A 46,236-nucleotide genomic window follows, 5' to 3' on the forward strand; every position below is an offset into this window, starting at 1 on the left:
CATGAGAGCAAAACTCATATTTAAACTCGTTGAGAAGAAATCAATCTACCCGTATTTCATCTACAAATAAGAAAGGGGGTTCGCCTTCGCTGGAATGTCCTTTGGGCAATCCCTTAAAAGGTTCTACGAGCACTTTTACATATCTCGCAGATTTTTTATTGAATGAGAGTCTGTTCAACTCACTTCGTTTCTCGCCCATGGCATCTGTGGGTGCCTGATAAGTTTGCCGGGATACCCGTTTGTAGCTCTTTCCATCCGAAGAGAAAAATACGGAAATAGCCTGCGGTCCCATAATCCATGCGCTCAAATCGGTCAATGCCGAAACCTCTACAGAAGAAATGCGCTGCAAAGAGCCAAGGTCAATCACTGCAACCATATCAGAAGTATCATATCCTACCCATAAACCCGTGTTATGAAAGTTGATACTCCAGTCCAGCTCCATCATCACATCTCCATAAAGACAATTATGTGCGGGTTTATGCTAAAACATAAATGGAAGAAAGAACCTAAAAATCACAAAAAAACGATTATCTTTGTCCCTGAAGACAATAATTCACATGATAGAACTCATGTCCAAAGACTCACTTTGCATACAACAGAAAGATTGCGCAGGATGTCCTAAAGCAACAGAAGGTATTCTTATCCACAGACATATGCTCAGGGGTCAGCATATTCCGAAAGATAAGTGTACGCAAAATTGTATGCTCTTTATCATAAAAGGTGAATTATTGGTCAACAGCGACGAGTATCCCGGAACTACCCTGCACGACAAGCAATTCATCCTGCAAGCCATCGGCTCGAAACACGAAGCACTGGCACTTACAGATACCGAATACATTGTCTTCTGGTTCAACGAACTGCCGCTGCTTTGCGAAGACCGCTACCGCGAAATCATCGACCAGGCGGAAGCTCCGCTGGCCTATACCCCTCTGGTGATGGACCACCGACTGCTCAACCTCGTCACCGATATGGCGGCTTATCTTGACGAGCCTGTTCCTCCCTGCAACAAATTCATCAACCTGAAATGTCAGGAACTGGTTTACTTAATAACCAATTACTATCCCCTGCCCCAGCTGAAATCGTTCTTCCACCCGATCAGCTCCTACACGGAAAGTTTCCATTACTTTGTCATGCAGAACTACACCAAAGTGAAGAACGTGGAAGAATTTGCACATCTGGGCGGATATACCACTACCACTTTCCGCCGCCTCTTCAGAAACTTCTACGGCATTCCGGTGTACGAATGGATACTGGAGAAAAAACGGGAAGGCATCCTGGAAGACCTCCAGCACTCTAAATTACGAATTACGGAGATCTGCAACCGGTACGGTTTCGACTCCCTCTCCCACCTTGCACACTTCTGCAAAGATTCTTTCGGAGACACTCCGCGCGCCTTACGCAAGAAAGCGGCCAATGGCGAAAAAATCGGAAAGATCACCGATTAAGGAATTATTTCTTTAATTCTTTGGTCAATCAATCTATTTCCCCTATTTTTGCAGTCTGTAAGAGGTGTAAAACGTCGAAATTTTAGTTCTAACAATTAAATAATTTAAATTCAATCATTTATGTGGTTAAGTAATTCATCTGTAGGAAGGAAAGTGGTGATGAGCGTTACCGGTATCGCCCTTGTCCTGTTTCTAACATTTCACATGGCGATGAACTTGGTTGCAATCATCTCGGCTGATGGTTACAACATGATTTGTGAGTTTTTGGGAGCAAACTGGTATGCGCTGGTAGCTACCGCAGCACTGGCTGCTCTTTTCATCATTCACATCATCTACGCGTTCTGGCTGACAATGCAGAATCGCACAGCGCGCGGCAGCGAACGCTATGCGGTGGTTGACAAACCGAAAACTGTAGAGTGGGCTTCTCAAAACATGTTGGTGTTGGGCCTTATCGTTATCGTAGGTCTCGGTTTGCACCTCTTCAACTTCTGGGCAAAAATGCAGTTGCCTGAACTGATGCACAATCTGGACATGCATGCTGATACACTGACGCTGGCTTATGCAGCAAACGGTGCCTATCACATCCAGCAGACATTCTCTTGTCCGGTTTATGTAGTGCTCTACCTCATTTGGCTGTTTGCTTTGTGGTTCCACCTGACTCACGGCTTCTGGAGCTCCATGCAATCACTGGGATGGAACAACAAAGTATGGATCAATCGTTGGAAATGTATTTCTAACATCTACTCTACGATTGTAGTACTCGGTTTCGCACTGGTAGTAGTGGTATTCTTCGTGAAATCACTTCTTTGTGGCGGTGCTTGCTAAATAGTAAATTGTAAATGATTAAATTGTAAATAATATTATGATCAAGATAGATTCAAAAATTCCAGAAGGCCCGGTGGCTGAGAAATGGACCAACTATAAAGCTCACCAGAAATTGGTGAACCCCGCTAATAAACGCCGTTTGGATATCATCGTTGTGGGTACGGGTCTGGCAGGTGCTTCTGCTGCTGCATCCCTCGGTGAAATGGGTTTCAGAGTATTCAACTTCTGTATTCAGGACTCTCCGCGCCGTGCACACTCTATCGCTGCACAGGGTGGTATCAATGCTGCTAAAAACTATCAGAATGATGGTGACTCTGTTTACCGTCTGTTCTACGATACAGTAAAAGGTGGTGACTACCGTGCACGCGAAGCTAACGTATACCGTCTGGCTGAAGTATCCAACGCTATCATCGACCAATGTGTAGCTCAGGGTGTTCCTTTTGCACGCGAATACGGTGGTACACTGGACAACCGTTCTTTCGGTGGCGCACAGGTATCACGTACATTCTACGCTAAAGGCCAGACGGGTCAGCAGCTGTTGCTGGGTGCTTACTCTGCACTGAGCCGCCAGGTAAACGTAGGTACAGTGAAACTGTTCACCCGTTACGAAATGCAGGACGTTGTTATCATCGACGGACGTGCCCGCGGTATCATTGCCAAAAACTTAATCACAGGTGAACTGGAACGTTTCGCCGCTCACGCCGTAGTAATCGCTACCGGTGGTTACGGTAACGCTTACTTCCTGTCTACCAACGCTATGGGTTGTAACTGTACAGCTGCTATCTCTTGCTACCGCAAGGGTGCTGTATTCGCTAACCCCGCATATGTTCAGATTCACCCGACTTGTATCCCGGTACACGGTGACAAGCAGTCCAAACTGACTCTGATGTCTGAATCTCTGCGTAACGACGGTCGTATCTGGGTTCCGAAAAAGAAAGAAGATGCCATCAAATTACAGAAAGGCGAAATCAAAGGAAGCGATATTCCTGAAGAAGACCGCGACTACTACTTGGAACGCCGTTATCCGGCATTCGGTAACCTGGTTCCGCGTGACGTTGCCAGCCGTGCAGCTAAAGAACGTTGCGACGCAGGCTTCGGTGTAAACAACACAGGTCTGGCTGTATTCCTCGATTTCTCTGAAGCTATCAACCGCCTGGGTATCGATGTAGTTCTCCAGCGTTATGGCAACCTCTTCGATATGTATGAAGAAATCACTGACGTTAATCCGGGTGAACTGGCCAAAGAAATCAATGGTGTGAAATATTATAATCCGATGATGATTTATCCGGCTATCCACTACACAATGGGTGGTATCTGGGTAGACTACGAATTGCAGACTACTATCAAGGGTCTGTTCGCTATCGGTGAATGTAACTTCTCTGACCACGGTGCAAACCGCCTCGGTGCTTCTGCATTGATGCAAGGTCTGGCAGACGGTTACTTCGTATTGCCTTACACAATCCAGAATTATCTGGCAGATCAGATTACTGTTCCTCGTTTCTCTACCGATCTTCCTGAATTTGCTGAAGCAGAAAAAGCTGTTCAAGCCAAGATCGACAAGTTCATGAGCATCCAGGGTAATGAATCAGTTGATTCTATCCACAAGAAACTGGGTCACATCATGTGGGAATATGTAGGTATGGGACGTACGGCAGAAGGCTTGAAGAAAGGTATCGCCGAACTGAAAGCAGTCCGCAAGGAATTCGAAACAAATCTGTTTATCCCCGGTTCTAAAGAAGGTATGAACGTAGAGCTCGACAAGGCTATCCGTCTGTACGACTTCATCACTATGGGTGAGCTTGTTGCTTACGATGCATTGAACCGTAACGAAAGTTGTGGTGGTCACTTCCGTGAAGAATACCAGACTGAAGAAGGAGAAGCAAAACGTGATGACGAAAACTTCTTCTACGTAGCATGCTGGGAATATCAGGGTGACGATGAAAAAGCTCCTGTATTGATCAAAGAACCGCTGGTATACGAAGCTATCAAGGTTCAGACCCGTAACTACAAGAGCTAATCGGTGAAGTTAAACATTTAAAAGAATTAGACGAAAATGGATAAAAATATATCATTTACACTGAAGGTATGGCGTCAAGCAGGCCCGAAGGCTAAAGGCGCTTTTGAAACCTACCAAATGAAAGATATTCCCGGTGATACTTCCTTCCTCGAAATGCTGGATATTCTGAACGAACAGCTGATCAGCGAAAGAAAAGAACCGGTTGTATTCGACCACGACTGCCGCGAAGGTATCTGCGGTATGTGTTCTCTTTACATCAACGGACATCCGCACGGTCCTGCAACAGGTGCTACTACCTGCCAGATTTATATGCGTCGTTTCAACGATGGTGACACCATCACTGTTGAGCCTTGGCGTTCGGCTGGTTTCCCTGTAATCAAAGACTTGATGGTGGACCGTACTGCTTATGACAAGATCATGCAGGCAGGTGGTTACGTAAGCGTTCGTACAGGTGCTCCGCAGGATGCCAACGCAATCCTGATTCCGAAGCCAATCGCTGACGAAGCTATGGATGCCGCTTCTTGTATCGGTTGTGGTGCTTGTGTAGCTGCATGTAAGAATGGTTCTGCCATGTTGTTCGTTTCTGCAAAGGTTAGCCAGTTGAACTTGCTTCCGCAAGGTAAACCAGAAGCTTTGCGCCGTGCAAAGGCTATGTTGTCCAAGATGGACGAACTGGGCTTCGGTAACTGTACCAACACTCGCGCTTGCGAGGCTGAATGTCCGAAGAATATCTCTATCAGCAACATCGCCCGCCTGAACCGCGACTTTATCATCGCCAAGCTGAAAGACTAAGCGTGAGCTTGATTTGATTAATAGCATAAATCCCCCGCCGGCATTGCCGGTGGGGGATTTTCTTTTTGCAGGCAGATGCTGATGGATTGTGTATGGATGTTATCCGTTGTTCATCCTTTCCAATCCTCCGGTTTCATCCTTATCTCAGAAGCAGACAAAAGGTTTCAACTCATTTCCTTGTTTATCAACCGGATAAAGAGCTCCTTCCTTTTCCAACTGAGCCGCCATCTCCTGAATCATCTCTCTGCATTTATCCGGATGCGTAGAAGAGAGTTCCTTTCTTTCTTCCGGATCATCTTTCAGGTTGTAAAGCAAAGCTTTGGGTTGCTTCGGAGTTTCAGGAGAATAGTAATAAATCAGTTTCCAATCGCCCAGACGGTAGGTAGTGAAGTAGCTGCCACGATGGGCATGAGGGAAATGCATCAGGAAAGATTCGGGACGTTTCCGGTCCGCCTTACCGCTCAGTTGCCTTTTCAGGTCGAACCCGTCTATCACATAGTTTTGGGGAACTTCACAGCCTGCCACAGACAAAACTGTCGGATAAATATCCATGATTGTACCTAGCTGCATCTGTATGCCTCCGGCCTCAATTGGCAAATGTTTTTGTACTGCACTCTTCTTTTCCGGTTTTGCCCAGCCCACTATAAAAGGAACCCGCATACCACCTTCAAACTCCGTACCTTTTTTCCCTCTCAAAGGAGCAGAAGAACCATATCCGCGTTCATCTCCCAGAGGAGCATCACCGCCATTATCTCCCAAAAAGAATATTAAAGTATTTTCGGCTATCCCCAGCTTCTCGAGCTGGTCCATCACGTCGCCCAAAGATTTATCCATTCCTTCTATCAAAGTAGCAAAGGCCTTTGCCTGGTCGCTCTTATCCGGATCAGTATACCGTGACAGGAAACGCTTATCTGCCTGAAAAGGTGAATGAACAGCATAATGAGCCATATTCAGGTAAAAAGGACGTTTCTCCTTCACAGCGGCAGCGATCTCCCGATTGGCTTCTACAGTCAGAGCTTCACTCAAAAAAGTGTCTGTACCATGATATTTCTCCAGGTCCGGAACCGCTCTTGCCTTTTCTCCTTTGATAGAGCCATATCCCCATTCGCCATAATAACTGCCGGGATGGCCTATACCGGAACCTGCGATATTTACATCAAACCCAATATTCAATGGATTTTCTCCTTCGCTTCCCATACAGCCGAAATGTGCCTTTCCTACATGAATCGTCTTATATCCGGCTTGTTGCAGGACTCTGGGCATAGTAGGCATATCCTTTCTGAGACCTTTCCAGTTCCATTCGGGTGGTCCGAAAGGAGTCCGGTTATTACTTTCAGCGTTAATCCAGTTAGTGACTCCATGCCGGGTCGCATTTTGTCCGGTCATGATCGAAGCTCTGGAAGGGGAACTTACACTTTGTGCATAAAAAGTAGAAAAGCAAATGCCTTGTTTGGCCAGTCTCTCCATATTCGGAGTATGGTACCAGTCATTTAGAGGGTGGCGTACCGGTTGCCCGCTCTCATCCGCCAGAAAAGGGACTGAAGTATCCATAAGTCCCATATCATCTACCAGAAAGACAATTATATTCGGACGTTCCTGAGCTACTCCGCAAACGGAATAAGCTAAGCCTCCTAATACACAGAATTCTTTAAAAGCTCGATTTGTTTTCATTACATGGTTTTTCATTTACACTCAGGTTATTGTATGTAGGTATAATAAATTCAAAAATCATTGAGATAAAAAACAAGATTCCTATTCCGCCTTAGTATGGCTTTATTTGAAGTGCACAACTCTGTAATAAAGATGTATTAGACTGGTTTTAAGGAAAATGGGTAGAAATATACGATAATAGCGCTATATGTGCAAAGAAAAAAAGAAACTTTGACATACTCTCTGAAAAATTACAGAATAGGCTTGTTACAGTTCCTGGCATACGGATACGGAGCAATTTTCCAAAAGCTCCTTTTTTACATCGGCTCACATCCAGCCGCAGCATATCGGTTCATGGAAATGAGAATATGTCAAAATTCTCATTTTAACGAAACCATCCCCGCCACAGACTGAACTGCAATCCTAAAGTTTTGTGTTCAACTTTTGGGGTGCAGTCCAGACAGTTGTAGCAAGGGTGGCTTTTAGTTTATGAGAGTTTGTACACTCACTTTCTTTTTATATGAACTCACTTAGTAATTTCAGCAATAGGGATCAGATGTTTTCCATGAGTTAATTTTCAGCATACATCTAATCAGAAATTATAATTCTCTGATCCAGATATTACGGAAACTAATCGGAGCACTCGGGTCCCCATGATCCTGCAATGCGATAGGACCATCGCCGTGCTGAACCACTTCCGGAAAACCGACATAGGGAGTTGTTCCCAAAATGGTCGTATTGTTCTGCAACAGTACTCCATTCTGCAAGACAGTGACACGTGGAGGTGTGCGGTAAGTACCGTCTTTTTTGAAAGTAGGAGCAGTATAAATTATATCGAATGTATTCCATACACCGGGTTTATTCATGGCATTGACCAAAGGAGGAGTCTGCTTATAGATACTTCCGGCCTGACCATTGACATACGTTTCGTTCTCGTAGTTGTCCAAGATCTGTATCTCATAGATACCTTGTAGAAATACTCCGCTATTACCTCTTGCCTGATTTGTACCTTCAATACCTTCCGGGATACACCATTCCAGATGTAACTGAAAATCATTGAATTTCTGTTTGGTACGGATATCACCTGTACCCTTCTTTACTGTGAATACTCCATCATGAACAGTCCATCCCGCAGCTTGTCCTTTAGAGTTTTCCCATTGAGACAGGTCTTTACCATCAAATAGGATAATAGCATCAGACGGTGCACCGATTGCTTCTGCCGGTGCTTTTCCCGGAGTAACGATGGGAGGCTGAGGTGTCCAATACTCTGACATGGCAGGGGTCATTGGCGCACGAGAGGGATATTCTTTCTGGGCAAAAGCCGATACTACAGCCAACATACCGATAGTAGTCAGCAAATTTCTTTTTGTCATGTAATACATAGGTTTCATATATTTATTTAGATATTTAATTATTATCCCGGATATTGGGACTTACAAATATACAACATTAAAAAACATATTGTTAATCTCTGAAGCAATTCTGTTATAATAAACCACCGGATGAGTATTCAATCTCTTTCGTATCAGATAGTTTGTTCTTATTCTCGTACTCGTTCTTTCGTAAATTGCGTGGAGAAGCTCCGAAAAACTTCTTGCAGAAGTTGGAGAAATGAGGCAGGGATTCAAAGCCATATTTATAACATATTTCAGATATACTATAGTTGGAATTATGCAAATCATCTAAAATACCTTCTTTACGCCGTGCCTGCATCCATTCGTATACCGGCTCATGAAATACACTGGTAAAAATACGGCGCAATGTGCTGAGTGTGTACCCACCCAGTTGGGCAAGCTCTTCCACTGTCTTTACTTTCTTATAGTTCTGAAGCACAAAGCATTGAAAGCTATTGGTATATTTAGCGAGAGGGTGCACTAAGGTCGCAAGGTCATAATCGGAATAATAGTAACCCAAAACGAAAGCCAGTTCTTTGCGCTTTAATGACAGCAGTTCCCGGCAGATTTTATTATCTCTCAGATAAGCAATAGACCCACTTAATAGATATTGTAACTCAGGAATTATTTTTAAAGGTGAATAGATAAGCGGAGAAGGCACATCTTTCATGATATGGTTGAAACGAGAATCACAAAACATCTCCGGTTGAATGAAACCATAATAGATACATTCACAATCAGTCATAGCAAGCATCTCAAATTTTGAACCGATAGCCTGAAGGATAAATTCTCCTTCTTTGAGCATCGTACCCGCATACTCCTGACTATTGACTAACATCTCTCCCTTTATCAAAAAAAGGATGAAGTTCTCCTCACATTTCTGGGCAGGTTTATGAAAACCTCGCTGGTATATAATGTGAATAATTGTATTGCCTACGGCCTTCGGACAATCCTGACAATCCCAAGTGCCTTGACAGATAGATGCCATATATTGTTGTTGGTGTTTGTATCTGTTTATGTTTCCAACAAAAATATATGAAATCTTTTATATAGCCATAAAAAAGGAAAAGAAAAGTAAAATATGCATGAAATTCATTTCATTAAAACTATAAAAGGGTGATATTTATTACACTCTCTCAGAATTTTGTAGACCAACCCTCATAGGCGAAAATCTATTTTATAGTAAAAGAATCCTAGCTTTTGACAAAGCCAGGATTCAAAATATATTTAGAGGATATAAAATCTTACTCCTTCAAATCTACTCAGTTATTTAAAACTAGTTATATTACAACTAATTTGAAGGTGTGTTCTCAGTATTATTCCATTCACTAGTAGAACCTTCATTGTCAGTACCCCATCCATTCTCATCAACACTTGGAGATACTGTAATTTCTTCAGCACCAGATGGCAAAGTCAATGTATAAAGAATACTCTGACCAATTCCCCAACTACCACTTAGAACAACTTCTTTCGTACCAGTAAAGTATGTTTTACTATCCTTAGTCGTAGAGTATGCAACAAGGACCTTAACTGCAGCTACATTAGTGTTAGGCATCAATATCAACGCATTACCGTCTTTGGCTATTACAACAGTTCCTGTTCCTGTAACACTGGTTGGATTTGTAAATACATAAGAATACTCTGCTGCTCCTTTCAAATCACTCCAAGCTCCTGTACTACTAGAATAAGTATAAGTACCTTCATTGGCTACATTTGTCAATTTTATACCCGTTACTGAATATGTAAAACCAGCATCTTTACCCACTAATTTGAAATTAATCTGAGTTAGTATATGTTTAAATATCAAATTTACAGAACCCATGGAAGTTACACCAGTCTTACACTTATCAGCTACAGCTACAGCTAACAAATCTTCTTGTGTTGCCTCTGCTTGAACAGTATAAGAAAAACTAGGATACTTCCCTGTAGCATTCCAACTATCAGATCCAATATTAGCAGTAGTTGGAGAATATGCGAAAAAATGTATCTTTTCATTTAATGGCCAATAATAACCACCAGTCTTAAGTTTCCAAGTAGAATTTTCGTACTTTCCTTCATCATTAATAAATGCTTCTCCAAGGCTTGTTGCATCAGCTATATTCTTATCACCAGTGTTATAAGCATATAATTTATAACCATTATCTTGTAGAGTCTCAGTAACTGCTACTGTAGCCCTCGTGGCTTTTCCTACTACCGAAGTAAAATTAATCTCATTACTTTGTGCCGGATTCTCAAACTCTTCATTCTGTGAGCAGCTAGTAATCGTTGCAACTGCTGCAATTGCCAATAAAACCTTCTTCATAATCGTATTTTTTAAGTTTATAATATTGTTATATTTTGTTTATGCTCAAATTTAATTTACGGGTAAAATCACTTCTTCATCATCTCCCCAGCCATCAACATTTCCATCGAAACCACCATCTCCGCCACCACTAGAATCCGGTTTATCAACCTTCACCTCGTCCTCAACCGGTAACTCTATTTCTTTGAAAGGCTCATCACCGTCATCATCACCACCGCTGCCACCACTTTCCGAATTAGCAATCACCTCCGTTATATCAACTTCCATCTTTTGCACTTTATTATCTGTTTTGACAAATGCCAGCGTCAACTTTATTGCGTTACCTGCCCGGCTTATTACACCTTCCGATGTTCCAAAAACAGTAAAACTACCCGTCACTTCGCCTGCACTTCCTCTAGCTGCAAAATAGATGGGTGAATCACCTGCTTTTCCACATCCCAACCCCAAATCGTAGCAACTTGACATACCCTCTATACTTCCAACGATTGAAGAAACATATTCGAGTCCTTGTACCTTCAATTTAAAAGAATAGGTCTTTACCACTAATTTTGGTTTCCAGTTCAATTGAAGCTCCTCTTCACTGTTTTCTATCTTTAAGTCATCTATCCGCACAACATACAACGGATCAGGTCCCCAGACCAGTTGCTCCGTTCCTGCAATGCCTAACCCATTGCAATGTCCCGTAAAGGCTTCAATCGTCTCATAGGCTTCTTCTCCCCGGATTTGTACCGTTTCAGTATCATAGTTGTAAACCACTACCGAGTAACGTCCCGGCGGCACTTTTACTTTTCCTCCTTTTACTGAAAGGTAGGTATCAATCTTTCTGCCTTCCGCATTCTTCGGATAAAAGATCACCCGAACCCCTTCCGGCAATTTATTGGTAACACCGTTCCAATCCAGCGAAATTTCAACCCCACTTACGGGATAATCATCCAATATATCGCGACGGCTACATCCGGTTAGCATCAGCAATGAGGACAGAAGCACAAGAAGCATATCTCTTGTATCTCGCATAACGGTCCTACCTCCTTCTCTTTGTTATCAGCCATACCAGAGAAACTTTCGCCTTGGTAGGACCTATAAAATTGTAACGTCCACTATTTGCCCATATTATATCTCCTTCGTATGGAGTATATTTCTTATATTCCGTTGTCAAATATCCGATGCCGAGACTAAACTCAATCGAAAAGTGTCGTGCCAGTTGCCGTGCATATCCGTAAGTCACTCCCGCAGCTCCATAATATTTGCCCTGATAGCCATCGCTCTGCAACTGAAAGTCATAGATTCCGCCTTCGGCATAAAGCCCGACAAAATGACCAGTCAATCGCTTGTGTTTCCGCCGGTCACCCAGCCAGCAACGTCCTTCCACACCTCCCGAAAGAAGCTGATAGCAGAAATTATGCTTACTGTTCAGCCACCACGGACATTTGTATTCAGTATTCAAAGACCATCTCCTGCCCATCGGAATTTCCACCTCTATATTCGGTGCTAACGCCAAATCATACAGCAGGTTATTCTTCACCGCCAGTATCGTTTCATTTTTTGCCGGTCCCCCTGCCTCCGATATCGTTACCTCATAGACCTGTTTTTTCTTACTTTCTCCCACAGGCTTATCCGGTCGATGATTCGGAAGCGCCTCTTCCTGTTCTGAAACAAACAACCCGGAGGCAGAAGATACCGGCTCAAAACTCTCCCTATCTATTTCCGGAATTTCCCGGACGATTGTGATTACCGATCTCCTTAACTGAGGAAGCACATTGCGAAGCATATACTGGTATGCCATTCCCTTATTGAGTTTACGCAACAATTGCTTTCTCTTCCCAATATCATTCCGATGATAGTCCATCAACATCATTACCTCTTCACGTTCCGGAAAGTCCGAATCTTCTTCCACTACCTTACGAAATTCAGACCAATCTTCTCCTCCTGAGAAAAGTTGAATCTTTTTCATATCAACAGCCGGATAACGTTGTTGTAAGAACTCTCTCACCGAATTGTTTCTCCTGGCAGATAAAACAGTATTATAAACCGAATCACCATCGGGCGAAACAAAAGTAATGACATTGACCGCTGTGATATATCGGATATTCTCTTTATTGCCGAGCAAAGAATCCAACACGTTAATATACTGATTATTATTCTTATAACTAAGATCAACTGTAGTATCCTCTCTATCAAAATATACCACGACTTGTCTGGTCGTATCTTGCGTTACTGTGAAAGACGAAACCATCGCATATCCACTTTTCAATGAGGCAGAAAATGCCATGAAAATAGCTAATATATAGATTCCATACTTCATAGTTGTTCGTTTCTATGAACAAATATAGAAGTTAATATGCAAACAAAATCATACTTATGAAACAAAAAACAGGGCATGAAAGGTTATGTGAAACGATTGGAACGAATTTGCAAGTTTGAAGTTCAATAATCACGAAATTCCTAATAGACTAAGACGCCAACTACTGAAAAAATGCACAGAAAATCGAGGTTCATCGATCATCTGTGCATTTACTACTACTCTTATGAGACAAGCATCACACTAGAGATTTATACTGTAGAGTCCGGTACCGGTACCTCCTCTCCATCGTCTTTACCACCATCTCCGCCGGTAGCGGGCTTTCCACTGCCACCTCCATTCGTATAATCTGTTTCCAGTTCTGTATGGCGAGTGATGCTCATATCGACCAACCCGCTGACGAACAAATCTACCACTTTACGATGAACTCCGCAAAGGTGGCTTACCTTACCACACATCTTGGAAGAACTTACTCTGCCGGAACAAACCGACTTTGCTACATACTTTTCGTTTTTGTCCTTGTCAAAACCGAACACTCCTTTTGTTACTACATACTCTAAAGCCATAATTGTTAAGGTTTAAATGGTTAAAAAAATAAAGGTTATTTGTTTGCCATTCTCTTTGTCTCTGAATGACTCTGCAAAGATATCACAGGGTACAAAGCATCCAGTCCTCTCTTGTCTCCTTTGTGTCCCCTTTCAGTTGCTTTAGAGTGGTTGATATCTACAGATAGTACATTAATCTATAAAAAATTATACAAATTAATCTTTTTTCTTCATAAACGCGTTAATAATAAAAACGTTCGCGGTCATTTAAGCTGATCTTATATCCGCTATATAGAAGGTCTTTCGTGAATACCCTAAATATTCAGAGGTATCATATTGAAATCTAGACTATTTCTTTTTTTTATTCTTATTAATACTCAATTTTTGAATATCTTGTTCCAACTCTTTGATACTTTCCAAATGCTCCAATTGTTTTTGTACTACCTTATATTTGTCATACTCATCAGCTGCCTTTTGCAAAGCAAGCTTATGAGAAATAGATCCGGCATGCTCCAATATATTCTTGTCATTCATTGTAAGTACCTGCTTCAATTTCTCAATCCAATCCCGCATATACATCGGTTTGTGCTGCATCGCCTGAATCTCTGCATATGCAAGGAATTGCTCTACAATCAATTTCAAGAGTCCAATCTCCTCTTCATTCAGGTAGTTCTTTCCTATTTCCACATCAACTTTGCGAACTTTGTTGGGCAACGATGTCGATGTCAAACCCATCTGCGGCAATGCAGCATTTGCCCGATAATAAATTAGCTCCGCTGCAGTTTTGCCACTAACCGCCCAAAGGAGTTTATTTTGTACTTCTTTGTAAAAGGCAAGAGTCATTTCGTCAGACGGATCATAATCTATACTTGTGGCATAAATATCTTTAATCTGCTGATAAAAAACTCGCTCCGACAAACGAATCTCCCGGATTCTGTCTAACAACTCGCGGAAGTAATTCATGGATGAACCGCTCTTAAATCGCTCATCGTTCAGTGCAAATCCTTTGATGATATAATCCCTCAAACGCTGTGTTGCCCAAATACGGAACTGAGTACCCTGTATAGATTTTACCCTATAGCCAACTGAAATAATGACGTCCAAATTGTAATAATTTGTAGGTTTAGTAGAAAAATCGGAAATTCCGATTTTTCTCTTTGTCCCGTCTTCCACTAATTCTCCTTCGCTATATGCATTTAAAATATGCTCGTTTATAGTCGATCTGGATTTCCCAAACAGGGTCGCCATTTGATCAATCGTCAACCATACCGTCTCATCAGAAAATAGCACATCGACTTTTATTGTACCATCTTGAGACTGATATATAATAATTTCATTCTTTTGTTCCATGCTTACTTCCAAATATTAGAGTTGATATAAACATTTATATCAGCCCACACACCTCAATCAATATTTATTTTAGGACTATTAATTTTGTACCTAAGTATTAATAATCAGTTCAATATTAAAATCCTCTTATGTCAACTGATTTAACTTGATATTTCATGTAAAGATATTGATTATTCCCGAAAGCAGCACAATTATTAGCTAAAATTGATAGAGCAATTCTTACATTCGCCGTTATTACCATTCCAATAATTTCCTGTATAAAATGAATACTTCATTTTATGTACGATCTAATTACTAAATGAGAAGAAATATTCAGAGATATAGCCAGCCCTTTCAAGGACTCTCTTGAAAAATGCTGAATAGTTATGAACAATCGACGATTTGATTTATAATAAATTCTTTCACCGTTTATAATAAACGGTCTCTCGGTTTATTATAAACTCGTGCGATTGGTTTCAGACTTCTTTTCTTTGAATTTATGCAACAAAAAGGCTGAAAACTCCATAAAAGTTTGCAGCCCTTAGCTCATTTACGGGTTACTTACGCCCTAATCCTCATAAGGATCACCTAGATGTTTTATTATGATCTTATACTGTTTTGAAGTCAAAAACCGATGATTGTACGGCAAATAACCTGCCGGTATAAGCTCTTGATATTCCACATTCAGCCCCATTGTGTGCGATAACAGTGAAAATCCGTGAAAGAAATCAAAAGAGACCCAAATACAAGAAACTTAATTTGGAAGAAATGGCAAGAAGGCTTACATTTGTCATGTGATTTTTTTCATAGTATTAGATTTAAGGTTAACAAAGGTTGGAGCAAGGCGTTGCTCCTTTTTTTATGCCCCAACCTCATCCCTGTTCCTATTTCGGCTTACCACAAATATAAACTTTGCATTGATAAGGAGCCAGCTTTACAATCATACCATCCGCAGCATTTTCCGTAGAACGGCTATCGAGACTATATACCTGTTCCAAAGATAAACCTTCCACCGTTTTCGCGTTCAGTTCTATATTTTGCGGAGTATCCATCCGGTTGAAACAAGCGACAGCTTTACGACCATCAGCCAACGGTTTCACCCAAATATCATAATAATCCGCACGAATGCTGCGTTCTGCCTGCTTACCGAGCACATCCTGATTGATAGCAATCAAATCCTTGTCCAACAAAACCTGTAAAGTGCTATCATCCATGTTCCGTACATCATTTCCACAAAGCAAAGGAGAAGCCATCATACACCATAAGGCAAAATGAGACTTATATTGCTCCTGAGTACATCCTTTCGATTCCGAGCCGATGCTCATGCTCTTCCCGCCAATACCGACAACCAGCATATCCGGATCATTCCACCCGGAAGGTCCGGCATATTCATTCAAAGGAGCGTTGATTTCCAGAATATTCAGAATACCGCGCAGTCCACCCATCCGATTGGCCTCACGGTCCCATACATCTCCTATATCTCCCGAAACCCGCCACAAATGTCCTCCTACTTGCTTTGCCCATTTCCAAGGTTCACGCTGTCCCCACTCGCAAACAGAGAACACAATAGAACGACCGGTAGCACGCAAAGCCTTACCCATCTTAGCATATCGCTCCATAGCCTCCACCCTGCCGGCAGGAGCATTGCAATAATCATACTTCAACAAATCGACTCCCCAGGAAGCAAAATCTTTCGCATCCATTTCTTCGTACCCATAACTGCCACAAACACCGCCACAGGTTTTATCGGCTGCGTCAGAATAGATCCCGAGTTTAAAGCCCCGTTCATGCAGATAGTCAGCAACATATTTTATTCCACGAGGAAACTTCGCTTTATCAATCTGTATATGTCCGTCAGCCCCTCGCTCCGGCAGCTGCCAGAAGTCATCGATATTAATATAGGAATAACCCAGATCACGCATTCCGTTTGCCACCAGTGCATCCGCAGTCTGCAATACCAGTTCTTCCGTGAGATGTTGCCCGAAAGTATTCCAGCTGTTCCACCCCATAGGAGGAGTCAGCAGCAAATCGTCACCGATATGAATCTCGAGCTTTTGCGTACAGGTTCCCTGCGAATTCTTAGCTTTGAGAGTGACCATATATTCACCTTCCGAAGCGACTGTTCCTGTGATAATTCCTGTTTTCGAATCCAGTTTCAAGCCTTTCGGTAACTTCTCAGCACTCCATTCCATCGGTCGCTGGCCGGTAGTAGGAATATAAAACATGAAAGGAGTTGCCGTATAATTGGCTATCACCCGGGGAGGATGAATGCTCGGTGCTCCTTCAAAAAAAATTTGATTGATGTTTGTTTGAGGTTTATCTCCGGCAAACAAAGATACGTTTACTACAAAAAAAGCAAGAATAGATAAGATAAAGAAAGAATGTGTTTTGCTCATGGGGGTATTATTTTTTAATTAGGCTGCTAATATAACGAAAAAACAAACAATATCCAGACAATTAAGTCAGTAATTGATACATCCCTCCGGCCAATACCCGTACAACTCCTTTCATTTCAAGTTCAAAAAGAATAGCATTCATTTTATGAACGGGAATGTCAGTTTCCACCACCAGCGTGTTAATCTGCAGATTTCCGCGTTGTGCCAGAATATCAACGATTTGTTGTTCTTCTCCGGACAAATCGGGAAACAGGTCACGCTGTACATTGGCTGTTTTTTCCACGCAGGAAGCAGAACTCCAGCCCATTGTCTGCACAAAGTCTTCGGCAGATAAAAGCAGAGAAGCTTTATTGTCGCGGATCAGTTGATTGCATCCCTTGGAATATTCGTCAGTAACCCGACCGGGAAAAGCAAAACAGTCACGGTGATAACTCTCCGCAAGTTCGGCAGTAATCAGGGAACCGCCTTTTGCGGCAGATTCTATCACAATCGTAGCATCGCACATACCTGCTACAATGCGGTTTCGGCTAACAAAATTATGCTTGTCCGGTGTTGTGCCGACAAGAAACTCAGTCAGCAGACCACCTCTGTCGAGCATATCAACAGCCGTTTTACGATGGAGAGAGGGATAGATACGGTCTAATCCATGAGCCAATACGCCTACCGTAGCCAGTCCATTATCCAAAGCGCTCCGGTGGGCATTGATATCAATGCCATAGGCAAGACCGCTGATCACTAACACATCAGGACATAACGCTTTCAAGTCACGAAGGAAAGTAGTGCAAAGTTGCGTTCCATAATCGGTAGCGTGGCGGGTACCCACCATATTTAGAATATGGAGAGCATTCAAATCCGCATTTCCCTTGAAGAAAAGCACGACAGGAGCATCCTCACACTCCCGCAAACGGGAAGGATAAGCTTCATCATAATAAGTCAGGCATTGAATGCGGTTCTTCTGCAGAAATCCGAGTTCCTGCTCTGCACGGGCAATGAGTGACGGACAATCCAGTGCGGCAGATATCCGTTCGTTAACTCCGGGAATACGTTCGGAAAGCTCTTTCCGGTAGCGGAAGACATCAGTGGCACTTTTCATGCCCTCTACCAGACGCTTCGCTCCAATGTGCCCGATACCGGGCACCATGGTCAGAGCGATGCTATAAATCTGTTCTTCTTCGTTATCGGTCATTTCAGGTATGGAGCAAAGACGTTGTCGAATAATTCGCTGCTACTCAAACGTCCGTTTACCACACATACCGTTTCAACAGTGGATTTCACTACTACTTTTTGATCACTTTTGCGGAAGATATCCTGATAGAATACATACTTGATACCCTCTTTTTTCATATATAGCTTGGAGACAAATTCATCTCCACTCTTCAACGGAGTCTTGAAAGCCATATTGATGCGCGCCACTACCGGATCGACTCCCTGCTCATGAAGCGCTGCAAAGCTAATCCCTACCGAGGTCAGAAACTCATGGCGGGTATGCTCCAGATAATGTTGATAATTGGCATTGTTGACAATACCTTGCAGGTCGCATTCATAATCGCGTACCTTCATCTCCAGCTCGTAAATGTACTGACTCATCTGTTTATCCTCTTTTCTGTTCTACATCAAGTCCTTTGAACTTCTTCAGTTCTTCGGTAGATACCAATTTATATAATTTGTCGCTGGGACGTATCTTGTCTGATTTCATCGAGAAGCGCTGTCCCTTCTTGACTGTTTCTACCGGTTTCAGATCGACGCGGGCTTCGTCCAGCGTCATGAAGACTGCACCGGTGGTTGGTCCCGTAATCAGCAATTTATCGCCTACACTGACTTCGGACGCCTCCACCAGAAATTCGGAAACGCCGATATTGGAGAAGTATTTGATACCTTTACCCACATAGATTTTACGCTCCGTAGCTGCCGAACCGTAATTCCGTGTCCATTCGCCAAGTCGTTGTCCGAGGTAATAGCCATCCCAGAATCCACGGTTGAAAACAGCTTTCAGACGTTCGTCCCAAGCTGCGATTTTTTCGTCTGTAAAGGTATCGTCCAAATAAGACTGAATCGCCTCTTTATAACATTCTACCACTGTACGCACATACTCAGGGCCACGGGCACGACCTTCGATTTTGAATACACGCACACCTGCATCCATCATCTTATTCATAAAATGAATAGTCTTCAGGTCTTTCGGCGACATGATATATTCGTTGTCGATATCCAGTTCCACATCTGTCTCCTTATCACGAACGGTATAAGAACGACGGCATACTTGCATACAAGCCCCCCGGTTGGCGGAGTGATTCATTTCATGCAAAGAGAGGTAGCACTTTCCGGAGACTGCCATACACAGAGCACCGTGACAGAACATCTCAATACGAATCTGTTCACCACTCGGTCCACAGATATTTTCTTCCCGGATCTGACGATAAATCTCTGCAACCTGCTCCAGATTCAGTTCGCGTGCAAGCACCACAACATCGGCAAACTGGGCATAAAATTTCAAGGCTTCCGCATTCGATATATTAAGCTGAGTAGACAAATGCACTTCCTGCCCGATCCGGCGGGCATAATTCATCACTGCCACGTCAGCAGCAATCACTGCAGATATTCCGGCTGCTTTGGCCGCATCGACAATAGTACGCATCAAAGGAATATCCTTATCATAGATAATCGTATTGACTGTCAGATAGCTTTTCATCCCGTGTTCGTCGCACGTCCGGGCTATCTCACGCAAATCATCAACGGTAAACGTATTGGCAGAACGGGCACGCATGTTAAGGTTTTCTATACCAAAATAGATAGAATCGGCTCCAGCCTGAATGGCTGCCGCAAGAGATTCGCGCGAACCGACAGGCGCCATTATTTCAAAGTCTTTTATATTCATTTTACTGTTCGATAATCATTAAAATGTGATAGGAGTATGCAAAGGTACGAATTAATCCGCATCCGTGAAACTTACCTCAACAAATAGTTCTTTCAGTTTTTATCCGTACCTTTGCACGGCAAAAAAGAAGTATCAATTATGAAGATAAACCATATAGACCTGGGAGAACATCCTATACTACTCGCCCCCATGGAGGACGTGACAGACCCGGCTTTCCGCCTGATGTGCAAAAAGTTCGGTGCCGACATGGTATATACTGAATTTGTATCGAGTGATGCATTGATACGTGCCGTCAACAAGGCCGCGCAGAAGTTGAGCATCAGTGACGAAGAGCGTCCTGTTGCCATTCAGATTTATGGGAAGGATACGGAAACAATGGTGGAAGCCGCCAAAATAGTGGAACAGGCACAGCCTGATATTCTCGATATCAACTTCGGTTGCCCGGTGAAAAGAGTAGCGGGAAAAGGTGCCGGAGCAGGAATGTTACAGAATATTCCGAAGATGCTGGAGATTACCCGTGCGGTAGTAGATGCCGTGAAAATACCGGTAACTGTAAAAACTCGTCTGGGATGGGATGCCAATAATAAAATCATTGTAGATTTGGCAGAACAATTGCAGGATTGCGGTATTGCCGCATTGACTATCCACGGTAGGACCCGTGCGCAAATGTACACCGGAGAAGCAGACTGGACACTGATAGGGGAAGTAAAAAACAATCCCCGCATGCATATTCCTATCATCGGCAACGGAGATGTGACTACGCCTCAACGCTGTAAGGAGTGTTTCGACCGTTATGGAGTAGACGCTGTCATGATCGGTCGTGCAAGCTTCGGACGCCCCTGGATATTCAAGGAAGTGAAGCATTATCTGGAAACAGGAGAAGCGCTTCCCCCACTCAGTTTTGAATGGTGCATGGAGGTATTACGACAGGAGGTAGTAGACAGTGTGAATCTGCTTGACGAACGTAGAGGTATTCTGCATGTACGCCGTCATCTGGCTGCCAGTCCGTTGTTCAAAGGCATTCCTAATTTTCGTAATACCCGTATCGCTATGCTTCGGGCGGAAACAAAGGAAGAATTGTTCCGGATATTTGATGAGATAACTGCCAATCTAGCATCTGTAGATCGATGATATACCAGATTGGTTTACTTAAACATCGGCTGCGCAAACCACTTCTTGAACATCCACGTTGCTACAACATATAAAACGAACGCTGAGAAGAAGCCTACAATAGCGTCAATAACATAATGCGCCTGAATATACACGGTAGCACCACAAAGTAGCATATAGAAAGGAATCAGGCAGGCAAAGAGCTTTTTGCTGCCACGCCACGCCATAATCATCAAGATAGTGGAAATGCCGACATGAGAACTGGGGAATGCAGCAGTAGGCCGTTCGCCTACCTGCTGCGAACCCTCTACCAGATTATAGAAGAACCCATGCTGATAGCCGGGACCGGGCAATAGTTCCTGATGATGATTGAAATAATCGCCAATAGCCGGGAAGATACCTTTCGACACATTATCGAACCCGATAGCCGGAAAATAGAATTGCGGTCCCGCCACCGGAACAAAGATATAAATGAGATAATAAATAAAGAAAGAAGTTACCAGTACAAATGACATCTTCTCAAACCATTCAAACTTATAGATAAAGTAGAATAACGTCACAATCAGCATCATCGGATAATAGAAGAAATATCCCAAATTGAATGCTTCGCTGACTATCAGATGCGGAAATGTGTGGCAGAACCAGATAGCAGGCTGCCCATTGAAGATAAATTGTTCGGCAACAGCAAATACATGATCAAGATTGGGGAAGAACCGGTTAAACTCAAACGTATCGGGATACCAGTACGAAAGCAGGCTCATCTGAATGACAACCCGCACAAATGCCGAGAACTTACAAGGTGCCAGCCGATAAAGATACATCAACAGGAAAGTCATTGCAGCAATCATCGCCCTATCCAGCAACATGTGCCATGGATGATCCATTCGCTGAAACAGGAACAGTATCAAGATGGAGGTCAACAGATTATAAATCAATGTAATCTTCTCCACAGCAAACAACCCCTTCCGGGTTTCCACTCGCTTAAATAAGTCTAAAGCCATCCTTCGTTTTTATACCAGGCAATCGTTTCACGAACTCCCTTCTCCAGATCATATTCGGGAGCATACCCTAACTCTGTCATTGCAGGGGTTATATCACATTGCCAGTTACGTTGTTTCATTATTTTATACTTGTCAGAATTCAGCGTACTGCTCTTCCCGGAACGCGTAGCAATAAATTCAGCGAGCAAAGATATAACTTTTAGCACAATTAATGGACATTTCATATGAATAACAAACGGATTGCCCAGTTCTTTTTGTATTAAGTCCGAAAATGTGCGGCTTTTATATACGTTTCCATCCGACAGGAAATACGCTTTTCTCGCTACTCTTTTCTCTATTCCAAGGAAGATGGCCTGCACAATATCCTTTACATAAATAAAAGTCAGATCCTGTCTCCGGAAACCCACCGAGAAGTCCACATGCTGACGGATGGACTTTGCCATCAGGAAATAATCCATTTCACGGGGACCGTAAACTCCTGTAGGACGATAAATGACATAAGGGAAACCGGGAATGCTCTGTATATAAAGTTCGGCTTTGAGTTTACTAAATCCATAAGCCGTATTAGGCATCGGAGAATCATCTGCCGAAATGGGCGAGTAATCTTTTTCATGCACCGGTCCGAATACGCTCAATGTGCTGATATAGATAAACTGCTTCGGAACCATATTGAGTGCCTTCAACGTATCAACAAAATATTTAGTCTGAAGATAATTTACATAATCAAATGTTTTCTTGTCCGAACACTTGGTGACTCCCGCACAATGAATAATGTAATCAAATTTGTTATACGTCCCTTTATGCCCGGAGAGTTGGGCACGCAATTCGTTGGGATGAGCAAAGTCCAGTTCCAGAAAATGAATCTTCCGGTTCTTCAAATACTGCTTGCTGCTGCTAGAACGGATTCCCGCCCACACACCAAACTTTCGTTTCAGTGCCTCTTCGACAATAAAACTTCCAATGAATCCACTTGCACCTGTAATTAGAATACTCTCCATTAATATAGTCCTAATATATAAGAAAAGAATGACGCTACAAAGATACAATAAATATAAAACAAAAGCCATTTTGCTTTTCTCAATTATTATTTGTTTATTTGCAACGCAATTTATTTACTATTCAACACTTTAAAGCACGTGGAAGACAAAGCAGATTTCGACTATCTTTTTAAAGAGTACTACCCCCAACTTTATTATTATGCATTCCATCTGATCAATAATATGGAGGCTAGTAAAGATATCGCAAGTGATGCTTTCGAATTTATTTGGACTAACTATGCCAAGATTGATAAAACCACAGCCAAATCTTATCTCTATGTTTACGTCCGTAACAAATGCATCGATTACTTGCGTCATCAGAACGTACACGAACAATATGTTCAATTATATATAAAACTGACCGAATCATACACAGAAACAGAATACAAAGAATATGACGAAAGGATGATGCGCATCCACAAAGCTATTTCAACGCTTACTGCCCACACCCGGCATATCCTTGAAGAATGTTATGTACGAAGAAAAAAATATCAGGAAGTGGCTGATGAACTGAATATAAGCGTAAGCGCTGTCCGAAAACACATTGTAAAAGCACTCTCTGTACTCCGTAAAGAGTTTGCTAAAAAAGAATAAAGAGGGTATCTAACTATCTTAAACAAACGTATTAAAATAAGTAATAGAAATAAAAACAACCAAGAACTGAAAAGTTATTTATGGATAAGGACAAAGGTTACAACGATATAAATGATTCCATCAAAAAAGCATTAGATATCATGGAATCCCCCTCAGAGCTCAATGAGAAAGAAACGTCCGGCGCTCTTGAAGATGATGAATGCCTGCAAACATGCCGTGACATCATGGATATGAATGTAGCGTTACAACAACAGCAAACTCCCGGATCGATAGACGTAGAAGCTGAATTAGTTCGTTTCAAAGCGAAACACACTAAGCGAAAACCTTTTGCCGGACTGAAACTCGCCATCAGTCTGGTCTCAGCGGCGGCTATCCTCACAGGTCTTGTATTCATCATATCCAATACTCTGGATATATTCCCGACTCCTGACCCAATCACCGTCTTTACAGCAGATAATACTCCCCAAGAAATTACCCTGCAAGCTGAAGACGGAGAGAAAATGATATTAGGTGAATCACAAAAAGATCCGAAAGTAGCTGCCAAAACCAAAGAATATCTGGATTACAGCCGTACTAAAAAGACAGTAGCCAATGTCCCTAATGCACAAAATACGATTCAAACTCATACACTGACCATCCCCAGAGGGCAGAACTTTAAAGTGATCCTTTGTGACGGAACAGAAGTATGGCTCAATGCAAATACCCGATTAATTTATCCCACGGCATTTGTAGAAAAAGAACGTACCGTATATCTGGAAGGTGAAGCATACTTCAAAGTAACCCCTAATAAACAGCAACCATTTATTGTAAAGACTCCAAGTATACAAACACGTGTACTAGGTACAGAATTCAATATACGCAGCTACAACCCGGAAGACTCTCACGTAGTACTTATCAATGGAAAGGTAGAAGTCAGTAACACCCAAGGGGGCGCCTACACTGCCATTACTCCGGGAGAAGATGCACATCTGCAAGCTGACGGCAATTTTATCCTGACGGAAGTAGATTTGGACTCTTACATTTACTGGAAAGACGGCTACTTCTACTTTGACGATGTCACTCTTCGGGAAATTATGCAAAATCTCGGACGCTGGTACAATGTAAGTATAGAATTCCGCAATAAAGAAGCTATGAACTACAAAATGCACTTTGTAGCTGATCGCCGGCTTGGGCTTGAACACACCATTCAATTACTTAATCGGATGAAAAAAGTAACCGTAACTTTAAACGGCAATACTCTTACTATCGATTAGTATTTTCATACAAAAAGTATACAAAAGCACAAAGAAAACAACAAAATATTATCTTTTAAAGAAAATAATTCGCAAAAGGGGTGTCTTAAATTTCCTTTCATACGCACTATTAATATAAAACAAGTTCAAAATAGTGTTATTTAAAATCAAACGTATGAAAAGAAACTGGTATTTATTTATCGTGTGCCTCCTATGCGTATGCTTACTGCCACGACCGGCAGAAGCTCAGACACAAAACGAAAAGAAAATCACGTTGGAATTCAACAATGAACGCTTGCCTTCTGTGTTGAAACGTCTGGAGAAAGTATCAGGATACAAAATCCTGTTTACGTATGATGATGTCAAGAAATTCACAGTCTCGGGGTCCGTAAAAGACAAGAGCATAAAGCAAGCACTAGACATCATACTCATCGACAAGCCATTAGAATACCATATAGATGGCCAGTTTATCACAATCACTCCTACCGGCCCATCCAAACAGGCTAAAATATTCGATGTTAACGGAGTAGTCATATCCGGAGATGACGGGCAACCGCTCATCGGAGCCACCGTACAGATTAAAGGCAGCAAATCCGGAGTACTGACAGACCTGAATGGTAAATTCTTTATCGAGAAAGTAGCCAGCAACTCTATTTTACAGTTCTCTTATATTGGCATGCATCCACAGGAGCTAACTGCCACTCCAACGATGAGTGTTACACTAAATACCGATGTGCAAACGCTGTCGGAAGTCGTAGTCACAGGTATGCAGAAAATGGATAAACGATTGTTTACCGGTGCTACTGCACAGCTATCCGCTGAAGAAGTAAAACTCGACGGTATGCCCGAAATCAGTCGTGCGCTGGAAGGACGTGCCGCCGGTGTATCAGTTCAAAATGTATCGGGAACATTTGGTACTGCTCCTAAAATCCGGGTTCGTGGTGCTACCTCTATATATGGTAGTTCCAAACCTCTGTGGGTGGTGGATGGAGTTATTATGGAAGACGCAATTGAAGTCGGTGCAGACGATCTCTCTTCGGGAGACGCAGAAACATTGATCAGTTCTGCTATTGCCGGTCTGAATGCGGACGACATTGAAAGCTTTCAGATATTGAAAGATGGCTCTGCAACTTCTATTTATGGAGCACGTGCTATGGCAGGTGTAATTGTCGTTACCACCAAAAAAGGAAAAGCCGGTATTAACAAGATTAGTTATACAGGTGAATTTACCACTCGTATGATCCCCACCTATAACGAATTCAACATTATGAATTCACAGGAGCAAATGGGAGTTTATAAAGAAATGGAACAAAAAGGATGGTTAAATTACAGTGACATCTATCGCGCTGCCAATAGTGGTGTATATGGTCGTATGTATAAGCTTATCAATACTTTCGACCCTGTCACCGGACAATATGCCATATCCAGTACTGAAGAAATGAACGCTTATCTACGCGAAGCAGAAATGAGAAATACCGATTGGTTTGATGCTTTATTCTCTAATAATATTTCACAGAACCACTCGGTCAGCATTACTTCCGGAACTGAAAAGTCTTCTTTCTATGCATCATTGAGTGCAATGCTCGATCCGGGATGGTACAAACAAAGTGAAGTGAAACGCTATACAGCAAATGTAAACACAACTTATAACGTACTCAAAAATCTATCCGTCAACCTGATTTCAAGCGCATCCTACCGTAAGCAAAAAGCACCCGGAACCATTAGCTCTACCGTCAACGCCGCAAATGGAGAAGTCAGTCGCAGTTTTGATATCAACCCATATTCTTATGCCATCAACACTTCTCGAGCAATGGACCCGAACGCTTATTATACTTCCAATTATGCTCCATTCAATATTTTACATGAACTAGACAATAACTACATTGAACTGAATGTAGTAGATGTGAAATTTCAGGGAGAGATAAAATGGAAAGCCCTTCCCGAACTGGAGTTTAGCGCATTAGGATCATTAAAATATCAGGCCAGTTCTCAAGAGCACAATATCCTGGATAACTCTAATCAGGCAACAGCATATCGCACAGGTATGGATGACGCAACCATTCGTAACAACAATGGGCTGCTTTACAGCGATCCGGATGATATTTACTCATTACCTATCAGCATTCTGCCACGAGGAGGCATCTATCAACGTAAAGATTACAAAATGTTAGGATTGGATTTCCGTGCGACCGCTTCATGGAATCATTTATTTGCCGAGAAGCATATCACCAATGCTTTCGGAGGAATGGAAGTCAATGATCTCCGCCGTTCATACACCATGTTCAATGGTTGGGGGATGCAATACTCAATGGGTGAAACTCCATCCTATGTATATCAGTTTTTCAAGAAAGGATTGGAAGCAGACGATAAATATTATGCGCTGGAACACAGTTTGGCACGCAGTGTGGCCACATTTGCCAACGTGACCTATTCGTACGACGGGCGTTATACCATGAACGGGACATTCCGTTATGAAGGAACCAACCGCATGGGCAGAAGTCACTCTGCACGTTGGCTCCCCACCTGGAACCTGTCAGGAGCATGGAATGCTCATGAAGAAAACTTTTTCAAAAAGCTGGAACCAACTCTTTCACACCTCACTCTGAAAGTTTCTTATTCACTGACAGCCGACCGCGGTCCCGCCAATGTAACAAACTCACAGGCTATTTTCAGAGCTTATTCTCCCTACCGCCCTTTTACAGATATCCAAGAACCGGGAATCTTTATGGCAGACAGTGAGAACAGCGAACTGACCTATGAAAAGAAACATGAATTGAATATCGGTGGGGATATTGGTTTCCTTGATAACCGGATCAATCTGGCACTCGATTGGTATAAACGTAACAATTATGACCTCATCGGAGCGGCAATCACCCCGGGAGTTGGCGGAGGAGGAACTTATACGTATGCTAATGTAGCTTCAATGGAAAGTCACGGTATCGAGTTCACTCTTTCTACACAGAATATAAAGAAAAAGAACTTCAGCTGGAGCACAGACTTTATCTTCTCACATACCAAAAATAAAGTTACCGACCTTAAATCACTGGCAAATGTGATGGATTTAATTTCCGGTAACGGATTTGCCCGTGAAGGCTATCCGGTTCGTGGTTTGTTCTCTATCCCATTTGTAGGCCTGGACAAGAATGGTCTTCCCCTATTCGATATCAATGGTAAAATTACAAGCACAGAGATTGAATTCCAGGCACGTGACAATATCGATTATCTGAAATATGAAGGACCGACAGACCCGACTATCACCGGTAGTCTTGGAAACGTCTTCACATATAAAGGCTTCAAGCTAAATGTTTTCCTTACTTATTCATTCGGCAATGTAGTCCGTCTGGACCCGGTATTCAAAGCCAGCTACTCCGACCTGACAGCTATGCCGCGTGAATTTAAGAACCGATGGACACTACCCGGCGATGAAAGCCAAACAGATATTCCGGCAATAATCAGCTATCCGCAGTATAGCCATAATCTGAATCTGTCTTATGCCTACAATGCTTATAATTACTCAACGGCCCGCATCGCGAAGGGAGACTTCATCCGAATGAAAGAAATATCACTCGCCTATGAGTTTCCACGCACTTGGTTGAACCCGTTAAAGATATCCAACTTATCACTCAAATTACAAGCTACTAACCTCTTCCTGCTTTATGCAGATAAGAAATTGAACGGACAAGACCCGGAGTTCTTTAACACCGGAGGCGTAGCCTCTCCGGTACCCCGTCAGTTTACTTTGACATTGAGATTAGGATTATAAATTAACTAATAAGTTTATAAATAAAATTAGATATGAGAAAAAATATAATACATATAGGACTGATATTGCTACTAGCTCCATGCTATACAGCTTGCAGCAGTTTTCTGGATGAACTTCCGGACAACCGGACAGAGTTGGATACCGAACAAAGTATCGCCAATATCCTGGTATCTGCCTATCCGCAAAGTACAAATTGCGAAATAGGGGAATTATACAGCGATAACACAGACGAGAATAGTCGTGCATATGGTTACTGGCAAAAGGTAGAAGAGGACTTGTACAACTGGAAAGATACCTACGAAGAAGGACAAGATACTCCACAAGCCTTATGGGATGCCTGCTATGCGGCAATCGCCTCATCCAACCATGCACTGCAAGGAATCAAGAACCTGGGAAATCCGACATCGTTAAATCCCCAGAAAGGGGAAGCTCTGGTATGCCGTGCCTATGCTCATTTTATGCTGGCAACTACATTTTGCCAAGCATATAACAGTAATACAGCCGAACAGGAATTAGGCATTCCCTACATGGAAACACTTCAGACTACTGTAGCCCCCCATTACGAACGTGGTACGCTCGCCAGTGTATATCGAAAAATTGCAGCTGATCTAGAAGAAGGCATCCCTCTAATTAACGATGATGCCTATTCTATTCCCAAATATCATTTCAACAAGAAAGCGGCATATGCTTTTGCCGCACGTTTCTACCTCTATTATATGCAACCGGATTTCTCTAATTGCAAAAAAGTAGTAGAATACGCTAATCTTGTATTAGGAGCAAATGCCGATGAAGTACTGCGGGACTGGAAATATCTCGGGACCCTCAGCCCCAATGGAGACGTCCAGCCTAATGCTTATATCGATGCAAGTGAGCCCGCCAACCTACTCCTTCTCAGTACCAGCTCTACGCTTGGCGGAGTAATAGATGCCGGTTACGGACTCTGCATGCGCTACTCACACAATGCTGTAACCGGGCTGGAAGATTGTTATTCAACCGGACTATGGGGTGCCTACACCAGATTCCGCCAACAACCATTTGAACCTTCGCGATCACCTAAAATCTCTTTCCGCCGGATCACTCTAATGGCAAAAATAGCCGTATCAGGCGGTGGGTTTTATCCTTACGCCATGGTTCCTGCATTCACTACTGATGAAACTCTGATCACTCGTGCAGAAGCATACACCTATCTGAAACAATATGATAAAGCTGCCGCCGACATCACTTCCTGGCAGAAGTCCTTTACTACCCATACGCAAACGATAACTCCGGAAATGGTTGACCAGTTTTACGGAAGTATGAAATACTATAATCTTAATGAAGGAGTTATCACTCCTAAAAAGACCTTGTCTCCGGACTTTACGCTTGAACCCGGCAGACAGACTAACTTCATTCATTGTATCCTGCATCTGCGCAGAATCACCACACTGGGAGAAGGCCTACGCTGGCAAGATATAAGACGATACGGCATTACTGTACAACGCCGTTACTTTGAAAACGAAGAATTAATGGACATTACTGATACCATGGACAAAAACGACTTGCGCAGGGTCGTCCAGATTCCGGCAAATGTAATAGCAGCAGGTATAGAAGCAAATCCAAGATAAAAAGAGAAAGGAGAAAAGAATATGAAACAATACATCTTATTATACGCATTATTCATCGCCACAGCAATCTGCTTGGGCGCATGTAACAATGATGAGGATATCGATACTGCAAACAGCATCTTCCCGATGGAAGAAACTACCGGCAATGCATTCGATCATTGGTTATTCAGAAATTACATGAATACCTACAACGTCACCTTCAAATACCGTATGGAAGATATCGAAAGCGATCAATCCAAGAATTTGATCCCTGCCGATTATAATAAGTCGGTGGTATTAGCCAAAATTGTAAAGCATGTCTGAATGGAAGCATATGATGAGCTGTGCGGCATTAACTTCCTGCGGGTTTACATTCCCAAAACGATACATCTGATAGGTTCTCCGGCTTACGATAAAAGCGGGACAATGGTACTTGGAACAGCAGAAGGGGGAATGAAAATTACCCTTTACAATGTAAATAGCCTGAATGTGGAAAACATTAATATAGAACAATTAAACAAATTCTATTTCAAAACAATGCATCATGAGTTCGCTCATATTCTGCATCAGACAAAAAATTACGATCCTGCCTTCGACCGCATCACCGAAAATGCATATATCGGAAGCAACTGGTATGTGTATACCGATCCGGAAACCGGAAAACAAAGTTCACGCACCGACCAGCAAGCCTGGCAAGCAGGTTTTGTCAGCCCCTATGCAATGAGCGAGGCCCGAGAAGATTTTGTTGAAAACATCGCTATATATGTCACCCACGATGAGTATTATTGGAAATCCATGTTAGCTGCCGCAGGAGAAAGCGGTGAAGCAATAATCAACAAAAAATTCAATATTGTCTATAATTATATGAGAGATACCTGGGGAATAGATTTAGATGATCTGCGTTCTGTCGTACTACGGCGTCAGGATGAAATTTATTCTTTAGATCTGAACACTATCGATATTGAAGACGACATCAACTCTACCAACAACTAAAAAGACACTGATTATGAAGCAAAAAATATTAACCTACTTTATATTGGTTACAGCCTGCATCGGTCTTCATTCCTGTTTATTTCAACAGGATGATTATTTCGATAAGTCCTCTGCCGAACGTGCCGCTGCAGATGTTATTAAATGTAGCGAACTATTAAAAAGCTCTCCAAACGGTTGGCTGCTGGAATATTATATTGGCTCCGGCTATGCTATGGGAGGTATCACTCTCCTTTGTAAGTTTGATGACAAAAAAGTGACGATGGCTTCTACACTAAGTACCCCTAATGTACCATCAGGAGTTTTTATAGAATCTCTCTATCAGGTGGTTTCCGAACAATCCACCATGCTCACATTTGACAGCTATAATGAGCTGATTCATGCTTTTGCAGCTCCGGCAGGCAGTGGAAACGATGCAAATGCCAACATGGGGGGAGACTATGAGTTTATTATCATGGATGCTTCGGATAACCAGATCACTCTACTAGGAAAGAAATATGGTAATACAATGACCATGACACGAATGCCGGTAACAACTAAATGGAAAGAGTATATCAGGGGAGTGAATGAAATAGAAGAGAATGCTTATTTATATCAATTCGATATAATGGCAGGAGGAGAAAAAATCGGTTATTTAAAACGTGATAACTATACGCTGTCATTTAGTGGAAAAACAGAGACCTCTTCCACAACGATCCCCTTTGTCTTTACTCCCAACGGACTTCACTTCCGCGAACCTGTTATTATCAATGGCAAAAAAATGCAATATTTTGCCTGGGACAATGCGTTCATGACATTCACTTGTACGGATGAAAGTGCTCAAGGAGTAAAATTAGTATCCCTTTATCCGGAAGGTTATCTTTATTATCATGATCTTCTTGGTAGTTACAAGTTCAAATGTAAAGCATTGACACAGCCGGAAAGTGGTAAAGAGCAGACGTTCGAAAGTAAAGAGTTCGACATCACCATTTCACAAAATGTAGAGAACAAAAGCTTTAACTTATCAGGTCTCAATGTACCTATCAGCATCACCTATGACCGTTCCAGTGGCAAGATGATTATACCGGTTCAGGCATTAGGCTCAATAAACGGCTATTACGGTGCATTGTCATTTGGCAACGGCATGTCGTACATTCCTTATTTCATGAGTACGGAAACAGGCTATTACTTCTCTGTGGTAAGCAAGACAGAAAGCACTTCTCCACTAACAATAAGTTTCAAAGACGAAGGAACTTTTAGCCAGTTGACCGGAGCGGAACCTACTGCACTTGTATTCCAAGGTTATACTTCACCCGCATATAGCCAAAGTACTCTTGGCGGATGGGTAGGCTGGTATGACGACTATACAATTGAAAAGCAATAATAACCTGAATGCTGAACATTTTAAAAAGTATCAAGAATGAAAAAGTTACTAAATATATTCATACTGACGTTATGTATGTTGATTGCAGGATGCGACAATGATGACTCAAGCGTATCCGTATTGAAGGTCATCCAATCAGACGTAACGTTCAAAGCCGCCGGTGGAACAGGTTCTATCCGCATAGAAGCAACCGGTGACGTGACGGCAGTTGCAGACGCAGACTGGTGTACAATAAAAGAAACAAGCCATGAGATGGTTACATTTGACGTAAAGGAGAATTACGACTTTCCGGGACGATCTGCACAAATTATCATTCGTAATGAAGCAAATACACAGAGAGTAACCGTTACACAGCAAGGCGCCATCATCATTTATAACGAAAATGATTTGCAACAGGCTACAGGAAACGAAAAGAGTTCGTTGATTATTGCGCTGAAAGGTTCATTTCCATTTAAAGTAAACATTCCCGAAGATGCCAAAGAATGGTTATCTTACGAATTAGTAGATGAGGGTATCCAATTTAACTTCGAGAAAAACACCACCAATACTGTACGCGGAACATCTGTAGAAATTACAAATGGGGTACGTACTGCCGTATATGTGCTTATGCAATATGATGCCGAAAACTTACTGGGAAGCTGGGTAGCTAGTTTCAATCGTATCTGGCAAAAAGATTCGGCTACAGGTAAAGGTCCGGCCAGTATAAAAGAAAGCGAAGAGAATGGAACTTATGTTATTTCTCTTCCTAATTCCAGCCTCTTCCCGATGACTCTGGAAGCAACCTATACCGACCATGGTTTCAAGATTGCATCCGGACAATACCAAGGAGAAACAAAGGTAGAAAATGAAGACGGTACAATGACAACTACGTTATATATTTATTCGGGAATAGCCTCCGGTTATTATAGTTATTGGTTTCCTGAGCAAAGCGTCAACCTTGCTCCGACTATGATAAACGGAGAAATTGTATTGACTTTACAAGATAATGGAAGTGCCGAAGGAGATACTATTGCCGACTTACTGCTAGGATTCTTCCTGGAAAAAGACAATATATCACAAAATACTTTTGTGCCATCCCTTACCATGGACATTTACAATCTTAAATTATTCAGATAATTAGTTCATATTACCCAGATACATTAAAATATCAATTATATGAAAACAATATTCTATTGGGTTATTCTTAGTATCATATGCGGTTTCACACTTACTATCGCATCATGCTCAGACGATGATGACGTAACTTCGTTATCAGCCCCAGGAGATATCAAATACAGCGATATATCCAGCAACTCATTTAAAGTAACATGGACAGCTGATCCCAATGCTACAAGTTACATTGTAAAAATCAAAGACGAATGGAGAGAATTGACAGACAAAACTCAGACCGTATCCGAACCCAGCGCTACTTTCACCGGATTGGAATCAGAAAATAAATATTGGGTAGCAGTCTGTTCAACAACAGCAAATGCTTCCTCAGCCTCTCCTTTCAGCAAATGGATAGCCGTCAAAATGCCGGAAGGTTCTGTTGCCAGAACTTTTGCCTCCGGTGAGGGAACCGAACAATATCCATTTATCATCAAAACTGCAGGACAGTTAAAACTGATGGCTTATCTAGTTAACAAAACCAATGAAATTAAAAACACTCAGGCAATACTTGCTACAGATCAGGATGAGATTGAAATAGAAATGGACCCAACTATTGACTATACAAAAGCTTATTATGAACTGGGAAACGATATCGATATGAGTGGAGTAAACGACTGGACTCCGATAGGTACAGGACTTGACAACGAAAACATTGCTATGCCCGAAAAGAATATGTTCAGTGGTAGTTTTGATGGAAAAAACCATACTATACACAACTTTACCATCAATTACTCCAGCAATAATACAAGTGCCATGTGTGGTTTATTCGGTTTGTCCAAATCCGGTTGCACCATCTCTAACTTAAACGTAGAAGGGGATATCACAGCTGTGCATACAGGAACCCAAGAAACAGCCAATTATTTAGTTATAGGAGGCATATTGGCTTACGGTTATCAGGCAGTCATTACTAATTGTACCTTTAAAGGTAGTATCCGTGCTTCATTCACCACCGATACAGACGGCACATCCATCGTTGGAGGGATATGCGGTACGATACTAGGTACAATCAATCAATGTACGGTGAATATTCCAGCTTCGTCGGAATTTATAGTCAACGGGGCCACTCCTCAAGTAGGTGCCATTGCCGGATATGGAAACAGCGGTTATATTACGTATTGTAAGGCAGTAGTTGACGGTTCGATCCTGGCAGAATCTAAACCAATTGATGACTCACGTGAATATGGAAGTGCAAGAGCACATGCCGGAGGTATATGTGGTGCTTCAAGCGGCTCAAGCATAGGTGCCTGCGATGTCACAATCAACGGAAGTATACATGCCAAAAGTAAAAAGTCATCCGAAGAAGGCTCCATCAGTACATCGGCTGCTGTGGGAGGAGTTTCCGGTAGTTATGCAGCCGATATGTTCGGCAATTGCAACATTCTCATTAAAGGAAGCTTAAAAGCAGAAGCCGACAATTCGGTAGATGTCGGCGGGGCCATTGGTTCACAAGTCAGAGCAGGCTACGGATGCAGTGCATTACATGTAACTATTTTGGGTGAAATAGCAGGAACATGTAGCAGCAGCGGATCTAGTTCGGATGCAACGTATGTAGGAGGCGTATATGGTACGGGGAGTTTCCAAATGGGAGGAATCTCAGACTCTGACGTAACTCTCAAAGGTAAAATTACGGCAGAACATCCCCAAATAGCGATGGCAGGTGGCATTGCAGGCAGTACATCCACCTTAACCCGTTGCTGGACAAACATTGACACGAATGCCCTCTTATCAGTAAAAGGAGGTACAGCAGGAGCTTCTTGTGGAGGTATAACGGCAAATTTACTGAGCGGAGGTATTTATGGCTGCTACACAGTCTGCAGAGGAACAATGCAGGCAACATCCGAAACGGCAAGTGGAAGAAACAGCATAAATATAGGTGGTATTGCCGGAGCTGCCAGTGGTACTATGAGGGCACGTAAAATACTAACCGGATGCTACTCTCTCATTGAAGGCAGTCTGACCGGTAATGGAGAAACAGTATTTGCCGGAGGCATTGTTGGTATGAGTAATGCCTATACAAACATGAACTCCACTTACTGGTGGAGTGCTTCCGATGCAATAAAAGGACATTCCGGCATAATAGGAGAATCGGATGTATTTAAGATGCAGGATTCCAGTCAAGCCAGCCTTGAGGAAGCAGCCCAAGAAATGAATATCGCATTAAAAGACTCCGGATACGGATACTTCTTCTACCGCGAAAAAGACAAGTGTCTGAACATTACGACAACACTACCATAATCATCTCTCTTTTAAGTTACCCCTGCCACCCTTGACCTCCTTTATAGAGATAAAGTATCAAGGGTGGTTTATTTTTTCTCGCCTCAAAGTTTCTACAAGGAAAATAATCTTATATCTTTGTATCAACATATTTTAAATGACTACATTATGGCGAAAAAGAAAGAAAAGAAAGAGAAAAAGGCCGGCAAAAGAATGAATAAGAAAGAGCTGGCAGCGTTATTGATTAACTTTTTCCATGCCAAACCAAGCGAGACGCTTAGTATGAAATACATTTTCTCGGAATTGCATCTCACTACTCATCCGCAGAAAATGCTATGCGTTGATATATTACATGACCTTTTAGATGACGACTATATTTCTGAAATTGAAAAAGGAAAGTTCCGGCTGAACAATCACGGAACGGAAATGACGGGTACTTTCCAGCGCAAGAGCAATGGGAAGAACTCCTTCATTCCCGAAGGTGGAGGCGAGCCGATCTTTGTTGCCGAACGAAATTCGGCACATGCGATGAACAATGACAAAGTAAAAATCACCTTCTATGCCAAAAGAAAAAATAAAGACGCAGAAGGAGAAGTAATAGAAATACTGGAACGTGCCAATGATACATTTGTCGGTACTCTGGAAGTAGCCAAATCATACGCCTTCTTAGTCACAGAGAACCGTACGCTTGCCAACGACATCTTCATCCCGAAAGAAAAGCTGAAAGGCGGAAAAACCGGAGACAAGGCAATCGTAAAAGTAACCGAATGGCCGGATAAGGCAAAGAATCCTATCGGACAAGTGATCGATATTCTGGGTAAAGCAGGAGATAATACGACAGAGATGCACGCTATCCTTGCCGAATTCGGCTTGCCCTATGTATACCCGAAAGCGGTAGAGACTGCCGCCGATAAAATTCCTGCAGAAATTACTCCGGAAGAAATAGCCAGACGCGAAGACTTCCGTAAGGTAACGACTTTCACCATTGACCCGAAAGATGCCAAAGATTTTGATGACGCACTTTCTATCCGTCCCATAAAAGACGGTTTGTGGGAAGTGGGTGTACACATCGCCGACGTGACACATTACGTAAAAGAAGGAGGCATCATCGACAAGGAAGCAGAGAAGCGGGCGACTTCCGTTTATCTGGTAGACCGGACCATCCCCATGCTTCCCGAACGGCTATGTAACTTCATCTGTTCCTTGCGTCCGAATGAAGAAAAACTGGCATTCTCCGTCATCTTCGACATCACGGAGAAAGGAGAAGTCAAAGATTCACGTATCGTACACACTGTCATCAACTCCGACCGCCGTTTCACCTACGAAGAAGCGCAACAGATTATCGAAACCAAGGCCGGCGACTTCAAGGAAGAAGTACTGATGCTGGATACGATAGCCAAAGCACTGCGTGAGAAACGTTTTGCGGCAGGAGCCATCAACTTCGACCGCTATGAAGTGAAGTTTGAAATTGACGAGAAGGGAAAACCCATCAGCGTTTACTTTAAAGAGTCCAAAGACGCCAATAAGCTGGTAGAAGAATTCATGCTGCTCGCTAACAGGACGGTGGCGGAAAAGGTGGGACGCGTACCCAAGAATAAGAAACCGAAAGTACTTCCTTACCGTATCCACGATCTGCCCGATCCGGAGAAACTGGAGAACTTGTCACAGTTCATCGCCCGCTTCGGCTACAAAGTGCGTACAAGCGGAACAAAAACAGACATATCAAAGTCTATCAACCATTTGCTGGATGATATTCACGGAAAGAAGGAAGAGAATCTCATTGAAACCGTATCCATCCGTGCCATGCAGAAAGCGCGTTATTCTACGCACAACATCGGACACTACGGACTGGCATTCGATTATTATACCCACTTTACTTCGCCGATCCGTCGTTTTCCGGATATGATGGTACATCGTCTGGTAACGAAGTACATGGACGGAGGGCGAAGCGTATCCGAAACAAAATATGAGGATCTCTGCGACCACAGTTCGAACATGGAGCAAATTGCCGCCAATGCCGAACGTGCTTCCATCAAATACAAACAGGTAGAATTCATGAGCGAGCGACTCGGACAGATTTATGACGGAGTAATCTCGGGTGTGACGGAATGGGGGCTTTACGTTGAACTCAATGAAAACAAATGCGAAGGTATGGTTCCGATCCGTGACCTGGATGACGACTATTATGAATTTGACGAAAAGAACTATTGTCTCCGCGGACGCCGCAAAAACAAGATATACAGTTTAGGAGATGCTATCACGATCCGTGTGGCACGTGCCAATCTGGAAAAGAAGCAGTTAGACTTTGCGCTTATTGAGAAATAGAAGTAAATGCAATAAGTATATACTTAAAACTGATTGATAGTATTACTCATCTTATGCCACCCTATTGGCACGGTTGTGCCACCGCATTGGCACAACTGTGCCATGCCTTTGGCACAACCGTGCCAGTAGGGTGGCACAAACAAAGAACTGATTCTCTCCCTATCATCCCATTATAGTGCTATAAATCAGGGAGACACACTTAACTTTAGAAAACCGACATTGAAAATGAAAACAATCGTTATCGAAGACAAGCAACGAATCGAATCCATTATTCTTCAGGCGGATGCCTGCTTTGTAGGCATGGTAGACTTAGAAGGCAATCCATACGTAGTTCCCATGAACTTCGGCTATGAAAACGATATCCTTTACCTCCATTCCGGTCCCGAAGGCGGGAAAATAGAAATGCTGCAACGCAATAACAACGTGTGTATCACGTTCAGCCTCGGCCATAAACTCGTTTATCAGCATAAACAAGTAGCCTGCAGCTATAGCATGCGCTCTGAAAGTGCCATGTGTCGTGGCAAAGTAGAATTCATAGAGGATATGGAAGAGAAACGCCGTGCACTGGACATTATCATGCGCCATTACACGAAGGATCAGTTCGGCTACTCCGATCCTGCCGTACGGAATGTCAAAGTATGGAAAGTACCTGTAGACCAGATGACAGGAAAAGTTTTCGGTCTGCGGGCAGATGAAAAACCATAAGAAGAAATGGTAGCGTAAAGAACAGCCATGAGCAGTGATAATGGTTTGTGAAGCAAACATGACCGAGCATCTCTATAAATTTTTATCCGCAGATTATGCCGCTCCCTATATTAGGAAGGTAGTATAACCTGCGGATAAAATATTATTCCTTGTTTACAATACCTTGTATCTCCTTCAGAGTAAGATTTCCGGTAATGATAATTACTGTAAATTCATTCTTCTCACCAGTCATCAGAACAAATTCTTTCTTCTTGTTTTTATCCTGCTTCAGATAAATCGTAGTCTTTTCTCCTTTATCTTTGATACGCATCAGTTCTTCATAACCGTTCTTAGAATTAATAAATGCGAACTCTTTCTTCATCTTGTCAATGATAGCAGGCTTGTCACAACTCAGAATTCGTATGTTATCCAGTTTTGAAGCTATACTGCCAATATTCACACCTTCCGTCTGCATATCGGGCATCAGGCTGAGCATCGCTTTGGAGATATAAACTGAAGTAACTTCTTCCATGTCTGCAAACTTATCAAAGCGACTGTCCTGCGCATACATAAATAGTGAGCACAAAGAAAATAACAGGATAATAATATACGTACGTTTCATTGTTTTGTATTATTTATTCGGTTTAATTGTTCATAAACATTCTCTCTGATCTTGCCAGTGGCTTCCTGTACCGTTTCCACTTCCTCCATCCCTTTGTTCAACCGTGAAGACAACATAACCAACGCCTTTTGTGCCTGCATATAGGCTTCTTCGGGAGTAGCGCACGTATCCTTCGGAGCAGAAGGCTTGTACAGATACATTCCTACTGAAAACAAAAGAAGCAGACTGGCAGCTATGCTTCCTAACCATTGCAGGCGGATGATACGTGTACGCTTTTTTACTTTCAACGCTCGCTTCTCACTCATATCCCACGCATCTATCATGTCATTCAGCCTTTCTTCCAGCCCGACAGGAATTTCGGGTTCAGGACAGGCAGCCAACTGCAGGAAAAGTTCCTTCTCGGCAAGCAAATCTTCAGAAACTTCCTCTTCCATAAAGAAACGTTTGAGTTCCTTTTCTTCAGCCTCACTAGTTACACCCTCGTAATACCGTGTCAGCAAATCTTCTATATCATCTGGTTTCATACTCAACTATTGCGTTAAATTGTTCACGTATCTTTTTGCGGGCCCGACTCAACAATACTCGTATATTGACAGCATTCAGTCCCGTGGCTTGTTCTATTTCTTCGAAGGAACAGTCATTCACATCCCGCAGTATCATCACATGCTTTTGCTGCCGGGGGAGCTGACTGATAAGACGCTGTACCTGATTTACTTCATCCCGCCATTCCATTTCGCTGATAATATTGAAGTCTGCCGAGATATTCAGTTCTTCGGGGGCACGTCCGTCCTCATCCAACTGGTTACGACGCAGTGCATCGTAGCACAAATTCTTGATAAGAGTGACGCTGTAAGCTTCGGCATTCAGGACACCGTTCAGTTGACCGCGCTTATTCCACAATTTCAGATATGCTTCCTGCACCATATCCTCAGCATCCTGGGCGTTCCCCATTAGCTGAAAAGCTACCCGAAAGAGCTTCCGGTGGCAGGGCAGAAATTGTTGTTTAAAATCAGTGACGTCCATTCTTCTTTCCAGTTTCCATACTTACCAGTTTATCAATATCATCTTTGACAAATTTACCATTTATCTGTATCAATGTACAGCTATCGTTTCCGGAGCAGACAACTAATAATTCGCGAATAGCATCCTTTCTGATTTTCATCAGTATGTGCACCTTCTCTCCTCCATCGTTGATGCGCATCAGTTCTTCATAGCCTTTCCGGTTCAACTTGCTTACTTTACTGCTGAAACGTTTTTTCACGCTTGCCGAACAATCTCCCAAGTCCATGACTTTCATCGATTTCACTTTTCTTATGATTTCACTTCCCTCTTCATGTTTGCAGAACATCTTTCCGAGAGACATCATAAAAGGAGATACTTTCACATAGTCGACATTCTGTTCGCATTCAAACTCATCGAAAAGACTGTCTATGCTTTGCCCATATCCAATATGGCAAACTAAAAGCAGCAATAGGGTAAATAAAAACTTTCTCATTGTTCCTTCTTTATTATTTAAATTAAAGTCGTTATTGAAGCGCTTCAATTAAATAGACGGGAACAACGAGAAAGTTGTTACAACAAAAATAAAAAAATCTTTTTATTACAGAGGATACTCCTCGAAAGCGTACAGGATAGTAGATAAATAGCGTTCGCCTGTATCGGGCAGCAATACTACAATCATCTTCCCCTCATTCTCCGGACGCTTCGCCACCTGAGTAGCGGCATATACGGCGGCTCCCGAAGATATTCCGACCAGTAAGCCTTCTTTCTTTGCCAGTTCGCGGCTGGTACGAATGGCATCGTCATTCTGTATCTGGATAATTTCATCTACTACAGAAGCCTTGTACGTCTTCGGGACGAATCCGGCTCCGATACCCTGAATCTTATGAGGACCGGGCTTCCCACCGGACAGTACCGGAGAGTCTGCAGGCTCAACGGCTACAATCTTCACACTGGGATCACGCATCTTCAATGCTTCACCCACACCACTAACGGTCCCGCCTGTACCTACACCGGCTACGAAGATATCGACTTTCCCCTCGGTATCTCTCCATATTTCCAGTCCGGTAGTGCGTAGATGCATAGCGGGGTTAGCGGGATTCTCAAATTGTTGCAGGATGACAGATCCGGAGGTGGCAGCTTTCAATTCCTCGGCTTTGGCAATCGCCCCCTTCATGCCGTCGGCACCGGGAGTAAGAACCAGTTCCGCTCCCAGAGCTTTCAAAAGGTTACGACGCTCCACACTCATGGTATCGGGCATAGTCAAAATCAGCTTATACCCTTTTACGGCTGCAACAAATGCCAATCCCACTCCGGTATTTCCACTTGTCGGCTCGATAATGGTAGATCCCGGCTGCAATACTCCTTTGGTTTCCGCATCCTCTACCATAGCCAGGGCGATACGGTCTTTCACGCTTCCCGCAGGGTTGAATGATTCAATCTTCACTATCAGGCGAGCTTTCAGATCATTACTCTTATTATAATTACTTAGTTCCAGCAACGGAGTGTTACCTACTAAATCCGTCAACTTCTTTGCAATCTTTTCCATATATATCTGCTTTTAAATTCCTTTGTTTTAAGATATTACAAAGATAAGGGAGATTCTGTTCAGAGAAAATACCACATATGTGGTAATTTCGTACCACACATGTCTGACTCTCTGCCAAGATATCAGGATAAGAAATCGGATCTCATAGGGCTGAATGTATCAATCAGTACACCTGCTTCCAAGCAGACGCATCCATGAGGCTGGTCGGGTTCCACATAGTAGCCATCGCCTGTGGAGAGAATTTCTTTCCGATCGCCAATGGCCAGTTCGAACTTGCCGCTTGCCACATAAGTAGCCTGACTATGATAATGTTGGTGCATAGCGCCAACGGCACCTTTCTCAAACTCCACCTTCACCATCATCAACTGTCCGTCATATCCCATCATCTGGCGGCGGATGCCCGGAGCCGGATTTTCCCATTCCAGTTCTTTCTCAAACTGGAAAGCTTCGCTATGTGTTCTCATGTTCCAATCTATTATTGTTTATTACTGAGAAGCAAAGATAGCTTTTGTCTCTTTAATTACAAGCTTTGTCCATTCACTATTTACCAGATAGATTTCACCGAGAATACTTCGAGGTTCTTGACTTCGATACGATTTCCCCAGAAATGGAAACCTTCTTTATTGTTCCTGTCCGGACGGCGTTCCATAGAGTAAGAATACAGCCCACCGTCTATAAAGACTTCGATTGTGGTACGGTCTATGTAAATATCGGCAGTCAGTTCCATGCTGGTCGGGTCTTGCGGAGAGTAGAAATGGCCGTTCAGCGTATTGGAGTTCATGTCGTAGCCAATCATTCGCTGTCCGAACAAGTTAAAGCCCGCATCGGTGGCGTGAGACAGCTTGATAGTTGTCTTGATGCGAAGACAATCGGCATCATAAAATTCTTTCAGGTTGCGGTTTGCCTCGTCCGAAGTCAGAGATTTCCATGAATGGACAGGAGTGAATAAAGATTCGGTTTCTCTTACCGGCACACTGACAAGGCGGATACCGTCTTTAGTGGTACGTAAAGTCAATTCCGTGGGAAGCATCATCATTCCATTGAAAGGCATTCCCGGATGAGAAACTCTTCCCCAGCCTATCTGAATGCGTCTGCCGTCGCTTGCCGGAATATTGTTATAGGTTTGGGCTGCATAGATACTTCCGGTGGTATAGCAGTATTTTCCTGCTTCGGGCGTAAATACTTTACCGTCGAAAGAACCCAGCATATAAGTACCGGTGGCACCGTACATCACCCACTTCGTGTGGTTCTTGTCACCATCAACCGGCAATTCGAACAACTCGGGGCATTCCCAGAAACCTGTAACATGACTTTCGTATTTCCAGTCTTTAAGATTGGCAGATGTATAAATAGAGTGTCCGTCACGTTCGTTCAGCACCATCACCCAATGTTTGGAAGGAGCATACCAGAACACTTTAGGGTCACGTGTATCCTGAGAGTTCCATTTCTCCTTGGAGTTAATTACCGGATTCTTATCGTACTTCGTGAATGTACGTCCTTTGTCCAGACTGTATGCTATTCCCTGCACTTGTCTGTCACTGCTGGCAGCCGTGAAGGCAGCAACCATGGCGGGAGTCTTGCCTTTATTGAATCCTGCGGTATTATCATAGTCGATTACTGCCGAACCGGAGAACATTGTTCCCAAATGGTCGGGATACAAAGCGTCCGGCAATTCGGTCCAATGTATCAGGTCCTTGCTGACTGCATGGCCCCAGTGCATGTTCTCCCAGTCTCTTTCGAAAGGATTATGCTGGTAGAACAAGTGATACTCACCTTCATAATAAATCAGTCCATTAGGGTCATTGATCCAACCTCTCCGGGTAGTAAAGTGGAACTGCGGACGATTCTTTTCCTTATACAGACTATCCTGTCCTGCGATTTCATCCGACTGGTATATCTGGCTGAGTCCTTTTTCATTGCCCTCGTAGGTTATCTTGATTGTTTTTCCTTTGAAGGCCGATACATCTTTGAATACCCAATACTCGGCTTTATCCGGCGCCAGACGAATAACGACGGACAAATCCGGCTTGCCGTTTACTTCAAAAGTCATTTTCGCCCTATTTTCGGCATGAGAAACAGGGAAGTTCAGATACTTCTTCGTTACTTTAAAAGATACATCTCCTGCCATTGCCAGCAGATGAGAAGAAACAAGAATAAAAAGAGTCAGTGTGATTCTGCTGTTTAATGTCTTCATAGCAATAATCATTTATTATTAGTAGTTAGTAGTTTATAAAATCGGAGTAAATGTAGGCAATCCCTCCTATTCTGAATATAATAAATGATTCATAGCCTATGAAAAATGTAACATGTACCGGATATTTTCCTTCTATGACCTGCTCTTTGCATAACCGGAGACATCTTATTTAAACCTCTTCACATAATTAACAATCAGATAGCAGGCAGGGCCGAGTACCTGTCCGTGGTCGAATCCCTGAAGCTCGTACAGGGTGACTTTCTGATTGCCTATATTCTTCAGTACGGATGCCAGCAGTGCATTCTCTTCGTACCGGTCTGCCATTTCCAGATTCTTGTCTCCCGTTATCAGCACAACCGGAGCCGTATCTTTACGGGCTTTATTTACCGGTGCAAATTCATCAATAATCGGGATTCCATTCGGCAGTCCGCGCTCTTTACGGATTGTAAAATGAGTGACTGTCTGCCCGCTCACCGGAAGATAAGCGGCTACACTGTCCGCATCTGCTCCGTATGCAGCCATATATTTCTTATCCATTGCCAGAATCAGCGTAAGATAACCTCCCGCCGAATGACCGGAAACAAAGATACGGTCCTTGCGGCCTCCGTACTTCTCGATATTCTTAAATGTCCACGCCACAGCTTCGGCAGCATCTTCTATATAAGCCGGATTCTTAGCTCTCGGACTCAGACGATAATTGACCGCTACTACCGCGAAGCCCTGATCTGTCAATTCTTTGGGCACAAACTTGCTTCCGCCTTCCATACCACCACCGTGAAACCATACGATGGTTGAAAAATCCTTCTTATTTTCGGGATAATAGATGTCCAGTTTGCAACGTTCCAGACGGTAAGCATCCGTTTCGGAACCAGATACATAAGCAATGTCCTTGTCGGTACGATAAGTATTCTGCGCCTGAACAAGGCAAGCACAAAGTAAGAAGAGAAGGAGAAAACAATTCTTTTTCATGGTTTTATTTATTTCAGTGTTTCAGTATTCTTTTCCAATAGGTGATATCCGGCAAATGCACTGCACCAGATGTTCCTTTATGGAATGCAATATTACGAATTTTTGATAAGAATAGAAAAAGAAATACTCACTTCAAGCGGAAACAGATCTCTCCCCAAACATACACAACTGATTCTCAATATATTAATAACGGAAATTTGAGGCATTAATATCCGTCGTCTCAGGTATTAATGTTTGTCGCTTCAGATATTAATACCTGTCATGTCAGACGTTAACAGCTGACAATATCAAGTATTAACGCCTGACAACCCGTCTATTGCAGATGAAAAACGCAGGTTCAAAGATACTTTATTCTTATATTTGCAATATTTCCACATAGCTTTTTAGTGGTAAAGAATCTCTTGAGAGTCTTATATAAATGTAACCATGATAAAAATAAACTGCAATGAAAAAACTATTACTTTACCTTTTCCTGATTACAGCAGGGCTCATCTCCACCGTACAAGTGTCCGCCCAAAAAGAGATTGCTCCGGGAGTTATCAAACTGCAAAAGGGAGAGATTGATACTTTCACCCCCTATTCCCTGTTTGGTGGCAAGCCTGTCATAGAAGCAATGAAGGCACTTCCTGCAGCCAAGTTGCCTTTTGATGCCGAAGACGTGCAGATAAAGATAACCGACCGGGGATGCCTGATTGAAGTTCCCCTGGAAGACAATGAACAAATCTACGGTTTCGGACTTCAATTCGAAACTTTCGGTCAGCGCGGTCTGCGCAAACGTCCGATAGTAAATGACAATCCACTGAACGGACTCGGATACACGCATGCCCCGCAGACATTTTATGTCTCTACCAAAGGATACGGCATTCTGGTCAACACAGCACGGTATACTACTTTTCTGTGCGGTTCCAACCAGAAAACCGAACACAGTCGTCAGCAAAGAATAGAAGAAAGAAAGCATATCGCTACCACTACGGAAGACCTGTATAAGA

The 46,236-nt window shown here is 42.8% G+C and carries 37 protein-coding genes and 2 pseudogenes; 16 read left to right on the top strand and 23 right to left on the bottom strand.

The genetic code is table 11. The features are described 5' to 3' along the window. Positions 1–40 precede the first annotated feature (40 nt). Complete coding sequence (locus tag HMPREF2794_RS18990; RefSeq protein WP_070752245.1) at positions 41–445, bottom strand: discoidin domain-containing protein; 405 nt, start codon at positions 443–445, stop codon at positions 41–43. A 124-nt stretch (positions 446–569) separates the two neighbouring features. Between HMPREF2794_RS18990 and HMPREF2794_RS18995 the strand changes: the two genes are divergently transcribed. The 4 genes from HMPREF2794_RS18995 (at position 570) to HMPREF2794_RS19010 (ending at position 5,079) form a co-directional block, all read left to right on the top strand. Next, positions 570–1,445, top strand: a complete 876-nt coding sequence (locus tag HMPREF2794_RS18995) for a helix-turn-helix transcriptional regulator (RefSeq protein ID WP_029425127.1) — start codon at positions 570–572, stop codon at positions 1,443–1,445. A 120-nt stretch (positions 1,446–1,565) separates the two neighbouring features. Beyond that, positions 1,566–2,270, top strand: a complete 705-nt coding sequence (locus tag HMPREF2794_RS19000; protein ID WP_010535835.1) for a succinate dehydrogenase/fumarate reductase cytochrome b subunit — start codon at positions 1,566–1,568, stop codon at positions 2,268–2,270. A gap of 37 nt (positions 2,271–2,307) precedes the next feature. Continuing rightward, a complete protein-coding gene (locus tag HMPREF2794_RS19005) occupies positions 2,308–4,287 on the top strand; it encodes a fumarate reductase/succinate dehydrogenase flavoprotein subunit (RefSeq protein WP_022301357.1) in 1,980 nt (659 codons plus the stop codon). A 36-nt stretch (positions 4,288–4,323) separates the two neighbouring features. Then, positions 4,324–5,079 (top strand): succinate dehydrogenase/fumarate reductase iron-sulfur subunit, encoded by a 756-nt coding sequence (locus HMPREF2794_RS19010; RefSeq protein WP_008761731.1) that lies wholly within the window; start codon positions 4,324–4,326, stop codon positions 5,077–5,079. Between the two features lie 144 nt (positions 5,080–5,223). On the opposite strand, the gene HMPREF2794_RS19015 is transcribed toward HMPREF2794_RS19010, so the two are convergent. The 12 genes from HMPREF2794_RS19015 to HMPREF2794_RS19070 all read right to left on the bottom strand — a co-directional run bounded on the left by HMPREF2794_RS19015 (position 5,224) and on the right by HMPREF2794_RS19070 (position 19,869). Further along, positions 5,224–6,750 carry a sulfatase gene (locus HMPREF2794_RS19015; protein ID WP_010535837.1) on the bottom strand — a complete coding sequence of 509 codons (1,527 nt, stop codon included), beginning with the start codon at positions 6,748–6,750 and terminating at the stop codon, positions 5,224–5,226. A gap of 578 nt (positions 6,751–7,328) precedes the next feature. Further along, on the bottom strand, positions 7,329–8,102 hold the full coding sequence (locus HMPREF2794_RS19020; protein ID WP_029425128.1) for a 3-keto-disaccharide hydrolase: 774 nt from the start codon (positions 8,100–8,102) through the stop codon (positions 7,329–7,331). A gap of 112 nt (positions 8,103–8,214) precedes the next feature. Further along, positions 8,215–9,111 (bottom strand): helix-turn-helix domain-containing protein, encoded by an 897-nt coding sequence (locus HMPREF2794_RS19025; RefSeq protein WP_010535839.1) that lies wholly within the window; start codon positions 9,109–9,111, stop codon positions 8,215–8,217. 303 nt (positions 9,112–9,414) lie between these two features. After that, a complete protein-coding gene (locus HMPREF2794_RS19030) occupies positions 9,415–10,425 on the bottom strand; it encodes a fimbrillin family protein (RefSeq protein WP_010535840.1) in 1,011 nt (336 codons plus the stop codon). Positions 10,426–10,476: 51 nt separating this feature from the next. After that, positions 10,477–11,439: a DUF5119 domain-containing protein gene (locus HMPREF2794_RS19035; protein ID WP_010535841.1), complete on the bottom strand. Its 963-nt coding sequence runs from the start codon at positions 11,437–11,439 to the stop codon at positions 10,477–10,479. A gap of 7 nt (positions 11,440–11,446) precedes the next feature. Continuing rightward, complete coding sequence (locus tag HMPREF2794_RS19040; protein ID WP_022301354.1) at positions 11,447–12,727, bottom strand: DUF3575 domain-containing protein; 1,281 nt, start codon at positions 12,725–12,727, stop codon at positions 11,447–11,449. Between the two features lie 248 nt (positions 12,728–12,975). Beyond that, positions 12,976–13,290, bottom strand: a complete 315-nt coding sequence (locus tag HMPREF2794_RS19045) for an HU family DNA-binding protein (protein ID WP_010535843.1) — start codon at positions 13,288–13,290, stop codon at positions 12,976–12,978. A gap of 327 nt (positions 13,291–13,617) precedes the next feature. Next, on the bottom strand, positions 13,618–14,619 hold the full coding sequence (locus tag HMPREF2794_RS19050; RefSeq protein ID WP_022301352.1) for a virulence RhuM family protein: 1,002 nt from the start codon (positions 14,617–14,619) through the stop codon (positions 13,618–13,620). A gap of 863 nt (positions 14,620–15,482) precedes the next feature. Continuing rightward, the gene (locus HMPREF2794_RS19055; RefSeq protein ID WP_070752247.1) at positions 15,483–16,994 is read right to left on the bottom strand and encodes a putative Ig domain-containing protein; all 1,512 of its coding nucleotides are present in this window, start codon (positions 16,992–16,994) and stop codon (positions 15,483–15,485) included. Positions 16,995–17,055: 61 nt separating this feature from the next. Next, a complete protein-coding gene (dprA, locus tag HMPREF2794_RS19060) occupies positions 17,056–18,180 on the bottom strand; it encodes a DNA-processing protein DprA (protein ID WP_022301350.1) in 1,125 nt (374 codons plus the stop codon). After that, the gene (locus tag HMPREF2794_RS19065) at positions 18,177–18,581 is read right to left on the bottom strand and encodes an acyl-CoA thioesterase (protein ID WP_022301349.1); all 405 of its coding nucleotides are present in this window, start codon (positions 18,579–18,581) and stop codon (positions 18,177–18,179) included. The genes dprA and HMPREF2794_RS19065 overlap by 4 nt, the downstream gene beginning before the upstream one ends. A 4-nt stretch (positions 18,582–18,585) precedes the next feature. After that, positions 18,586–19,869 (bottom strand): peptidase U32 family protein, encoded by a 1,284-nt coding sequence (locus HMPREF2794_RS19070; RefSeq protein WP_070752249.1) that lies wholly within the window; start codon positions 19,867–19,869, stop codon positions 18,586–18,588. A gap of 138 nt (positions 19,870–20,007) precedes the next feature. Between HMPREF2794_RS19070 and dusB the strand changes: the two genes are divergently transcribed. After that, a complete protein-coding gene (gene dusB, locus HMPREF2794_RS19075; protein WP_070752251.1) occupies positions 20,008–21,000 on the top strand; it encodes a tRNA dihydrouridine synthase DusB in 993 nt (330 codons plus the stop codon). Between the two features lie 14 nt (positions 21,001–21,014). Here dusB and HMPREF2794_RS19080 read toward each other — a convergent pair whose 3' ends face one another. Continuing rightward, positions 21,015–21,980, bottom strand: a complete 966-nt coding sequence (locus HMPREF2794_RS19080) for a phosphatase PAP2 family protein (RefSeq protein WP_010535859.1) — start codon at positions 21,978–21,980, stop codon at positions 21,015–21,017. Further along, complete coding sequence (locus tag HMPREF2794_RS19085) at positions 21,971–22,978, bottom strand: NAD-dependent epimerase/dehydratase family protein (RefSeq protein WP_010535860.1); 1,008 nt, start codon at positions 22,976–22,978, stop codon at positions 21,971–21,973. The genes HMPREF2794_RS19080 and HMPREF2794_RS19085 overlap by 10 nt, the downstream gene beginning before the upstream one ends. Positions 22,979–23,116: 138 nt before the next feature. Between HMPREF2794_RS19085 and HMPREF2794_RS19090 the strand changes: the two genes are divergently transcribed. The 10 genes and pseudogenes from HMPREF2794_RS19090 (at position 23,117) to HMPREF2794_RS19135 (ending at position 38,935) form a co-directional block, all read left to right on the top strand. After that, positions 23,117–23,611 carry an RNA polymerase sigma-70 factor gene (locus tag HMPREF2794_RS19090; protein WP_010535861.1) on the top strand — a complete coding sequence of 165 codons (495 nt, stop codon included), beginning with the start codon at positions 23,117–23,119 and terminating at the stop codon, positions 23,609–23,611. Between the two features lie 80 nt (positions 23,612–23,691). Continuing rightward, positions 23,692–24,864: a FecR family protein gene (locus tag HMPREF2794_RS19095; protein ID WP_010535862.1), complete on the top strand. Its 1,173-nt coding sequence runs from the start codon at positions 23,692–23,694 to the stop codon at positions 24,862–24,864. A 154-nt stretch (positions 24,865–25,018) separates the two neighbouring features. After that, on the top strand, positions 25,019–28,606 hold the full coding sequence (locus HMPREF2794_RS19100) for a SusC/RagA family TonB-linked outer membrane protein (protein ID WP_029425140.1): 3,588 nt from the start codon (positions 25,019–25,021) through the stop codon (positions 28,604–28,606). Between the two features lie 32 nt (positions 28,607–28,638). Then, positions 28,639–30,210, top strand: a complete 1,572-nt coding sequence (locus HMPREF2794_RS19105) for a RagB/SusD family nutrient uptake outer membrane protein (RefSeq protein WP_010535864.1) — start codon at positions 28,639–28,641, stop codon at positions 30,208–30,210. Positions 30,211–30,231: 21 nt separating this feature from the next. Further along, positions 30,232–31,182: pseudogene (locus HMPREF2794_RS19110) on the top strand (putative zinc-binding metallopeptidase). A gap of 13 nt (positions 31,183–31,195) precedes the next feature. Continuing rightward, positions 31,196–32,542 (top strand): DUF4302 domain-containing protein, encoded by a 1,347-nt coding sequence (locus tag HMPREF2794_RS19115; RefSeq protein WP_010535866.1) that lies wholly within the window; start codon positions 31,196–31,198, stop codon positions 32,540–32,542. Positions 32,543–32,578: 36 nt separating this feature from the next. Beyond that, a complete protein-coding gene (locus HMPREF2794_RS19120; protein WP_022301343.1) occupies positions 32,579–33,658 on the top strand; it encodes a BACON domain-containing protein in 1,080 nt (359 codons plus the stop codon). 39 nt (positions 33,659–33,697) lie between these two features. Beyond that, positions 33,698–35,926, top strand: a complete 2,229-nt coding sequence (locus HMPREF2794_RS19125) for a fibronectin type III domain-containing protein (RefSeq protein ID WP_070752253.1) — start codon at positions 33,698–33,700, stop codon at positions 35,924–35,926. Between the two features lie 147 nt (positions 35,927–36,073). After that, positions 36,074–38,230, top strand: coding sequence for a ribonuclease R (gene rnr, locus HMPREF2794_RS19130; protein ID WP_022301341.1), 2,157 nt, complete (start codon positions 36,074–36,076; stop codon positions 38,228–38,230). A gap of 225 nt (positions 38,231–38,455) precedes the next feature. Beyond that, positions 38,456–38,935, top strand: a complete 480-nt coding sequence (locus HMPREF2794_RS19135) for a pyridoxamine 5'-phosphate oxidase family protein (protein WP_010535870.1) — start codon at positions 38,456–38,458, stop codon at positions 38,933–38,935. A gap of 142 nt (positions 38,936–39,077) precedes the next feature. Here the strand turns inward: HMPREF2794_RS19135 and HMPREF2794_RS19140 are convergent, their stop codons facing one another. From HMPREF2794_RS19140 to HMPREF2794_RS19175, 8 genes are all read right to left on the bottom strand, one after another. Beyond that, a complete protein-coding gene (locus tag HMPREF2794_RS19140; protein ID WP_070752255.1) occupies positions 39,078–39,536 on the bottom strand; it encodes a DUF4252 domain-containing protein in 459 nt (152 codons plus the stop codon). After that, the gene (locus HMPREF2794_RS19145; RefSeq protein ID WP_010535872.1) at positions 39,533–40,060 is read right to left on the bottom strand and encodes a hypothetical protein; all 528 of its coding nucleotides are present in this window, start codon (positions 40,058–40,060) and stop codon (positions 39,533–39,535) included. Before HMPREF2794_RS19145 ends, HMPREF2794_RS19140 begins: the two co-directional genes overlap by 4 nt. Next, complete coding sequence (locus HMPREF2794_RS19150; protein ID WP_010535873.1) at positions 40,047–40,559, bottom strand: RNA polymerase sigma factor; 513 nt, start codon at positions 40,557–40,559, stop codon at positions 40,047–40,049. The genes HMPREF2794_RS19145 and HMPREF2794_RS19150 overlap by 14 nt, the downstream gene beginning before the upstream one ends. Then, positions 40,546–41,031 carry a DUF4252 domain-containing protein gene (locus tag HMPREF2794_RS19155; protein WP_010535874.1) on the bottom strand — a complete coding sequence of 162 codons (486 nt, stop codon included), beginning with the start codon at positions 41,029–41,031 and terminating at the stop codon, positions 40,546–40,548. Before HMPREF2794_RS19155 ends, HMPREF2794_RS19150 begins: the two co-directional genes overlap by 14 nt. Before the next feature lie 105 nt (positions 41,032–41,136). After that, positions 41,137–42,084, bottom strand: a complete 948-nt coding sequence (gene cysK, locus HMPREF2794_RS19160; protein WP_010535875.1) for a cysteine synthase A — start codon at positions 42,082–42,084, stop codon at positions 41,137–41,139. 122 nt (positions 42,085–42,206) lie between these two features. Further along, entirely contained in the window at positions 42,207–42,548 is a 342-nt protein-coding gene (locus HMPREF2794_RS19165; protein ID WP_055269268.1) for a cupin domain-containing protein, read from the bottom strand. Between the two features lie 80 nt (positions 42,549–42,628). Further along, positions 42,629–44,278 carry a glycoside hydrolase family 32 protein gene (locus HMPREF2794_RS19170; protein ID WP_022301339.1) on the bottom strand — a complete coding sequence of 550 codons (1,650 nt, stop codon included), beginning with the start codon at positions 44,276–44,278 and terminating at the stop codon, positions 42,629–42,631. A 165-nt stretch (positions 44,279–44,443) separates the two neighbouring features. After that, positions 44,444–45,247: an alpha/beta hydrolase gene (locus HMPREF2794_RS19175; RefSeq protein WP_022301338.1), complete on the bottom strand. Its 804-nt coding sequence runs from the start codon at positions 45,245–45,247 to the stop codon at positions 44,444–44,446. 445 nt (positions 45,248–45,692) lie between these two features. Here HMPREF2794_RS19175 and HMPREF2794_RS19180 point away from each other — a divergent pair. Beyond that, positions 45,693–46,236 (top strand): annotated as a pseudogene (locus HMPREF2794_RS19180) (glycosyl hydrolase family 31); the annotation flags it as partial.

Source organism: Bacteroides sp. HMSC067B03 (assembly GCF_001811315.1).
In the GTDB taxonomy this organism is placed as follows: domain Bacteria; phylum Bacteroidota; class Bacteroidia; order Bacteroidales; family Bacteroidaceae; genus Bacteroides; species Bacteroides faecis.

What these genes read in the sequence shown, in the direction of transcription:
- HMPREF2794_RS18990 (WP_070752245.1), bottom strand. Translation starts at nt 445, where the DNA reads ATGATGGAGCTGGACTGGAGTATCAACTTTCATAACACGGGTTTATGG.
- HMPREF2794_RS18995 (WP_029425127.1), top strand. Translation starts at nt 570, where the DNA reads ATGTCCAAAGACTCACTTTGCATACAACAGAAAGATTGCGCAGGATGT.
- HMPREF2794_RS19000 (WP_010535835.1), top strand. Translation starts at nt 1,566, where the DNA reads ATGTGGTTAAGTAATTCATCTGTAGGAAGGAAAGTGGTGATGAGCGTT.
- HMPREF2794_RS19005 (WP_022301357.1), top strand. Translation starts at nt 2,308, where the DNA reads ATGATCAAGATAGATTCAAAAATTCCAGAAGGCCCGGTGGCTGAGAAA.
- HMPREF2794_RS19010 (WP_008761731.1), top strand. Translation starts at nt 4,324, where the DNA reads ATGGATAAAAATATATCATTTACACTGAAGGTATGGCGTCAAGCAGGC.
- HMPREF2794_RS19015 (WP_010535837.1), bottom strand. Translation starts at nt 6,750, where the DNA reads ATGAAAACAAATCGAGCTTTTAAAGAATTCTGTGTATTAGGAGGCTTA.
- HMPREF2794_RS19020 (WP_029425128.1), bottom strand. Translation starts at nt 8,102, where the DNA reads ATGACAAAAAGAAATTTGCTGACTACTATCGGTATGTTGGCTGTAGTA.
- HMPREF2794_RS19025 (WP_010535839.1), bottom strand. Translation starts at nt 9,111, where the DNA reads ATGGCATCTATCTGTCAAGGCACTTGGGATTGTCAGGATTGTCCGAAG.
- HMPREF2794_RS19030 (WP_010535840.1), bottom strand. Translation starts at nt 10,425, where the DNA reads ATGAAGAAGGTTTTATTGGCAATTGCAGCAGTTGCAACGATTACTAGC.
- HMPREF2794_RS19035 (WP_010535841.1), bottom strand. Translation starts at nt 11,439, where the DNA reads ATGCGAGATACAAGAGATATGCTTCTTGTGCTTCTGTCCTCATTGCTG.
- HMPREF2794_RS19040 (WP_022301354.1), bottom strand. Translation starts at nt 12,727, where the DNA reads ATGAAGTATGGAATCTATATATTAGCTATTTTCATGGCATTTTCTGCC.
- HMPREF2794_RS19045 (WP_010535843.1), bottom strand. Translation starts at nt 13,290, where the DNA reads ATGGCTTTAGAGTATGTAGTAACAAAAGGAGTGTTCGGTTTTGACAAG.
- HMPREF2794_RS19050 (WP_022301352.1), bottom strand. Translation starts at nt 14,619, where the DNA reads ATGGAACAAAAGAATGAAATTATTATATATCAGTCTCAAGATGGTACA.
- HMPREF2794_RS19055 (WP_070752247.1), bottom strand. Translation starts at nt 16,994, where the DNA reads ATGAGCAAAACACATTCTTTCTTTATCTTATCTATTCTTGCTTTTTTT.
- dprA (WP_022301350.1), bottom strand. Translation starts at nt 18,180, where the DNA reads ATGACCGATAACGAAGAAGAACAGATTTATAGCATCGCTCTGACCATG.
- HMPREF2794_RS19065 (WP_022301349.1), bottom strand. Translation starts at nt 18,581, where the DNA reads ATGAGTCAGTACATTTACGAGCTGGAGATGAAGGTACGCGATTATGAA.
- HMPREF2794_RS19070 (WP_070752249.1), bottom strand. Translation starts at nt 19,869, where the DNA reads ATGAATATAAAAGACTTTGAAATAATGGCGCCTGTCGGTTCGCGCGAA.
- dusB (WP_070752251.1), top strand. Translation starts at nt 20,008, where the DNA reads ATGAAGATAAACCATATAGACCTGGGAGAACATCCTATACTACTCGCC.
- HMPREF2794_RS19080 (WP_010535859.1), bottom strand. Translation starts at nt 21,980, where the DNA reads ATGGCTTTAGACTTATTTAAGCGAGTGGAAACCCGGAAGGGGTTGTTT.
- HMPREF2794_RS19085 (WP_010535860.1), bottom strand. Translation starts at nt 22,978, where the DNA reads ATGGAGAGTATTCTAATTACAGGTGCAAGTGGATTCATTGGAAGTTTT.
- HMPREF2794_RS19095 (WP_010535862.1), top strand. Translation starts at nt 23,692, where the DNA reads ATGGATAAGGACAAAGGTTACAACGATATAAATGATTCCATCAAAAAA.
- HMPREF2794_RS19100 (WP_029425140.1), top strand. Translation starts at nt 25,019, where the DNA reads ATGAAAAGAAACTGGTATTTATTTATCGTGTGCCTCCTATGCGTATGC.
- HMPREF2794_RS19105 (WP_010535864.1), top strand. Translation starts at nt 28,639, where the DNA reads ATGAGAAAAAATATAATACATATAGGACTGATATTGCTACTAGCTCCA.
- HMPREF2794_RS19115 (WP_010535866.1), top strand. Translation starts at nt 31,196, where the DNA reads ATGAAGCAAAAAATATTAACCTACTTTATATTGGTTACAGCCTGCATC.
- HMPREF2794_RS19120 (WP_022301343.1), top strand. Translation starts at nt 32,579, where the DNA reads ATGAAAAAGTTACTAAATATATTCATACTGACGTTATGTATGTTGATT.
- HMPREF2794_RS19125 (WP_070752253.1), top strand. Translation starts at nt 33,698, where the DNA reads ATGAAAACAATATTCTATTGGGTTATTCTTAGTATCATATGCGGTTTC.
- rnr (WP_022301341.1), top strand. Translation starts at nt 36,074, where the DNA reads ATGGCGAAAAAGAAAGAAAAGAAAGAGAAAAAGGCCGGCAAAAGAATG.
- HMPREF2794_RS19135 (WP_010535870.1), top strand. Translation starts at nt 38,456, where the DNA reads ATGAAAACAATCGTTATCGAAGACAAGCAACGAATCGAATCCATTATT.
- HMPREF2794_RS19140 (WP_070752255.1), bottom strand. Translation starts at nt 39,536, where the DNA reads ATGAAACGTACGTATATTATTATCCTGTTATTTTCTTTGTGCTCACTA.
- HMPREF2794_RS19145 (WP_010535872.1), bottom strand. Translation starts at nt 40,060, where the DNA reads ATGAAACCAGATGATATAGAAGATTTGCTGACACGGTATTACGAGGGT.
- HMPREF2794_RS19150 (WP_010535873.1), bottom strand. Translation starts at nt 40,559, where the DNA reads ATGGACGTCACTGATTTTAAACAACAATTTCTGCCCTGCCACCGGAAG.
- HMPREF2794_RS19155 (WP_010535874.1), bottom strand. Translation starts at nt 41,031, where the DNA reads ATGAGAAAGTTTTTATTTACCCTATTGCTGCTTTTAGTTTGCCATATT.
- cysK (WP_010535875.1), bottom strand. Translation starts at nt 42,084, where the DNA reads ATGGAAAAGATTGCAAAGAAGTTGACGGATTTAGTAGGTAACACTCCG.
- HMPREF2794_RS19165 (WP_055269268.1), bottom strand. Translation starts at nt 42,548, where the DNA reads ATGAGAACACATAGCGAAGCTTTCCAGTTTGAGAAAGAACTGGAATGG.
- HMPREF2794_RS19170 (WP_022301339.1), bottom strand. Translation starts at nt 44,278, where the DNA reads ATGAAGACATTAAACAGCAGAATCACACTGACTCTTTTTATTCTTGTT.
- HMPREF2794_RS19175 (WP_022301338.1), bottom strand. Translation starts at nt 45,247, where the DNA reads ATGAAAAAGAATTGTTTTCTCCTTCTCTTCTTACTTTGTGCTTGCCTT.